This window comes from Alphaproteobacteria bacterium, from assembly GCA_033762625.1.
Taxonomy (GTDB): domain Bacteria; phylum Pseudomonadota; class Alphaproteobacteria; order UBA9219; family RGZA01; genus RGZA01.
Genome location: JANRLI010000005.1, coordinates 172,625 through 230,295 on the forward strand (window position 1 = coordinate 172,625; position 57,671 = coordinate 230,295).

Here is a 57,671-nt window from a genome sequence, read left to right on the forward strand (position 1 = left end):
CTTTGAAGTGGGCAGAAGGCACACTCTATTGGTCACATAAACACCTTAATAACCTCTAAATACGATTTATTCCCGATGCTGCCCCCTGTTCTTTATACGATGTTCTTGGCATGATGTTCGAATATTGATTCGGATAGGCATACCCCCGTGCAGGACGACGACATCTCCTTTGACCAAGAAAACGATTTAAAACTGCGCCGCAGGCAATTCATGCAGTTGGCCGGCTGCGCGATGGCCTTGAGCTCGTGCCTTATTTTGCCACACAAGTCGTTTGCCCAGACGGTTGCGGCCCTTGGTAAAAATACCGATAAAAACAACGGCCAATTGCCCGGCCGCAAGCCCAAACCCCCACGGCTGATTATGATTGACCCGGGCCATGGCGGCCATGACCCCGGCGCAATTGGCAAACATGGCACCTATGAAAAGGACGTAACGCTCGATATTTCGCGGCGTCTTGTCGATAACCTTAATCAGGGCGGGAATGTGCTTGCCAAGCTCACACGGCGCAGTGATGTATTCCTGCCGCTCAAGGAGCGCGTGAACATCGCGCGTGAAGCCCGTGCTGATTTATTCATTTCCATTCATGCCGATAGTGCGCCAACCCAAGCCGCCCGCGGATTATCCGCATATTCGCTTTCTGAAAAAGGTACGGATAAATTTGCTCGCGAACTCGCGATGCGGGAAAACAGTGTGGATGAGGTTGGCGGCGTTGACCTGAAAGGCACGGAGCCGGATGTTGCAGCGATTTTAATGGATTTGACCGCGCGCCATACGCGCAATGCCGCACTTAAAGCCAAGAAACAAATCGTGCGTGGCATACGCGGCAAATGGCAATTACTCGATAATCCCATTCGTGCAGCCAATTTTGCGGTACTGCGCGCACCGGATATTCCATCTATTCTTCTGGAGACAGGTTTTCTATCCAGCATCAAGGATGAAGCATTATTACGCGATGCTGCCCAGCGCCAACGGATTGCCGGTCTTCTGTCCAAGGAAATGACTGCACTGTTATCCAGCCCGCCTTTTGCGTAAACAGTTGCATCTATCCGGTTGCTTTTTATAGGCACTGACATAAAACTATGAATGTCCGGTTGTCGCTTCCGCTGTAAGGAGATCCTTGATGTTTGAATACCATTCACGCCGCATCACATTATGTTTGCTGGCTTCAGGTTTTATGCTGGTCAGCCATGCCGCGTGTGCCACCATCATCGATGCAACATCGCGCGTGACCGCAGCAACGGTATTGCCAGATCGTGCGATTATCACACGTGAGGTGAAAGCACATGTTCCATCCGGCGCGCATGTCGTTTCCATTAAAAATATTCCTTCAGGAGTGAATGAAGCATCGCTTCGTGTTGAAGGAAAAGGTACGGCCGCCATCAAAATCGGCGCGGTAGAAGTCAAGCATGTGTATCTGTCGGAATTGGCAGGCGAAGCTGAACGTGCCAAAATGGCAGAGGTTGAAGCCAAGCAAGATGAACGCGCGCTGATTGAAGCTGAAATCACCGCCCTTGATACGCGGGCATCGTTTATCACACGGCTGGTGAATGCTGGCGCAGAAAAGAGCGATGTAACCACAGGCGCCAAGATAGATTTCCAGCCCGAAAAATGGACGCAAGCATGGTCGCTGCTGCAAACAGGTATGGTGGATACACAAAAGGAACTTGCGGCCAAGCGAATTGCGCTGCGCAAGATTGATGTTGTGCTGCAAAAATTGAATCAGGAATTGGCGCAAGTGCGCAGCACCAAAGCAATGGAACGCCGCGATGCGCAAATTCATCTGGAAGCATCGGGTGAAAGCGATGTGACGCTGACGCTTACCTATCAAAGCAATGGTGTGACATGGCAACCGGTTTATGATGCACGCCTCGATACATCTGGCGGCGAGTTGGCGCTTGAGCAATATGGGCAAGTGCGTCAACAAACCGGTGAGGATTGGTCGGATATTGTGCTGACCCTTTCCACGGCACGGCCAGCGATGAGTTCGGAAATGCCGCCCCTGCGTGATTGGCGCGTGGGCACTTATGCGCCGCCGCCGATCGCGATGATGGAAAGTTCTTATAACCAGATGGCAAAACGCTCTGCACCGGCCGGCGCTGCAATGGATAGTCTGGCTGCTGCCGCGCCTGCGGCTCCCGAACCCGTTGCGATTGAAGCCGAGTTACAACAAGCGAGCGTTGTATCCACCGAATATGCCGCAGAATTTAAGGTACCCGGGCGTATTGATTTGAAATCAACCTCGGATGCTACAAAGCTTTATATTAATACCGTAAAAATGAAGTCGGCATTGTCAGCGCGTGTTACCCCGCGGCTTGACCCGCATGCTTATTTATTTGTTGAAGCAACCAACACTGCCGATTTTCCGGTTATCCCTGGCCCGGTTTCCAAATACCGCGATGGTACGTTTATTGGCAATGCCGCTATGCCGTTGCTGCGACCATCTGAAAAAGCAGATTTGTCCTTTGGCACTGATGACCGTGTGAAGGTGACGTACAAGCGTATCAAGGATGACACCAGCAACCCCGCCTTGTTGGTTGGCGATGCTACGATTGTTCGCCAATATGAAACCAAATTGCAAAATCTGCACAAGACAGATTTGCCAATTACAATTTACGAACAATATCCCATCTCAAATGATGGCGATGTTAAAACCGAAGTAATCGAAGATTTGACAAGCAAGGATTCCATCAAAGATCCGGATAACCGGCTGGGCGTAGTGGTGTGGAAAACGACGCTGAAACCCAACGAGGAAAAAGGCTATACGCTGGGCTTCAAGGTCAAATACCCCAAAGGAAGCCCAATTAATGGGCTTTAGCTGTTAGCTAGGTCTTGCCTTTACCTGTGGAAAACCTTAATTTGGCGAGGTTCCTCAATTTATTAGCCCCAAGATCGCTGGTTATCTCGTGTTCCGGTTCTTCCTCCTGTTTTGCTTGAATGTGGTTTTGGCTTCGCCAGTCATGGCCGATGACCCGAACCAACAGGCGAACCGCACCTTTACCGAAGCGATGCAGCTTATCCGCCGTGCCGGGGCAACCTATGACACACGTGAAGCTGTACGGTTGCTGCGCGGCGCCGACAAGTCGTTAAAGAAGATTGTGAATGACTATCCCGAAAGCACGATTGCGGTGCAATTGATTACCAATCAGTTTATCGGTGATTTCGATATTATGGATTTCCGCAGCCGTATCCGCAGCCTGTCCTGCGAGCGCGGTAATTATGTCGAGGATTTTTTGGCTGAACACGGCATTGCAACATCAACTGGTCCGTCTACCGATGCTTGTTTTCTCTATCGCATTGAAACACTGTTACCAGCCCTTGAACATCCGATTGTGAATGCGCGGTGGGATTGGCTATCGCTTGGCGTTGCCTATCATCTATTGGGTCAGCCCGACCGCGCGCGCGATATTATTTTGCCATTCATCAATGCGCTCATGACCAAGAGCAAGGTCAATGATAATCAAGAGTCGCTCATGTTTCTTGCGCGCGCGATGATGTTGATTGGCGAGAAAGACCAGTCCTTTAAAATTTCACAGCGCATTAGCGACTGTTCCTCCAAGCTTTACAACCTGATGGATATGACGAAGCAGGCGGCATGGAATAATAATGCAGTCGAGGCCCGCCAATTCGCAGACCAAGCCCGCGATTATGTCGAGGACAATCAATGCAGCTGGCAAAAGAGCATCGTGGCGCAGGCGCTGAAACTGACCGACCGCGAAGCGGAAGGCAAAAAAATTTACGATGCGATTGAAAGCGAACAGTTCACGAATGTGAAGACCGAAAACCGTGACGAAAGCACCCCGCCCGAATTAGCGGTCGCGGCCGCGGCCATGGGCGAACCGGAAACCGCATTCAGTATGCTGCGTGTGGTTATGGAGCAAAACCCATGGACGATTTCCGCCGCGATTGAAGAATTAGGCAAGCGCGGCGAATACGATGTGACCGAAAACTTCATCAACGATTTAAAGGGGCTTGATCAGAAAGCCGAAGCATATGCAACGCTTGTTGAAACCGCAGTGCGCCGCAATGAACCTAAACGCGCAACTGCTATCATGACCAAGCTGATTAATCTGCGCGCCAGCCCAAGCCAGCCAGAACAGCAAGCGCTGATATTGGCCATGCGCGCACGTGCTGAAAAAGACCTTTATAAAGATGAGCGTTGGCGCGACACGATGCAAACCGCGCTGAACACTGCTGATCTTGTTGATGAAGGAAAACGCAGTCAGGTGGCATTACCGCTAATCGCAACGCTTGGTTACATCAAAACCAGCCATCCGCTATTGGATTAAGCATTGCGTTTTTTCCGCTAACTTGGTTAGCGCGCCAAAAAATCCCCTTATAAATCAGAATGCTAAGAAACCCTTTATTTTAAGCATGTTTCTTAATTCATACTTAACCAGTATGAAATATACTCAATACATAAAAACTATAAAAAACTTTATGTATTTTTGGAGGGACTATGTACATCGGAGAAGAAAAGACAGGGTTAGAAAAAATGCTCATGAGTATGAACGCTGCCTGTGCAACATTCTTCCGCGTCACAGGCAAAGTTCTTCGCGGCATAGCACGGTTTCTTGCAGGCGATGCAAACCAGAACGGCCGCAACTATAAAGAAGTGAACTCATAAGTATCACTTCAATGGGATAATAAAAAACCCTGCCAGCGTCTGCGGCAGGGTTTTGTGTTTTTGGGCTATGCAAACCTTTTAGTGCAGGTCACGCCACAGGCTGCGCTTTGCCGCATAGAAAATGCCTGCCATCACAAGCAGAAAGATAATGGCACGTGCGCCAAAACGCTTTCTATCTTCCATATGGGGTTCTGCCGCCCATGCAAGAAACTGCGTTACGTCTTTAGCCATTTGTTCCTTCGTTGCTTTGGTGCCATCGCTGTAGGAAACAAGGTCGTCGCCTGAAAGCGGTGATGGCATCGCGATTTGGAGGCCCGGGAACACATCATTATAATTCATGCCGGGCATGAGCTTCACATCTTCTGGCGGGGTGCCGTAACCGGTCAGGAGGGAATAAATGTAATCTTCACCGCCGTGGCGCGCTTTTACGATAAGCGATAAATCTGGTGGGTAAGCGCCGTTGTTGGCTGCACGTGCAGCCTTTTCATTGGCAAACGGTGCTTTGAAATGGTCGGATGGCAGTGCAGGGCGTTCAAACATTGCGCCTTCGTCATTCGGGCCGTCGGTCACCGTGTATTCGGAAGCAATGGCTTTCACTTCGTTTTCACTATAGCCGATGGATGCAAGGTTGCGGTAGCTGAGCAGGTTCATGGAATGGCAAGCTGCGCAAACCTGCTTGTAAACCAGAAAGCCGCGTTGCAATGCGCCGCGATCATACGTTCCAAACAACCCGGATTGCGGCCAGCCGCCTTCAGGGGTGCGAAGATGATGTTCTGACTCATTCGCCCATGCGGGTGATGCGATTAATGTTGTCGCTAGGGCGATAACTGCAAAAAAACGATTCATAGATACAAACTCCAAATCTTATTTCTTATCAGCGAGAATAGCTTCGTGGATGCTGGGTGGCAGCGGCAGAGGCTTTTCAATTTTGTTCAGCACTGGCAGCACGATGAGATAATGCGCAAAGTAAAGGAATGTGCAAATCTGGCTGGTAATCGTGTAGATGCCTTCAGGCGGCTTTGCGCCCATGAAGCCCAGCGTGATGCATACCGCCATGTGCAACCAGAAGAACTTCTGATACAACGGACGGAAACGCGCCGAACGTACAGGAGATGTATCCAGCCAAGGGAGGATGAACATCATTGCGATGGAGCCAAACATCAGCAACACGCCGCCAAGCTTGGAGGAGATAATGATGATGTCGGTGAATGGTACAACGATGTCGATGGTGAAGGAGCGTAAAATCGCATAGAAGGGCAAGAAGTACCATTCAGGCACGATGTGCGCAGGCGTGACCATCGGGTTAGCCGGGGTGTAGTTATCAGGATGGCCCATATAGTTTGGTGCATAGAATACAAACGCTGCATACACAATCAGGAATACGCACACGCCGAACAGATCCTTGACAGTATAATAAGGGCTGAAGGGAACGGTATCCTTGTCTGATTTTGGTTCGATGCCCAGCGGGTTGTTCGAGCCCGATACGTGCAAAGCCGCAATGTGCAAGAACACAACGCCAAGGATAACGAACGGCATCAGGAAGTGCAGCGCAAAGAAGCGGGTAAGAGTTGGATTATCAACCGAGAAACCACCCCACAGCCATGTCACGATCGTGTCGCCAATAAGCGGGATAGCACTAAATAAATTGGTGATAACGGTTGCGCCCCAGAAGCTCATTTGACCCCAAGGAAGCACATAGCCCATGAATGCGGTGGCCATCATCAGCAACAGAATGAGCACGCCCAAAATCCACAATAATTCGCGTGGCTGTTTATATGATCCGTAATACAGGCCACGGAAGATGTGAATATAAACGGCAATAAAGAACATGGATGCGCCGTTCATGTGGATGTAACGCACAAGCCATCCGTAATCCACATCGCGCATGATGCGTTCAACTACATTGAATGAAAGTTTAGTATCAGCGGTGTAGTGCATCGCCAGCACAAGGCCAGATGCAATCATTACCATCAGCATGACCATAGCAATCGCGCCAAAGTTCCACAGATAGTTGAAGTTGCGTGGAGTTGGAAACACTCCATACTCTTTTTGCATCATAGTGAAGATGGGTAGGCGCTTATCAATCCAGTTGATAACGGGGTTGCCAAAATCGGTGGGGGTGGTGTTACCGGCCATAGAAGAAATCCTTGTAGTATAGTGAAGACTTAACCGCGTTCTTAGCCAATGCGAATGCGGTTTTCGGAAAGGAAGGTGTAGGTGGGAACAGCAAGATTATGCGGTGCCGGGCCTTTGCGGATGCGGCCTGCACTATCATAGTGCGAACCATGGCATGGACAGAACCAACCATCGAAATCGCCGTGCATATCGGTTGATTTCTGACCCATCGGCACGCAGCCCAAATGGGTGCACACACCAACCATCACCAGCCATTGCGGCATTTCTTTACCGCCAAAGGTGGACTGCTTTACACGGTCAGCATCTTTTTGTTTGTCACGCAGGTTATTGAATGTTGCGGCATCGCTATCAACCTTGCGGGCAAGTTCGATATCTTGCGCGGTGCGGCGGCGGATGAACACAGGCTTGCCACGCCACATGACGGTGACGGCCTGGCCTTCCTGAATATGCGATAAATCGATTTCGGTGGTGGAAAGCGCCAGCGTATCTTTTGCAGGGCCTAAGGTTGCAACAAACGGCCATGCAACGACACCCGTTCCAACGGCTGCCATCGATGCGGCTGAAATGAAGATAAAATCCCGTTTGCTTTCATCGTGGCACTCTTCTTGGCCATTCTTCTGCGGTGCATCATGGCTGCATTGCGCACCATGTGAATGTGGGTTACCCATAACTCTTTAACTCCAACAAAGCTTAAATTATTGATGCGGATTATTAGCATGCAACATGCAATAATTCCAAGCGACTCACGCTCCTTATCAGTAAATAAAGCATTTTTTGCACCTTATGTCGCTGATATGAAACAGCCGGCCCAACGAAAGACTAAAAAATGGCTTCCACCATCGACCTTGAGATTGCCCAGAAAACCCCGCTTGCGCCCATTGAAGCAATTGCCGCCAAATTAGGCATACCCGAGGGTGTATTGTTCCGCTACGGGCATACCAAAGCTAAAATCGATCTTGCTTGGCTTAAAAAACTCCCGCCGCGCAAAAATCCCAAACTGGTGCTTGTTACCGCGATTAATCCAACGGCAGCCGGTGAAGGAAAGACAACCACCACGATTGGTCTTGGCGATGCGCTGACTTTAATCGGCAAAAAAACCGTGATTGCGCTTCGTGAACCTTCACTTGGCCCATGCTTTGGCATGAAGGGCGGCGCAACGGGTGGCGGTTATGCACAAGTTGGCCCGATGGAAGATATCAATTTACATTTCACCGGTGATTTTCATGCGATTACTTCGGCGCATAATCTGCTTGCCGCACTGCTTGATAATCATATGTATTGGGGTAATGCCTTGAACGTGGATACGCGCAAAATAAACCTCAAACGCGCGATGGATATGAATGACCGTGCCCTTCGTCAAACCGTGGTGGGCCTCGGAAATAACGGTATTCCACGCGAAGACGGATTTGATATCACCGTTGCATCCGAAGTGATGGCGATTTTTTGCTTGGCCAAAGATGCCGATGATTTAAAAGCGCGCCTTGATAAAATGGTCATTGCGCAAAAGCAAGGCGGCGGCGTCATTACCGCAGCAGATGTAAAAGCAACCGGCGCTATGGCTGCACTGCTTAAAGATGCCCTTAATCCCAATCTGGTGCAGAGCCTGGAAGGAACACCGGCGCTTATTCATGGCGGACCATTTGCGAATATTGCGCATGGGTGCAATTCGGTGATCGCGACCAATGCCGCACTTAAGCTCGGTGATTATGTTGTGACCGAAGCCGGATTTGGCGCGGATTTGGGCGCTGAAAAATTCCTTGATATCAAATGCAGACAATCGGGTTTGAAACCCGATGCTTGCGTGGTGGTTGCAACCATCCGCGCGCTGAAACTTCATGGCGGCGTTTTGAAGACCGATTTAAACCGCGAAGATACGGATGCAGTAAAGCGTGGCCTTACCAATTTGCAACGCCATGTGGAGAACATGAAAAAATATGGTCTGCCGGTGGTGGTTGCCATTAATCACTTTACATCTGATACACCAGCAGAAAGCAAAGTGGTGGAAGATGCGTGTAAGGCGATGGGTGTTCCGGTGCATTTATGCACGCATTGGGGCGAGGGCGGAAAAGGCGCAAAGGGCTTGGCAGAAACCGTTGTAAAACTGGCCGAAAGCGGTACAAGCCAGTTCAAACCGATTTACGATGACAGCCTGTCATTAAAGGACAAAGTCAAATCCATCGCGCAAACAATCTACCGCGCGAAGGATGTGGCGATTGATGCAAAAGCCGCCAAAAAACTGGAACAGTTTGAAAGGGATGGCTATGGCAAACTTTCAGTCTGCATCGCTAAAACACAATATAGTTTTTCAAGTGATCCGGCACTGATGGGCGCGCCGGAAGGTTTCACATTCCCCATTCGTGATGTGCGGTTAAGCGCAGGCGCAGGATTTGTAGTGGCATTGGCGGGTGATATTATGACGATGCCGGGTTTGCCGCGTGAACCTGCCGCTGAAAAAATCGGCGTTGGCGCAGACGGAAAGATTTTTGGATTATTTTAATATCTTGGATTAATTCGTTCTGAAACTAATTCTGCGCTATTCACGGCTACGGCTCATTATTAACATGGGCGTATGAACACACGGACACAGTCTATTTTAGCGAATGGAATATGCGAAACATACGGTGCAATAACCGTTCATGTCGCCGCACATGTGTTGTCGCCAATTGCGATGTTTGCAGCTGCCAAAGTTTTGGGTGTTCCTACAACTACAGCTACAGAATTTGCAGTGTCAGCATTTTTTGCAAGCGGGCCTGCGCTTGTGGCGGGTCGGATGGTAATGAAGCCAGCGGCGAGATATCTAGCGGCATCACATCTTTCAAAAGTAGAGGCAGCATACAACATGCGTCTTGCACAGCTTGCAAGCTATGCTGCCGTTTTCTTGCCAGCAACCCCGTGTATCAGGACTGCTTTAACAACGGTTACATCTTCTTTGTCCTAAGATTACGCCGCCATCATGCCGCGTAATACATACGGCAGAATACCGCCATTGGCATAGTATTCGATTTCATCGGCTGTATCAATACGGCACAGCAGCGGAACTTGACGGTCTGGCGTACCAGCTTTTGAAATCGTCAGGAATAATTCCATGCGCGGCTTCAATCCCTTTTCGATGCCGATGATGGATAAATCTTCCGAACCATCCAGTTTCAAATCGGCACGTGTCATACCGTTTTTGAATTCAAGCGGCAATACGCCCATGCCTACCAGATTGCTTCTGTGAATACGCTCGAAGCTTTCGGCAATAACAGCACGTACACCGAGTAATTTCGTACCCTTTGCGGCCCAGTCGCGGCTGGAACCGGTTCCGTATTCCTTACCGGCGATGATCATCAATGGAACATTGGCGGCGATGTAACGCATGGCGGCATCATAGATCGACATGGTTTCACCTGTTGGCAGATATTTGGTAATGCCACCTTCAGTGCCCGGCAATAATTCATTCTTGATGCGGATATTCGCGAAGGTGCCACGCATCATGATTTCGTGATTGCCACGGCGTGCGCCATAGGAATTGAAATCTTCCTTGGTCACTTTGTGTTCAACGAGATATGCGCCAGCAGGGCTTTTCGCGCTGATATCTCCTGCTGGTGAAATATGGTCGGTGGTGATGCTGTCTGCAAAAACCGCAAGTGGCTTTGCGCGCAAAATATCCTTCACCTTGGTTGGCTGTTTTTGCATGCCTTCGAACAAGGGTGGATGTTTCACATACGTTGAAACAGGATCCCATTGATAGGTTAAACCGGTTGCGGTCTTTACCTTCTGCCATTCCTCTGGTCCTTTGAACACATCGGCGTAGCGGTCTCGGAACATTTTGGGTGTCAGGCATTTTTCAACGGTCGCTGCAACTTCTTGGTTGCTTGGCCAGATGTCTTTCAAGAATACGGGCTTGCCATCGCGGCCAGTACCGATCGGGTCTTTTTCAAAATCGATGGTCACGGTTCCGGTCAATGCATACACAACGCAAAGTGGCGGTGATGCCAGATAGTTCGCTTTGGTTTGCGGGTTCACGCGGCCTTCGAAATTGCGATTACCGGAAAGCACGGCTGCAACTGCCAAGTTACCTTTGGTAATCGCAGCAGAAACAGCTTCAGGCAATGGGCCGGAATTACCAATGCAGGTCGTGCACCCATAGCCCACCAGATTGAAACCAAGCATATCCAGCGGCATATCAAGCCCAGCAGCTTTCAAATAATCGGTCACCACCTGGCTGCCAGGGGCAAGCGATGTTTTCACCCATGGCTTAACGGTCAGCCCTTTTTCAACCGCTTTTTTCGCAACCAAACCTGCTGCGACCATCACGCTGGGGTTGGAAGTGTTGGTGCAAGAAGTGATGGCGGCGATTACAACGTCACCATGCGTGACTGTATAATCGGTGCCTTCAACTGGTGTTTTGGTATGACGTGCATCGCCTTCGATCTTGTATTTCTTAAGATCTTCTTCGAATGCCGATGCAACCTTTGACAATGCAACGCGGTCTTGTGGCAAACGCGGGCCAGCAAGCGATGGTTCAACTGTTGATAAATCAAGTTCCAGCGTATCGGTGAATACGGGGTCTGGTGAACTTGCATCGCGCCACATGCCTTGTTCCTTGGCATAGGCTTCCACCAACGCAACGCGGTCAGCATCACGGCAGGTGAAGTTCAAATAGCGAATGGTTTCAGCATCTATCGGGAAGATGCCGCAGGTTGCGCCATATTCCGGTGCCATGTTGGCAATAGTTGCGCGGTCAGCAAGTGGAAGTGTATCCAAACCAGAGCCATAGAATTCCACGAATTTATTTACCACGCCTTTTTTGCGCAGCATGTTGGTAACGGTGAGCACCAAATCGGTCGCGGTGCAACCTTCCTTCAATTTACCTTTTAATTTGAAACCGATGACTTCAGGAATAAGCATCGATGTGGGTTGACCGAGCATGCATGCTTCAGCTTCAATACCGCCAACGCCCCAACCCAAAACCGCCATGCCATTCACCATGGTCGTGTGGCTGTCTGTTCCAACAAGTGTATCGGGATACGCAATTTGTTTTCCGGTTTGGTCTTTATCGGTCCACACCACTTGGGCAAGATATTCCACGTTTACCTGATGGCAGATACCGGTGCCGGGTGGTACGACGCGGAAATTTTCAAATGCCTGTTGGCCCCAACGAAGGAATGAATAACGCTCGCCATTGCGTTCGAATTCTTTGGCGACGTTATATGCGAATGCATTCTTATCACCGAATTTATCCACCATCACCGAATGGTCGATAACCAGATCAACCGCACATAGTGGGTTTACGGATTCAACATTACCGCCAAAACTTTTCACCGCTTCGCGCATCGCGGCTAAATCAACCACGGCTGGAACGCCGGTGAAATCCTGCATCAGCACACGGGCAGGACGGTATGCAATTTCGCGGTCGCTTTTTTTGGTCTTGAGCCATTCAGCAATCGCTTTGATGTCATCGACATTTACCGTTGTGCCGTTTTCAAAACGCAGCAAATTTTCCAAAAGAATTTTCAGCGAATAAGGAAGGCCAGCAATGCTGCCGATTTTTTGCTCAGCTGCTTTAAGACTATAGTAGTCATAGGATTTGCCATTAGCGGTCAGGGTACGGCGTGTGCCAAGCGTGTCATTTCCGGTGCGAAGAGCCATGGGGGAGCAGCCTTTTCTTGAGATGGGCAGGAGGGAATTTAAGATCTCACGTATAAAGGAGCGATATTAAGGGAAGGTGAACGCCTCTCATATCCTCATGAAATTGCTGGTATTCATTCCGTTTGCGGTACTGGCCATTATCATTCCGGCATTTGTGAAACCTTTTTAGGAATCTATTGCAGTTTTAGTTTCAATGGCCTATATCAGTATCGCAACTGATTAGAAGGTCTTTATTTGCATGGCCGCTGCTGGCGATCCAGAAGATAACAATAGTGACGGTGGTTTCCGTAACACCCAGCCAACTATGACTCTATCCTGGACAGAGCAGGATGAAATATTGACCAATCTCTGGTCAAAGGGCGAAAAGCCAGAATCAATTGCTGTTACCCTCAATCGCTCTGTTGCTGCTGTTATGACCAGAGCCGCGCGCCTGGGCCTGCAACGTCGTTTCGCACCCGGACGCAAGCCAAAGAAAACAGGGGATGCAGAATCCGGTCTTGCCAATTTACGCAATGCGGCGCGTCTTTCTGCGCAGCTGCAAACCACACCTGCACAGCTTTCACACCGCATTTGCCTGATGTGTTTGAGCCGTTTCCAATCCCAAGGCCGCCACAATCGCATTTGCGGTAATTGCAAAGGCTCACCTGAGTATCGTTCCGCAGCCGGACTGCCGGATGTTGATGTATCATCGGGCGGCGGCGTTTAATTAAGGCAATCATGTAATTAAGGCACCCAAGGGTCCTTAAGTTTTCTTAAACCATGCATCGTTAATTTTACTTGTGTACTGCGCGCTGGATGATTCCAACCATTTGGCGCTTCACTCGCTCTGCGTTTTCCATTTAAGAAATGGGCGCGCAACCGCTCGTGATGGCAGAAGTCGTATCTTAGGGCCGCTGGTAACATGAATAAACAAGATGCCGTTCAAACCGTTTTAATCCGTAACAGCTTTTACCGCGACGGGTACCGCTCGCTGCTTAAAGTGGCGCTCGTGCAGGGCGGTGTGATCATCGCGTTAATTGCCGCGATTGTGTATCTGGTTTTATCCAGCGACGTGAAGCATGTGTTCTTTGCAACCAACGTCGATGGCCGCATCATGCCGATTGAACCGATTGCCGAACCCTACTTCCAAGATGATCAGGTGATTACATGGGTGGCTAAAACGGCGCGTGAAGTTATGCAGATGGATTATCTGAATTACCGCACGAGTTTGGATAAAGCGAATAGCAAATTCACGCAGGCAGGGCGTATCGACTTCCACGCTGCGCTAAAAGATTCACGCCTTATCGAAGCGATTGAAAAGAACAAACTGGTTGTGCAGTTAAAGGTCGAAGGCGCGCCGCAAATTCTCAAAAAAGCGATGACGAAAGAAGGCGCCTATGTGTGGTTCCTTGCGATGCCCATCAGCATTGTCTATGACGGCCAGGATCCGCCACAGCCATTCCGCGGTAAGCTCCAAGTTCGTGTTGACCGCATGGATTTCCTAGAAAATCCCGATGGTATTGCATTTGGACAGTGGGTAGTGGGCGAAGAAAATATTCTGAGCCGCGTACAAAAAAGTCCGTAATCAGTTCTGAAAACGCATGGCACAAAAACGCCCCACCACTGCGATTAAACCCGAACAGGTTTATAAGGTTGTCTTTCATCCTTCGGAACCTGCGCCCGTTGGTTCATCGGCGCAGTTCCGTTTTGCGCGTGGCCTAGTCACGATTTTATCCTATGTGATTGCCTTGCTCGTCTTTTGCACGTTTATGGTCTATTTCATGTTTGCCGATACGTATTTTTATCATTTCACTGTGCTTGATCGCGAACGTATCCCCGAACGGCTCGCGACGATGAAGGCGCTCGATACCCCAAACCTGACACGTACCGGAATTACCAACATGGCGATGAATGTCGCAACCGAAGTATTGACCTTCGGGTTTAACAATGCCGATGAGCGGTTGCTCAAATCGCGCCGTTTATTTACCGAAGAAGCGTGGCTGCGTTTCGCAAAAGCATATTTGAAGGAAGGCCGTCTTGATAAAATCAAGCTCAACCAGCAGGTGCTGACCAACGTCGCGGTTGAAAATGCCGTGATTATTGAAGAGGGCCCGAATGCGATCGGCGAACAACAATGGGTTGTTCAGGTTCCAACCATTACCACCTATCAGGCAGGTAAGCGGATTGTGCCTGTACGCAGCGTTCTGCAAATCACCTTCATTAAGGCATCGACCCTTGAACACCCCGAAGGGGTTGCCATTGATGGTTGGCAACAAATCTAACACAGCGATTCTCCAGAACCGCAGCTGATGCCGACGCAAATCGGCCATCTTTACTTCTCGTTAACATTCCACTCTCTACTCTCGTGATGGTTGATTCTTTCATGTCATAGGGGCAGGAAAAATAGAATCTGACGTGGGTTGGAGCATTGACGGGAGTCTTGAAGAAGATTCTAGTAAAAAAGATGACGATTCGTGCGCTTAAATCATTGTTCGGTAAACCATTACGGTCTTCAACCGTGTGCGGTAGAACATTGCTTGCTGGACTTTTCGTTGCCGGTCTATGCACAGGTATTTCCACAGCTTATGCACAGACCATTTTACCCGCCGCGCTTGCTTCGCCGCTAACTCTTCCTGAACCTGTTTCGGCATTACCACCCGCGCATACACTTGCATCTGCTTCGCCATCAACTGCGGCGTTACCTGCGCCATCGACAATGTCACCCATGGAAGCGAATCTCGCGCCGCCACCCATGGATACGCCAGCACTTGCAATGCCGATTGCATCGGAAAGCGCAGCGCCGCTTCCAACATCATCAAGCACTACAACGACGACGACCATGGATGCGCCAGCCGTGCCGCTGACCATTTCAACAGACACATCAGCCCCTACCACCACAACCACTGCGCCAACAACAACGTCCACTACCACGGCACCAGAACCTGAAGCGCTGGGAAGAAAAGCAAATGTAGATCGGCCCGGTTCTAACATGATGCCGCTTGACCCGCCGCCATTGCCGCAGGAAAGCCGTTTGGATACAGCCATTCGTAATGAAGCAGAGCGTTCATTTTACGACGCTAAAAAGCAAAGATACCAAACAACCTTTGAACGCGCTTACGAAGGGCTTGTTCCGCTCGGTCCCAATGAAGTGCGCGACACCATGAGCCGTTACGAGCGCACGCAGCGCGCATCGGTTCCACCATCTTCCGGTCAGCCGCGTGGCCAAGTGCGGATTAAAACTTTATCGCTGGAACCCGGTTCGGAACCACCGACCATCAATATTTCGTCAGGATATGTGACCACCATTACCATTCTTGATGCGACCGGCGAGCCATGGCCCATTCTTGATTTAGGTATTGGCGGAAATTTTGAAGTAAGCAAAACTGGTGGCGGCAATCATGTGATCCGCGTAATGCCGCTGACACGTTTTGGTTATGGCAATCTTTCAGTATTGTTACAGGATTTATCGACACCGATTATTTTCAAGCTGGCTTCTGGCGGCGCGACGGTAGATTACCGTTTTGATGCGCGTGTTCCGCGGTTGGGCCCCAATGCCAAGCTTTCACTGATTGACAAGAAAAACAGGTTGCAAGCGGGCTCCGCCGAAATTATGGGATTCCTTGATAACGCGCCGCCGCCAGAAGCAAAGCGTGTGCGTATCAATGGCGCAGACAGTCGCACCATGGCATGGACGGTGAACAGCCGCATGTTTGTACGCACCCCGTTGACCATGTTATCGCCCGCTTGGGATTCAAGTGTGTCATCTGCGGATGGTACAACGGTTTATGAATTGACCGAGACGCCCGTTCTAATCATGTCGGATAATGGTGTGCTGGTGCGCGCGCGCGTGGCACCCAAGGAAGAAGAGTAATCATGACCAACGCACCTGATGATTTTGATCAAGATTTTTCAGAAGCAACAGTGCAACGTGCGCCTGCCGCCAAACCCAGCATGGCGAATAATCTTGCCGCTGCATGGCAGGGTAGCCCGCTTTTTAAAATGTTTGTGCTGGTTGTAATTGTCGGCGCGCTTGCTGCTGCGGCGATTGCTATTTTCTCCGGCAATGAAAAAGATATTCCTGGCACTTCCGTGCGTTCTGCGCCGGGGTTAACCGAAGCACCAGGTGCAAAAGCGCCGCCGGCTTATGTTGACGCAGTGAATGACGCATCTGTCAAACGCGCTGAAGAGGCATTACAACAGGGCAAGAGCGCTATTCCAACACCGGTATCAGGCGATGAAACCAAGGCGGGGCTTGGCGATCAAGGCGATGAATCGCAATATGACCCACTTGCTGAATTCCGACCCAACACTCCGCAAGATGCAGCGCCCGCAACCCAGCAAGACCAGACACCTGTTGAAACGGTGGACAGCGAATTGCTGAGCAAGATGCAATCGCAGATGACGAATTTGTTTGATAGCTGGCGCCCTGCGGGAATTAAAACTATTCAGATTCAAGAAGCATCGGCACATCAGACAACACCAGTTACTGGCACAACAACACCGAATGCAAAAGTTATCGTTGCATCAGGCAGCATTTATTATGGCGAATTATTGATGGAAGCAAATTCCGATGCGCCAGGCCCGATTGTTGCGCAAATTCTTTCCGGCCCGTTTGCAGGTGGCCGCGCGATTGGCGCGTTTCAAGTGACTCGCGAATATCTCATCATCCGTTTCACCAAAATCAGCTATAAGAAAAAAGATTATGCGGCTGATATTCTGGCGGTTGATCCCAACACGACTTTGGGCGCACTGGTCACCGAAAAAGATAACAGGTATTTCACGCGCGTTCTTTTACCAGCTGCGGCAGCATTCCTTGAAGGATTTGGGCAGGCGTTGGGCTCACCATCAAACAGCATCGTCAGCAATAACGGGCAAACCGTTGTGTTGCAACAATCCAAGCAAGGCGTTGAAGATGGTCTCTACCGCGGTTTGGCCCAAGGCGCAACGACGGTTGGCGGCTTCTTTCGGGATGAGGCTGCTGCAACCAAACCGCTTATCCGGGTTGCTGTTGGAACGCCTATGGGATTGTTTTTTGTGAACGCGGTAACGGATGGCAATCAAAATGGCCGCGCTTCGGCAAATGTGATTGAAACACCCATCCAGACTCAGCAACAACAGCAACCTGCGCCCAGCTTCTCCTCGTCGGGTGCCTTAATTAACAACAATACTATCCCTAATACTGGATTAACCACGGTTCCTGCTTCATCCCTTGCGAACAGTGGCGTCAACATTATACAATCCGCTCCCCAGTAGTCCCATCATTCAGTAACCGATATTCAGGCTCTAAGAGGCAGTTCTATGGATAAAGACGACCCATTTCGTCATGGCGCAAACCCCGGAAGCAATCAGGGCAACGAAAATGATTTCGACGATGATGCGCGTTACGATGATGCGGTAACACCTTCCGTGCGCGAAGAAGAATACGCAGCCGGACAGGAAGAATGGGATCAGCCGATTGACGAGCTCGCTGAAGATGACCAGCAATTGGAAGCCGAGCCAGCGCCCAAGCGCGATCCCTTTGCCGATGAAGGCCCGCTTGAAGATGAATATGTGGAACACGAGCACCATGCCGGTGATCATGATGATGGCGATCAACATCACGAAGAAGGCCACGAGCAGGAACATGATTTAGAGCACGACCCCGACGTCGATGGCCCGCAACAAGCAGCGCCAAGCAAAGCATCACCTTTGGCCGGCATGAAAGCGCCAGAAGGTTTGATGAAGCAGTTGCCGTTAATTGGCGGTGGTATCGCTGCATTGGTTATTGCATTTTTTGGATACCAGCAATTCTTTGGTGGCGAGCAAGCAGCTACAACACCGTCCCTTGAAAATCAGAATACGTGGGATTTGCAACCGGGGCATTCATCAACGCAGCATGCATCAAATGAATTCCAACAGCCTGCGCCGCAACCAACACCAGCGCCGCAACCTGATGCAACAAATACCCAGCCCTCACAACCAACGACTATGATTACGCCGGTAGCAACGCCCGTGGTTGATCCGGCGCCGCAGCAGCAAGCACCATTACCAGTTGCGGCTGCACCAAACCCGCTCGAAGGCCGTATTGCAGAATTAACCGCGCAGCTTGAGCAGATGAAGCAGACCCAAGATCAGCTTAATCAAAAACTTGCAGCAGCAACCGCAACGCCGCCATCCATGGATGAAAATTCCAAGGCCGCAACGCAGGCATTGAATGACCGTATTGCGCAGTTAGAACAAAAACTGGCAGCGCAACCTGCGCCTGCGCCAGTTTCGCAAACCGTAGATGCACCAACCAAATCATCAACCAAAGCAACCCGCATGGTTGATCAAGACCAGCCAGCATCAACACCGCGCAAGAGTAAGCGCGGTAGTACCGATTTTATGGCAGTAAAGAAGAGCAAAGCTGCCAAGAAGCGCCGCGCTGAACCCGCGGATGATGGCTTTGAACCTGTTGCCAGCCGTTCTTCGTTCCAAGGATGGATTTTGCGTTCCGCACAGCCAGGTTCTGCATGGCTTTCACAAGGACCTTATAGCAGCGATCTTCGCCGCGTAGTGCCAGGTGATAAGGTACAGGGACTTGGAACGGTTACATCTATCCACCAAATCGCAGGTCGATGGGTGGTTGAAGGTACGCAAGGCGCCGTCCGTTAAGCGACATTTGCATTACAGATAATAAATGTAAGACATGGTTAATGATTTTTAACCATATGAGCTTTATTGGGATTCTTTGCCTTTGAAATCAAAGAAAGAAAGTAATTTTTTATATACTTTTAATGAATCCTTGGAATACTCGAATGATGGGGAAAAGCCTTTTTATGTCATCCGATCGTTTGGGATGCTGTCCATCCGGTTGGGTCGCTTTAGGAACTTGCGCATGAAACATGCCAAAAAACACAACCTGTTTGCCTCACTGTTTAACGGTTTAGATTTGCCGCGCATCTTGCTTGCCGCGCTAGCAGTTTTCTTATATCCGAGTTTTGGTTTTGCAGCTCCCGTTTCTAGTGATTCAACCGTCGGAACCATGTTCTGCAACGTGTTGAAAAACTCCGGTTCTTTCCCGCCGCTTTTTTCAGGCATAGCTTACATCACTGGCGCATGGATTGTAGTGCGCGGTCTGTTCGATATGATGAAGCGCAGCTCTGATCCCAACAATAAACCATTTAAGGATGGTATTCTTGGCGTGATGATGGGCGGTATGGTGGCAGCGCTGCCGAACCTTATCAACTGGCTACATAAAACACTTCTGCGCGATACGGTAAAAGGCGAAGGTATTCATTGCACTAGCGCTGCATCAGTTGGCACATCAAGCGCGGTACCGCTTGATGAAATGCTCTATAATTTCGTTCAAAATATTACACCAGGCATCATTGCGCTTATCAGCGGCATGGCGGTTATCTTTGGTATCGTGATGATTTTCTATAACATGGTGAAGCTGTCAAAATTCGGTACCGATGCAAAAACCAGTACGCTGACACCAATTATCGGCAGTTTGATTATCGGCGCGCTTCTGGTTGCGGTTGGTCAAACCATGGATATCAGCTTGACCACTTTGTTCGGCAACAACACCACCATGTCGACACTTACAAAATATCAAAGCTTGGCTTATGTGCCCGGTGGCAGCTTTGATATGACACGCTTTAACAGAGCGTTGGATGCTGTTTTCACATTCCTTCGAATCGTCGGCAGCCTTGCATTTGTGCGCGGATTCTTCGTGATGAAAAATGCTCTGGAAGGACAAGGGCAGGCAACCAAGGGTCAGGCCTATACACATATTATTGGCGGTGCCTTACTCGTGAACATGCCTGGCTTCATCCAGTACATTGAACAGTCAGTCGGTTTCAAGGTGATCAACCCATAACACCCAAGCCCGTAAAAAGGATGGTTAACAAAGGGTAAATAGCTAAACCTTTATATAATTTTTAATAATTGCTTTGTTATTATTACTTACATCCAAAGGCGAATATTTTTGATACACTCACAAGTGTTCATCAACAAAAGATGTGAGTATTAGTTTTGGGGAAGCAAGAATGAAGTCTGGTAGCGTAATGAATACAGCAGTTAAGAGCGCAATGATCGCGGGTATTCTTGCAGCAGCATGGCCTGAAATGGGGCATGCACAGAATTTTCAGGCAACGTCCGCGGCGTTGGTCGATGCCTTAAAAGATATGCCGGTGATTATTTCGGGCATCTCTTACATGTTTGGCGGTTTGCTGGTTTTGGGCGGCGCAAACAAATTAAAGATGCATGCGGAAAATCCGCAGCAGACCCCGATGTCTCATGGCCTTGTGCGTATTGGCGTGGGCGGGATGATTGCAGGTCTGCCACCGTTTATGGGTTGGGTGAATAATTCATTGTCGATCGGCGGTGGAACTATGAAGTTCAAGAAGCTTGATAGAATTTCTGACCTAATTACTTTCAGTGGTGTGTGCTAGAATTAACTAAGAAGTTTAACAGCGAAGGAGAGGGAAAATATGAAACGTGAATTGTTTGAAAATGTACTTAAGACCGGTCTCGTTGCAGCGGTAATTGCAGTTGCTTTTCCAGACGCGTCAATGGCGCAAGCACTTCAAAACTCTGTAACTGAAGTTAAAGCCGGTATTGCAAACATGCCGATGCTTGTATCAGGCTTCGCATATATTGCAGGCGGTGCTGCGATGTTAAGCGGCGCCGGTATGCTCAAGAAACATGCTGATAACCCTCAGCAAAACCCACTTGCACCAGGGGTAACCCGTATGGCGCTTGGCGGTGTGGTTGCAGCGATGCCATCATTCCTTAGCTACGTAAACGGTACGCTGAAGAGCAACACCGAAGGCCCATTGCAGTACAAAGGACTTCAAACCGTTGGTGAATTGAAGATGAATTTGATGCATCAGATTACCAGCCTGTTCTCATAAGACTGGATTTGATGAACTAAATGTCTCTCCTCCCGATTACGCTGGGCGTCAAGCGCAACCTTGATGCCCAGCAATCCGGAGCAGCCGGTAAACCAAAACGTCGCAAGCCCCTTTCGAAGTCCGAATTCTCCAAAATCGTCCAACACACCTTCGAAAAAGATTCCTTCACCTGCTGCTATTGCGGATTCAAAGCTAAACAGTTTCAAAAGGCGATACCCAAAGATTGGGCGGTAAATGACCCGCGCGATTCTGAAATGGTCACCGCATGTATTTTTTGTGAACAATGCTTCAACCTTGAAAGTGTGGGGCCCATGGCTTCCGGCACACTTATTTGGCTTCCCGAAATCAGTCAGGCCACCTTGCACCACATTATGCGCGCAGTTTATGCATCCCGAGCGCAGATGGATATTGCGCCCGAAAACATTCGTAATTGCGCAGATAGGACGTTTGAAGTCCTGTTTAACCGCCGTGGGGAGGCCAAACGCCGCATCGGTACCGATGACCCGATGGTTCTGGCTGCTGCCTTATTGGAAAACGTCAGTGAAGAAACGTTTCGAAAGCGCGAAGAAAAATTCAACGGGATTCGCCTTATGCCGCTCGATAAGCGCATGATTCCAAGCGCTTCAGGCAAAGATAATGACCAATTCCCCCGCATAATCGAATATTGGGTTTCCAGCGAAGGCCCGTTGGGGAATATGCCTCCGGCTACGTGGGAAGCCATGCAGCTGGGCATCACCAAAGCGGCTAGCTAGGCAGCTATACCTAAGTTGCTTTTGGCTGCTTTGTTCATTTTCAGTTAAGGCTTTGTCTTTACTCTAGATTCTGGCTCTCACTAATCTATCTCAAAAGGGCCGGGCAGGGGGCAAATAACCACCCGCTTTCTGTTCACACCACCCCTAATTCTGATGTAGCACATGCTGGGTTTACTCGATGAATTTTTTGCCGGAATTTTGCTGCTGTTCAAGCAGCCGGTGGAATCGTTCATCAACCTTGAAACAGCGGATGATGAAACCACGTTAGTATCCAACGATGGATCATTGCTGACCTATCTCAAAATCAGCGGCGCGCGCCAGATGATTGGCGGCGAAGAATATAACTGGATTATCGATCAAGCGACGTTGAAACTGGGCGCACGTTTTGACCGCCCCGGTCAGGCGATGCAGTTTTATTTCTACCGCGATCCTGATCGTATTGGACGCACGCTTCACAAAATGATGACGCCGAACCGCATGTCTGCGGGCGCAATCGGTATTGATTTGGATGACTTGCTCAAAGAACGCCAACGCAATCTTTCGAATTATCTCGCTTTGGAAGAAATGTATTTGGTGCTTTGGACGCGGCCATCAGGGCTTACGCCCAACGAATACAAGCGCGCGCAGGAAACCCGCAAAGACCAGAAATGGCACGCTGCAAAAAATGCGCAAATGCCCTTTGCAGCGTTGGAACCGTTGCGTTTGAAGCATAAAGCGTTTGTTTCAAATATTTCTGAATCACTCTTTGAACTTGGCATCGTTTCCAACGTGATGGAAGTGCATGACGCATTACGCGCGGTGCGTGCCAGCATTTATCCAAACCTTGATAACGACAAATGGAAAGCCTGCTTGCCGGGTGACCCGATTGCGCCGCGTCGCCCGCGTTACAAACGTGACTGGTCCGATTTGTTATGGCCGCCGATTTCACAGCAGCTTTGCCCCATGGATGCCGAGGTGCTTGGCCCCAGCACGGTACGCGTAGGTGACTTGGCATGGGCCGCGACTGACATGTCACTTGGACCATCGGATGCGTCGCCATTCCCGCAATTGCTGAACCGTTTGATTGAAGCGAATATGCCATTCCGCATTTCCTTCATGATTGAATCAGGCGGCGCAACGGGCGAAAATTTCCGTAAGCTTGCGGCATCCCTCCTTGCATTCTCGAACGGTATTAATCGCCAGATTAAAGAAACGCTGAACGAGCTGATTGCGCTTTCGCAAAGCGACCCTGTTGTGAAGCTGCGCATTTCCTATGCGACTTATGCGCCTGCGGGTGATAAAAAACTGATTGAAACGCGGCTTGCCAATTTGATGCAGGCGGCGGAATCATGGGGCTATTGTCAGGTTGCAAATATTTGCGGTGATCCATTGGAAGCCGTGATGTCATCGGTGCTTGGTATTTCATGTTCGGCAACCGCGCCCCCCGGTGTTGCGCCGCTACGTGAAGTTGTAAAGATGCTGCCATGGCAGCGTTCATGTTCGCCGTTTAACGATGGCGCGGTGATTCTGCGCTCGCCCGATGGTCGTATCTGGCCCTACCAGATGGGTACAGCGCTGACGACCACATGGTTCGATTTGATTTTCGCGCAACCGGGTTCAGGTAAATCGGTTTTGATGAACGCGAAGAATCTCGGCTGCTGTTTATCAGCGGGTATGAGCAAATTGCCGTTCATCGCCATTCTGGATATCGGTCCGTCATCATCGGGTTTGATTTCGCTGCTTAAAGACGCATTGCCTGCGGACAGGCGGCAGGAAGTTTTGCATTTCAAATTGTTGATGACACCCGAATACGCGGTGAACCCGTTTGATACGCAATTGGGTTGCCGGTATGCATTACCCGATGAACGTGCATATTTATGCGAACTGCTTACGCTTATTTGTACACCGCCCGGACAAGACACGCCGTATGATGGTATGACGCAGTTGGTCGGATTCTGCGTGGATGAAATGTACCGTTGGCGCGATGACGCGGAAGCAAACGCCGAAGCGCGCCCTTATCTTGAACTCATCGAACCACGCGTGGATGATGCGATCAAGAAAATGAATTTGGTTCTGCCACCTGAACCGTATTGGTGGGAAGTTGTGGATGCGCTTTATGATGCTGGCGCAAAACACGAAGCGATGCTCGCGCAGCGCCATGCTGTTCCCACACTGGTGGACGCAGTTACGGCTGCGCGCCGCCCGCAAATTCGCGCGTTTTTGGATGAAACAGCCATTGGTCCTTCCGCAGAAGGTGTTATTCACGCATTCGAACGCATGATTGCATCGGCTATTCGCGAATTCCCAATTCTTGCTGGCGTAACACGCTTTGATACGGGTACAGCCCGCGTAGCATCGGTGGATTTGCAGGAAGTTTCACCGCAAGGTGATGCGTCAGCTGACCGTCAGACCGCGATTATGTATATGCTTGCGCGCCATACGCTTATTCGTTCGTGGTGGCTCAACCCCGATAGTTTGCGTAACGTCAGTGCGCGTTATCGTCCGCACCATGACGAGCGTTTGAAAGAAATCCGCGAAATTCCAAAGCGTCTTTGCTATGACGAATTTCATCGTACGGCGAACAGCTTCGCTGTTCGCGCGCAGCTTATCCGCGACGTTCGCGAAGGCCGTAAATGGGGTGTGCAAATTGTGCTGGCATCCCAATTGCTGAACGACTTCACTGCCGACATGATTGACTTGGCAACCGGTATTTGGGTGTGTGGTTCGACCGCATCGGAGCGTGCGATTGCTGATTTGGGAGAAAAATTCTCGCTTTCTGAAACGGCGCGCTGGGTTGTGCGTTATCGTTTGACGGGCCCGAAGCCCAGCGGTTCGCCGGTGCTATTGATTCTTTCAACAACCGAAGGTCGTTATGAGCAACATCTTGTAAACACCCTTGGCCCGATTGAATTATGGGCACTGTCAACGTCAGCCGAAGACGTGGTTATTCGTACCAAGCTGTATGAGAAAGTGGGCGCGGTAAAAGCTCGCCGCCTGCTTGCCACATTGTTCCCCGGAGGTACCGCACGCCATGAAATCCGCCGCCGTGTTGTTATCCGTACCGAGCGCGGGGAGTTAACAACCAATGCGCAACAAGCTGTTATGCAGGAAATGGTTGATGAATTGGCAGCTTACGTAACCCGGGAAGTGCTGGACGGCGTGCTGGAGGTTGAAAAACGCGCCGCTGCTGAAAAGGCCAAGGAAGCCGAAGCAAATAAAGTTACTAAAAAACGTGATTTTTCTGGTTCAAGTTCACGTGCATCCGGAACGCCGCGTTGACATAATGTATGCTATGCTGATTCGCTAATAGGACACGAGAAGGTTTATGGCACAACAACCCAAAGCAGATGACGTAGAAATCACCATGGTGCTGATTGTCGCCATGGGTTTTCTGTTCATGTGGGGCATGTGGTCTTACGCCAAACAACCGATTGTGGAAGTCATTCGCTGGGTAAAATGGGGCGAGGTTTGTATCTTTCAACTCATAGATCCCAAACTGGCGCGTGACCGCGAATTGCTGGAAAATCTGAAAAACGATCAAGCGCTTATCCGCCAGATGAGCGATGAAATGGATTTGCAGAAAAAGAAGTACACGGTTGAAGGCTGGATTGCTAACAAGTTACTGGCGCCAGAAGTTTTGTGGGATATTTCGAACCGTGTCGGTGTTTACACCCGCGTTCCAATCATCATGGGTCTGATGGCAGGCGCGTTCTTTTATATGTTCTTCTCGTTCCGAACAAAATATAAAACAGCTTATGATTTGGAAGGTCTTATACGTATTCAATCCAAGCAATGGCCGGTGATTTCGCCGATTGTAGATTTCAGCCCTACCGATGCGAATGCACGCAAGCCCGGAGAGCCGGTGCCTGCGGATTTACCGTTGTTTGCTGAAGCGCTATCTCCTGAAGAATGGATCGCGCATCAACGTATTCCGATTGTCAATAAAATTCCGGATAAAGATGCGTTACGCCGCGCCTATTTAGCGCAGCTGGGTCCGCGCTGGACAGGAATAAGCTGTTTGACGCCAGCGCAGCGCTGCCTGATGGCGTGCTTTGCATTAAAGGGCGCGCAAAAGCGACGCGATAGTGATAATTTGCTGGGCCGCGTTGCGCAGCACTGGAATCATAAAACAGATTTTACGCCCACGCTCGAATTGATGGCGGAAGTGGATAAGGTGCTTGCTGACCCGAAAGTGGGCGGTGAAGCGATGAAAGTTGCAAACCGTTTTGCCTATCGCACGACAGCGCTCATTGGTGTTTTGAAATGGGCACGTGAACGTGGCGGCGTGTTGGCGCCTGCAACATTCTTATGGCTGCGCGCACATGACCGATCGCTCTGGTATCCGCTCAACAATTTTGGTCGCCGCGCCTATCATGCAGAAGCTGCTGGCGCAATGGCGCATTTCATGGCTGAAAAGATTGCCGGAAAGCCATTGCCGATTCCACGACTTGAAACCGCCATTTTGACCATTACCCAGTATTGGGGGATTAATAATCCGGTGGTTCCCGATCTTGATGAAAACCGCAAAAAAATATCGAAAACATAGGATAAGCAATGACCAAGAAGCATAAAGAGCATCATTTTGTAGTCGTCAGCGATGATGTGCTCGTCGCTGATTTGAGCCTTTCAAAAACAGCGGGCGTTGTGCGTTTAAAGCTTGCCGATCTTACCTTTGCGCATTTCCATGTACGCAGTGATGGTGACGGAGCAAAACTTGGGTTTACCACGGGCCGCGAGGATTTTGTAGTGCTTGGCAACTTTGCCGATAAAGCAGATGCGGATCATTTATTAAAAGAAATCCGCCATGAAATGCTCAAGATTGAATTGCTGCACCGGATCTTCAGTATGCGCACATTCCTGATTGCAATGTCGGTAATCATCACGTTGGTATTCCTGATGTGGTTTTATGGAAAAGCGACCCAGCAAAATCTTCCCGAGCTTAACGAGCCGTTAGCGCTTGAAGATATGCATGATCCATTGCCGACGCGCATGGAGCCAGGCCGCCCAATCGATGCAGACAATAAATTGAATCCACCCGACTAGTTTTTGAAAGCGAACGAAACGTAACCCATGGCAGTTATTCCTGTAAAGTACCGAGTGCACAGGTCGCGGCGTTACCGCGATGCGCGCCCGACGGGTGAGCGCATTGCCGAGTCCATGGGCAATACAAATACCATTAGCTATGTGTATTTCTCCATGGCGATGGCTTTGATTATTCTGCCGATGGTTGGTTTGCATTTCGCGCTGGCCATCTGCGATGTTATTGCCATTCTGGCTTGGCTGTATGCCCGCTGGTTTAATGCACAGAAATTCACACTCCCGCTAAAGATGCCAGCCTATTCGGAGCGCAAAGATCCCAAAAATCCTATTCCGGGTACAGACGGTGTTGCAGGTAAGTCGGATGGTATTTTATTCCTTGGCAATGAACGCGACCCCAAAACGGGTAAGGAATTATGGCTGACAAACAGCGATGCGCGAACCCACACCTTGTTTCTTGGTACAACGGGTACCGGTAAAACCGAAGGCTTGAAATCGCTGGTCAGCAACGCGCTCGCCTGGGGTTCCGGGTTTGTGTATGTGGATGGTAAAGCCGATACCGATTTATGGGCTGGGCTTTACGGGCTTGCGCGCCGCTTTGGCCGTGAAGATGATTTGCTAGTATTGAACTATATTACCGGAAACTCCGATGATGCATCGGTTTCCAACACCATGAATCCCTTTGCCAACGGTTCATCTTCTTTCCTTTCCAACATGATTACCAGCTTGATGCCGGATGCCGGCGGCGATAACGCGATGTGGAAAGAGCGTGCGGTGGCGCTCATGTTCGCGTTGATGCCAGCGCTTACCTTCAAGCGCGATAAGCAAGGCTTGCTGATGGATATCGGCACTGTGCGTGAATTCATCGAATTGAAGCCTATTGTAAAATTATCGCGTGATACCACCATGCCGGAACGTATTATTCGCGGCTTGCAAGGTTATCTCTCCACGTTGCCGGGTTATGTGGATGAAGCGTTTGATGATGATGGCAACGAAAAGCCGCCAAGCCCAGATGCGCCAATGTATGATTTGCAAATCGCACGTCAGCAACATGGCTATCTTTCCATGCAGTTCACACGTGCCTTCCAATCGTTGGCCGATGAATACGGTTTTATTTTCCGCGCGCAGCTGGCTGACATTGATACCATCGACGTGGTGCTTAACCGCCGCATGCTTATTGGTCTTATCCCCTCACTGGAAAAGTCAGGCGACGAAGCAGCAAACTTGGGTAAAATCATCGCTGCGTCCTTGAAAGGCATGATGGGTTCTACCCTTGGTGCATCGGTGGAAGGTTCATGGGAAGACACGATTGAAAGCAAGCAGACGCGTTCACCTTCACCTTATATGACGGTGTTCGACGAAGTCGGTTACTATACCGCGCAAGGTATGGCGGTGATGGCTGCGCAGGCCCGTTCACTTGGCTTCGCACTCGTCTTTGCAGCGCAGGATATTCCCGCGATGGAAAAACGCGTGAAGCAGGAAGCCCACTCTATTCTCGGTAACTGCAACTTGAAAATTTTCGGTAAGCTTGAAGACCCGATCGAAACCAAAAAATTCTTCGATGACCATGTGGGTACGGTTTGGCTTTATGAATCCACCGGTTTCAATGCGCCAACCAATTTGATGTCATCGTTCTTCGTTAATAATCCATACATCGATAATCGCCAAACGGGTACCTTGCAGGAACGCAAACGTACCAACTATGACTGGCTTCGCGAAATGCGCGAAGGTCAGGTGATTATGATGTTCCATGACTTTATTGTGTCAGCGCAGCTATTCCATGCTGAACCTAAAAAAGTTCGCGCCATGCGCGTGCATCGTTTGCTTCCTGTACCCGGTTTTACAACCAGTACGCAGGCCAAGGAACGTATGGTAACAGATTTATCACGCAAGTTGGATGACCCCGAATGGATTGCTGCGAAGGCGATGTCGCCTGCGCAAGTGCAGCCGGAAATCAAAGCGCTTAGCGTAGGGTATGAAGAAGCGCAGAAATCAGGCCTTGATCCAATTAAATCTGCGATGGCTGCGCTAGCTGGTCTTTCAGAAATGGCAGAAAAAGCCAAGGAAGAAGAAAAAGCAGCAGGTGGCGGCGCAGGGCGCAGCAAGATTAATATGGATGAGCTTGATAATGTGGAAGAAGCGCAGCAACAAGCACCCCAGCAACAACAGCAAATCGTCCAGCAGAATGTACAAAGCTATGAAATGAATAGCGCCCAAGGAAATGGGAATGGAAGCGCCAAGGGTGATCAGCAACAGCGCCCAGGATTTGGCGATGACTTTGATTACCGTCCGCGCGCGACCAGCAAGCTCAAGAAAATGGGCGTCGGTCTTGAAGACATTGCAGCGATCAAAGCGAAGGATCTTGCTGATAAGAGCGAAGCAGGCGTAGCACTTAAAGACTTGCCGCCGGAAATTGCAGCACTCCTGCAAAAAGGCGCACAGAATATTTCGCAAACCTTGTTCCACGATGGTCGCGGCACCGGCGGCGATGCGGAATAATTATCTTAAAGGGGTATGCTGATGATCGGTGGATTGAATCAACATGGACCGATTGCTAAAGCAGTGGAAATGGTTCTTCCGAAAAGTTGGGGGTGCCAGCCAATAATTAAAGCACTGCTGTTGTTGCTTACTATTATCGCTATTCCAGGTGGCTGCACATTATTATTCAGTCCATAGGATCTGTGTTAACCATTCCTTATCGGAATATTAAGTTTTGTTTCATATAATCTTAAAGGTGTTTTTACTATAATAATGCTTCTAATAGTTTGAATGGTATTAGGTTTTTTGAGCGCCTGCCGCGGATTATCGGCGCGCTATTAACCACAAGAATTTTACCAAGAGGATTTGAAAGCGTGACAAACCGGACAGCTTTTTTTGAACGCAAATCCACCCAATCGCATATTGCTTTGAACCATTTCGTTTGCGCGCTGGCGCTACTGATCTCACTGTTCATCCCCTCTGCTACGCGCGCTGAACTTTATTGCGATCCGCAAATCAAGGCGCGTTCGGAACAAATGCGCCAAAATGCGATTATGAAAGATATTGCGCGATTTGAAGGCGGCTATGGCCAACCTAACAGTTTTGACAGTTTATTCTGCGGCGCGCAGATTACATCCAGCTTTGATCAAATCGGCCAAAGTCTGGTGGGCAGCTTGACCGGGCAGGTGAATAACTTGATTAACCAGCTATTCCAAAAAGCTTGCAAGGCAGCAATAGCCCCCATTCAAAATCTGGCTGCGAAAACCTGCGTCCCTAATTTTTCGAATGTATATTTTGATACTAGCTTTCTGAACTTTAATTTGAACAAAAATAATTACTGCCCCGGCACGCAGCTTATTCAAGTAACGCCTATAACAGGCGGCTCCAGCTTCTCGGGCGGCGGTAATTACAGCAGCCCCGAATTATATTGGTGATGATGATGAAATCGATTTTGCCATCACAGCTCGTTTTAAAAAGCCTTGCCCTTGCATTGCTACTCATCGTGAGCACACCAACGCCTTCCCGCGCAGATGCGTTGACCAGTTTGGTAAGCGCCTTGTTTGGCCAAGGATTAGGCGGCGGCAATAACGGGTTTGTAAATGGGGATCCTGCCAATCAAGTTATTCCATTGTTACAGCAAATCTACCGTCAGAATGCGGATAATGGCGGAACCAATTTAAGCACCGAGCGTTTGCAAACCCAGACCGACATTCAGCGCTCAACCTATGAACAACAAACGGCATGGGAGCGCGAGCGCCGTTTACGTGATGATGAAATCGCCAGAAGCTATCCTGAAATGTCGAACCTTTCATGCGCGATTGCTACCGCAAACCAAAGTGCCGGAACAATCGAAGTGGCTGCCTCCAACGCAACCGGGCAGGCGATGGATATTATTACAAACGGAATGTATAAAAGCGTGTTTCTTGCAACCACGGTTTCAGCAAAATATAAATCGCAAATCTGGTGCAAACTGGGCGCAACCGGAAAGGAGGTTGGTAATTGTGACGTTGAAGCTGACAAGCTGGTGGAAGGCGCACATATCAACCCCTACAAGGCGATTGGCGTGAAGCTTAGCATTCCATGCGACATGCAATCGGTTAATCAGGAATTCCAGCAGATGAAAAATCCTGCATCTTGGACACCAAACCAGCGCAACAAAGAGTGCATCGCGGCACTGTTGTCCATTGCCAACCAATATCCGATTTCAAGCTCTTTCCCGACCAAGGAAGAAGCATCGAATGATAATGGTACCAATCTTTTAGATTCCAAGTTCAATCGCGTTGGTATGGTGGGCGGTACTAAGGGTGGATTATGGGAAGAGTTCAGAGACCGTGTATCGGTTCCTATTGCATCAACGGATTGCATGAAGGGTATTCAAGGCGGCGCTGGCAGTGTGTATAGCCTCTTGCAGCAGAAATATTCCGGCACCACGCGTGATAACAAGACGCAGCCCTTTGGGTTGCCGCCATCCGGCTTTTGCTTGAGTAAAATGTTGTTCCGTGAAGGCAAGATATTGCAGCTGCGGTATAACAAGGAACAACAGGCAAGCAATCGTGATTTGAAGCGAGTTCTGGAAGATTTGGAAAGCGCGACCATTGAAGGTGTTGATTACAACAACATGCAAATGGCAAGTTTGGGAACCGGTCGAAATACAAATGGTCTAACCGAACTTGATAGGGATTTGGCAGCACGCAAAGTTGCTTCCATTGATAGCGATAATCGAGAATTGCTAAGCGCCATTCGCCAATTGACCAGCGCCATTCAAGTCATGAATGCGGGTGTCTATTCAACCAAGCCGCAGGAAGTGCGTCTTGACGGAAAGGCGAAGAAAAAAATAATCCCGGCTATTTCTGACAAGGCAGCCGAAGTAACCGATGCCTTAAAAGAAATGGGGCTGAAGGTAAGTGCACCTAAAGCATCTTCAAATGGGGTGCTAGGCCCATTGACGCAGGAATTTCCTGTTCTGCCACCACAATAAATCCACACGATAATCTGTGATTCATTTTGCTTTTCCAATTTACCTTGGTTAAGCGAAAATTACTTTTGTGCGCACTGCATCAGATACCAAAAACATTATATCGACACTGAAATACTCACAGCTATTTCAGATGTTCGTGTACGAATCATCGTGTCCCATGATGAAAGTAAATTAAGCCTCTGTTAAGAATCTAAGAGCAAATTAGGCTAAATTTATTAAGAATTTTAGGGAGATATCCTATGCGCGTTGATTTTCGCAAGTTTTTCATGGTTTCCCTTTTCGCAGCTGTAGCGTTCGTTTCGCCTTGCTCACAATCTTTTGCTGCAACCTATGATCAGGAAGATTTTCAGGCCTATACCCAGGAATTCCAACAAAAGCTGAAGGATGAAGCCAAGGATAAAATGGCAGACGCATTCAAGCAGATCAGATGTTACGAAAAAAGAATGAATGCTGACAAAGTGCGGCAGCAACAAAAAGAAGCTGGAAAAAAAGCAACGCCTTATGTTGATGACACATGGCCAACTTATGATGCTGCCAAAGGCATAACCGATAAGTTGGGCGGCGATTTGTTTGATGGCTGCAATAACTAATCAGGAGAGTGCAGATGAAAAAAATCCACTATTTAACATTGGCCGCATGTTTTTCCTTGTTCATGGTTATTGAACGTCCCGCGATTGTTTATGCGACAGGCCTGTCACCAGAAGAAGCTGGCGAAGAAGAAGAAAAAGAGAAGAAGCTTGTTGAACAAAAGAAAGCCGGAAAGACCAAAGACGAAAAAGGACAGGGCAAGCAAAATCAAAAATCAAAAGATCCTGAGAAGTGCAATGCAACTTGGCGCAATTTAAAATGCTAGGAGAACCGACATGAAAAACTTTCAATCATTTTTTGCAGCGGTAGGTAAGGGTGCGATTATTACGGGTGTCGTATTCACCGTCGGACTTTTTTCTGTGGGGCTGCACGCAGCGCTTGATACTAAAGCGCTTATTGCTCCCAAGGGACTTGGCGGGCCGCCAGCATCCGATATCGGCCTATTAAAAATTCAAGAAGGGTTGCAAACGGTAACCGATGCTATCAATAACGTAGAGCGTCGCCTTGAAAAACTATCAGGCGCAGATACAGCGCGTGATGCACAGCGCGACCAGCTAAGCATGCGCTTGGCGGAAGCGATGGCGCGCGATGCCCGTGCTGGTGCAATGCAATCGGCAAATCTTGCAATTGGTATGGCGAATGAAGCGCCAAAGGTTGCAGCAGCGTTCGAGCTGGTTGGTGCAACCGGATGGTCAGAAGCTGATACCAACGCCACAGGCATGTGGAAAAAACAAACATCGGAAATGGGCGAAAGTCTTATTCCAATGGGCGAAGACATGACCAAAGAAGAGGTCATGGAAAAAGTTGTAGCCGCAGGATGTGAAGCAGGCGCGATGACGCAAAGTGAAGCAAAACGTGCGGGTTGCTCATCGAGCGGAAAATATGCCGGAACATTCTGTAACCCCGCAAAATGGGCCACAGTAAAAAATATTGAAACCAAACCTGGTAGCCCTGGTGCAAATGCGATGCTGGCTACTGTTGCGTGTGTTGGTACGCGTTATGGTCAGGCAATGCCAACGGGTGATTTGCTGCGTAATCCAGCCAGAACCAGTGAGCGGACCAAGAAAGGTCTAAAACAGCTCGCCAAATACGTCGAGCTTGATCCTGCCTATATAGAAAAAGTAGCGTATGGCACCTTTATTGGTGAAGCTACGCGCGCAACCCAAAACTTTGGCGCAATTGGTTGTGTAGCGGATGGTTCTGCGTCGCGCACGTCACGCCCGGATAGTGATTGGGGCGCTGACTATAAGGCTTGCCGTGAAATCTTGCAGCAAGAAGGTAAGACTTCACCGCCAGAAATGTCGCGCGATGATGTTGTGAAGTGCCGTGAAATGGTTGCCCGCAGAACTATGAAAGACGCTGCAAAACAACCTGGCGTGAATGGTGGCGATATTCTGAAACTCGGTGTTGCTGCAAACCAGGCAAGCCGCGGCGAACGTGACCAGCTTGGATCACCGCAAGGTTCTTCGAACTGTCAGGGTGATGCCGCAATGCAGGAAAGCATCAGCCAGATTGCACTATACATGCAAAGCCCGACTTTCTTGGCACGTGTTAAGGATGGATCTTTCATGAAAACGCGTTTGGCTTGGCGTGAAGAGCTGAAAGGCATCAATAAGCAGCTTGAAGTTCAATATGCAAACATGATCAGAGAGTATAAACTGGGCACTGCCTATTCTCTCTATGCGTTTAATGAACCAGAGCCAGGACCAACAACCCTTGCAGAATTATTTTCTGATGTGGGAGTGGATATGAAGACGCTTATTCCAACCAAAGGCGATATGCGTTTCTCTGGCATGACTGCGCTGCTCTCGCCTGAACAGATTGATTCAGTGGCAGGGGCTGCTACTCAGCTTGCTTTACGTGAAGCATTACCAACTCTGGGTAAATCAGTTGACGCATCAAACTTCATTACCGAGCCATTACTTGTGTCAGCTAAGTAGAATAGTTTAAGGAATAGAACCCGCCCCAATCCGCACGATTGGGGCGGGTTTTTATTTATGGCCTTGTTTTTTGGCCTGAAATTGGCCATTCATGTCGAAATTTTGAGATTAGGGCAAGCTAAGCGCTTGATTGATAAGGTTCTATCAATCAATACCGCTTATCATTTATGTCTCGCCAACCGACTTTAGAATAGTTTTTAACCAATTTTTTAACCCTTGGGGCCATACCCTATATTCACATGAGTGAAGCCGCTGCTTTAAAGACCACCAGCACTGCCGCGCAACCGAGCGGTAACCGCATGAAGTTGCATGCGCGCGTTGCCGTGCTCAAACATGTTGTTACGCCGCTTTTGCAAGCGATGGCGGAAGTTAAAAATGCCAATAAAGAAAATCCGCAAACCCCGACCCCCGAAGAAGAAGCGCAGACGCTCGGCACATTAGTTGAGGGAGCGATGGCGCTCTCCAAAGCAACGACCGAAAATTTTAATGAATCTGGCGGCGCAATTGAAGACAGCGTTCGTTGGATGATTGTGCATGCGGCAACCCAGACTGTTGCTGCGCGTTACCGTGCGACTGGCGCTGTGATTGCCGCTGAAGAAGCGGTAAATATCGCCAAGACCACCTTTGAGATCAAAGAGAAATTCCAAAGCCAGAGCGTTGCAGAGGGCGAGTCTGTTCCCAACACATTAGGGGTGTTCCGTGCCAAGATGCTGGAAGCGCTGGTTCCGGTTGTTAATGCGGTTGCCCAATATTCCTTTGGCCGCGCTGAACATTTACTTTTGGCGCAGGTTGCCGAGCGTTTATTAAAGACTGCAGACCAAGTAACCCGCAGTTTGGCCCCTGCCGGATGTACCCCAAAAGACTGGCGTTTATTGTGCTGGAGCGTGCTGCTAGCCGCTGGTTATTTGTATTCCGATTGCCACTTTGCAGAAGCCGATCGTTTGCTTTATATGGATAAGGAAGAACGCGACGTTTATTTTAAAGAGCACGATAATATGCCCCCGCTGCATTTTGTATGGCAATCATTTGATCAACGCATGGCGATGCTTGCGACACTGATTACTTATCTTGATGTACCGGAATCGGCGCGTCTTGACGAACAGCAGATGGAGTGATGGCTATGACGCCCTTACAGATTTTTGCATCCTGCCTCATGCTTTCGGCGCAAACCTATGCGGTCCCGCCGCAAGTGATGGTTGGCATTCTGCATGTTGAAGGTGGAAAAGTCGGACAAGAAGTTGGTCCGAATGTAAACGGTACCTATGATTTGGGGCCGATGCAGGTTAATACGTTGTGGATTCCTCAATTGGCCAAGTACTGGCAGGTCGATAAGAAGACGGCGCATAAATGGGTGCGAGATAATTCATGCGTGAACTTGCATGTATCAGCATGGATTCTTCGCCAAAAGCTTGATCAAGCTGGTGGGAATTTGTTCAACGGAATTGCGCGCTATCACTCCGCGACTCCGGAATTTGGCCATAATTATGCGTATAAAGTTATCAAAGCTATGGATAGGCAAGGTCTGATTGACTATTCTAATAATGGCAATGGTGGTGGTGCGCCTGTGGCGGTTCGGGATACTGGCAATCGCAAAGGAAAAACCATTCGCGTTGCGGATGTAAACTAGTCCTTCAACTAAGTTGTTTTAAGGCGCTTTGATGAAACTCGCACCCATGAAATTGATGTGTATGAAATCCGTTTTGGCCGCTCTTGTAATCGGCGCATGTTTTATAACCCCGACTGCGGCCTTCGCAAAAAAAGAAACTAAAGAAGCTGTCGTGCCGTTGGCCCCGTCACCAGGCGCCACAGCTACAGCCGAGCCAACACCTGAAGCAGCGGTTCCGGCCCCATCGGCGCCGGTTCCTGATCCGGCAACTGCAAATGTTCCGGACACTTCGAATATTCTGTTCATGCAAAATATGCGCAAAATTGGCGCAACGATTTACTATCTTGGTGAAAACCTTGGCTTGCACGGATGGTTTGTAGTGAAGGATGGCCAAGTGCAAATCATTTACACCACCCCGGATCAAAAAGCATTATTGGTTGGCGCGTTGTTATCGCCCGAAGGCGCGAATGTATCGCAGCAACAAGTGATGGTGCTGGCAAGCAGTAATCCAGAAATTCAGAAAATTCTCAAAGGCTCCGCAGCAGTCACGGGGCAGCCACCTAAACCCCCATCGGCAGCATCCAACGATGTATTGCATGCTGCAACCGGTGTTGCGCCAGCGCCGGCAAAGCCAGTTGCGGAATCGCCCAGCGAAAAATTTTATGGCGAACTTTTAAAAGCAGCCAACGTGACCTTTGGTAAAGAAAGCGCGCCGCAACTTATCATGATTATGGATGTGAACTGCCCGCACTGCCATGAAACGTGGAAGAATTTCCAACCATTGGTGGAAGGTGGAAAACTGCGTGTAACCATGGTTCCAATTAAAGCGCTTAGTCCGCAATCGGAATTGGAAGCGGCGAATTGGCTTTCTAAAAAAGATCCCTATGAAGCATGGAAGAAACGTGTAGCAGGCGATGAAGGCGTTTTCAGAATTGGCCCGCAAGATACCGAAAAAGAAAAAGGTGTTTTTGCCAATACATCTTTGATCAAAGAATGGGGCGTTAATCAAACGCCAACCATTTTGTATCACGGTAAAAATGGCAAGGTTCGCTTGATTATGGGCGAACCAAAAAGCATCGATGAAATTATGTCGGATATCAGATAAGTCGAACACTTAACGGGGCAGAGCTATGGGCAATATGTTGGATATGTTTAAGGGCAAACCATCCGCTTCAGCGCAGAAGCCAAAAAGCGGTATTGCGGTCTATACATCCGGTCCGCTTGCAAAGCCTGTTGAACGGCCAACCACACCAGAATCAACATTGCCGCGTGCCGCCGCAATTTACGGTGCGGCAGCTGCCATATTTGCGGTTCTGACCGTTTTTTATCTGATTAAGGGCATTTGGTTTACCGGCCTCGTGATGATATTGCCAACCCTGTGTTTGGGCGGGTTTGCGTATTACAACTTGAAACCCTAGTAGACTCTACTTCCTGCTTCACTCTGTTTTCACCGTCGCAAATATGACACAGGCTTTGGGCTGATTCAGCGCAGACTCTTGTAACGATTCATCTGGCAAGTCATAGTTTTTCATTAAGCGAATCAGCTGGTTAGAGTTTAGCCAGCGGACTGGCTGCGAATTGACCACGTATATGCGGAATTTAGACCGGAACACTCATGGCGATAAAACGCGCTTCATATTCCACGATTGCCACTAATGCTTTACGGGTGTGTGCCATGCTGGGTGTTGTAGTGGCTGCGCTCAACCTGACCGCATGTGCCGATGATGATATTCAAAATCCGGCATTACTCCCTGTCTATGCAACGCCTGTTGATCCTGACCCTGTCGGGTTACGTTTGGCGCAGGCAGCAGAACGTGCAACGCAAGCTCAGAATAAAATGGCGCAAATTGAATCATTCCGTACGCCGCTTCCAACACAAGATGGCCTTGGCACATCGCTGCCCGGAACATCGCAAATCACGTCTGTCACGTGGACAGGCCCGATTGATCAAATCACCCGCACGCTTTCAGAAATGGCCGGTTTAAGCTTTAAAGTGACCGGTAAAGAACCGCCGTTGCCAATGGTGGTAAGTGTTGATGCACACCAAGAGCCCATCAGCAAAATTCTTCAGGATATTGGTGCGCAGGCTGGGCGGCGGGCTGACTTGATTATCGACCCAACGAATAGAACGCTTGATCTGCATTATGCACCGACCGATGGACTCAACTATTACTAATCATCGTGCTCATTTGGAAAAGCCGCCTGCAAAAAGCTTTAAAAGCTTTTTTGCTGCGCTGATGGTTTGTGCATTGCTGATTGTATTCAGTCATGTTGCGCATGCCGACAATGAAGAAAACCGTGATGCGCCTGCTCCGCCGCCACCCAATTTCAACCAGATGCAATCATGGCTGAAGATTAAAGATGAGGATGATGACGAGCACGAAGAAGAAGCCAAGAAAAAAATTGGCGTACAAATTCGCGTTGATGCATTGAAAGAAGCCGCGTTGTCGTATGGCGCGCGTGGCGGCCTTGCATGGCGCACATTCCAAATCCAGCGGCGCCTTGCAGAAAACGAAGGAAATATTTCCAAGATTTTCAATTTCGGCAATTTGCTGATTGCGGCGCCATCCGGCTTGATGATTGAACCACCCGTTGTCACTGAAGCCCAAAAAGCCGTGATTATCAATTCAGGCGGACAAAATGCAGCCGTTGCTGACCGCGTGTACCGCATTAACCGGAATGCGCGTATTGTCACCGCGCCAAAAAACTGGCGCGCTTATCTGGAACGTGATTGGGGTAGGGTAGAGCCACCCCCTAGCGCCCTTGTCCCTAAAAATGAGGAAGAGCTGCTGCATTGGCGCCGCCAGCTGGCTCTTGGCTGGGAAGAGGGAATTAAGCAGGCAGATGACATATTTCAGGCCGATTTAGACCGTTTGAATACGGATTATTTAGGAATGGTAAGGTATCGTGAACTGTTGGCTCAGGGCATTATCACGCCGCCTTACGCCACGCAGGAAGACAGAGGCGTAACCGGTGGTGGCAGCGAAATGCGTATTGGCGATCGCGGCCTCGTCATTACCGGCCCCTCGCAATTTAACCCGAAGAGTGAACGATGGATCACGGCTCCGCGCTAGCACAAGGTCAAGGTCTTGTAGTCGGTTCCCAGGAAATGGATTTCTGGCCGGATGAACCGCCGCGTATTCGCGTCGAGCTGGTTGATGATTTGATTTTGTGGTGCGTGATGCAACGCGCCAGCGATATTACCATTCAATCGGATCGTCCGACGTATATTGAAGTCGATGGAAAATTATTTCCGGTAACGCGCCGTTCGATCGACAGTGCCGACATCGCTGCGTTTGTTACCAAGATGTATGGTCTCGACGCGATGGCCGCGTTGACGGCGGGTAAAGATCTGGATTTGTCTTATGAAATCCGTGTTGATCGAAATACGCGCTTCCGCTTCCGCGTTAACATCACCGCAATTTTAAGCAAGGGGCGTGACGGTGTTTCCATTACCATGCGCGTTCTTCCCAACATTCCTCCACGCATGAGCGATTTGGGAATTGAAAAAGAATTGATCGATGCATGGTCACCACGTCAGGGCCTTGTGTTTGTAACTGGCCCAACGGGTTCTGGTAAAACAACGCTGCTGGCCGCTGGTACACGGATGCTCATCGAACGCCCCGAGGGCGCCGGAAAAATGCTGACCTATGAAGCGCCGATTGAATATGTGTATGACCAGATTATCGGCCCGCATAGCGTCATCGCGCAAAGTGAAATTCCGCGCAACCTGCCAAGCTTTGCTGCTGGTGTGCGTAACTCGCTCCGCCGCAAACCCAACATCATTCTGGTCGGTGAAGCGCGTGACCGTGAAACAGTTTCTGCCGCGATTGAAGCAGGACAAACAGGTCACTTGGTCTATGCCACAACCCATACGATTGGTGTTGCGGCAACAGTTCGCCGTCTGGTGAGTGTGTTTGAATCAGGCGAACGTCTTGAACGCGCCTATGCGCTGATTGAAACGACGCGTTTGATTGTCACGCAAGCGCTAGTTCCCCGTGTGGGCGGCGGACGTATTGCGCTGCGCGAATATCTGATTTTTGATGAACATGTACGCGAACATCTTTTGGAAACGCCATTGGAAAACTGGACCGCAGAAACCCAGAACATGCTCGAAAAATATGGTCGCACCATGCAAAAATCCGCGAATGCGATTTATAGCCAGGGCTTGATTGACCGCCGCCATTATCTGTTGCTGTCCCGCGGCTTTGGCGAAGAAAATATTGATGAAAAACCAGCTGGTCACGCGCAGTAAGCGTTGCATCCAAGTGCGTTATTATTGCATTAACGGCACCGGTAATTAGTCGTTAGCAAATAGGTTTTATGATTTCATGATGATTAACCGCTAATACTTCTTTTGGAACCCCGCTTTGGATACACACTGGCGAAATAGTATGAAGCCCGCGCGCTTCTTTATGCTGGATGCCCGTGCGGCATGGCCGGTACTGGTCATGCTTTTGCACATGCGTATCTATACCATGATATTCGCCGTGTTTGTGATGGTGGTGTTTTATTTCCTTGAGCAGCGCGGGTTAAGTTTCTTTGCGGCGCTGCGCGCTTTCCGCGTGTGGATTGTTACCAAGAAGCGTCCGAATTACCGACCCAGTGATTTAACGCGCATGGTCGATTTTGCATTCGAGCCTTTGCCAGAACGGTTTATCAACGAGAAACCCGTTCCAAAAACCGGATTTGCGCCCGGTGGAAAAAATAATCCAGCCGAATCAGTTGGCAGTGCACAGAATAAGGCAACTGTTCCCCCTGCCAAAAAATCTCAATAGAAAATCAACCAAAAGTTAATACATTCGAAACTATTTAGGCTCTGCTTTGGCTGTAAGGCCAGAAAATTGTTGCACAAGCATCACACTTGCTATTCTCTCGCTTTCGCGACGCGGCTAAACGTTTGGCGAATAAGAATCTTCTTCCCTAAGATGCGTAAGCCAATTGAGTACCCTCACGATAGTCGTGCATCGATTTTTGGTGCAAGAGGGGATTTTTTAAAGGCAGGAATGAACATGAAAAGAAGTCAAATGGGACTATTTTATAAGGCTATTACCATCGTTTCATTTTTATCGATTGCGTTAATTGCTCACGACTTAAAAGCTGTAACGCTAGGTTCTTCGACAGCTAAACAAATCGGTTTCAGGGTTGCAAATTCCGGCACGAATGCCGCAGCCGCTCCAAGCCAAGGAATTATTGATCAGCCGCCAGTTGTTATTCAGGGGCGTTCTGGAAATGCAAATGCACCCGCAGCGCCGCGTACTCCTCAAGCACAACCTTCTGCACGTGGGGCAGCATCTCCATCCGCGCCATCCATGGCAATGGAACCCGTAGTTGAAGGATTTGGCGATAAAGTTCCGCTGACCGTTGCTATTCAACAAATCCTTCCGCAAGGCTATGGTTACACACTGGGTGATGGTGTTGATGCTGGCCAGCTGGTTAGCTGGCGCGGTGGCCGTCCTTGGTCAGCGGTATTGCAAGATATGCTTGGCCAGGCAGGTTTAAGCTATGCTGTAAATGGTCGTTCAGTTGCAATTAATGGTAATGGTGCATCGCCTGCCATCATCAGTGGCACACCGCGCGCAATGCCGCAACCTGCGCCCGTTGTTGTGCAGCAGCCAGTGGTAATGGATCCGCAGCCAATGCCGATGGACACACAGCCTGTTATGCAGCCACAACCACAAATGGTGATGCAACAACCTCAACCACAAATCATCATGCAACAGCCAGTGATGCAGCCGCAACCCATGCAGCCCGTGATGATGCAACCGCAGCCACAAATGGTGATGCAGCAACCGGTCATGATGCAACCACAGCCGCAAATGCAACCAATGATGATGCCGCAAGGGCAACAAATGGTGATGATGCAACAACCGATGATGCAAGTTGCGCCAGCTCCTGTTGCTGGCCCGCAGCCATTGCAAATCGAAAACCCGTTGGTGTTTCAGTCGCAAACATGGGAAGCGCGTCCAGGCCAAACGCTTCGCCAATTGTTGCAAGAATGGTGTACGCGCGTTGGGGTTGAGTTGAATTGGACGGCTGAATTTGATTACCCGATTATGGCATCGATGAATATGACCGGCACTTTTGAAGAAGCGGTGCGTGTACTGCTTATCGGATTTGATGGCGCGAAGCCAACGCCGCGTGGACGTTTGCATTACAACCCGGCAGCCGGACAATCGATCTTGATTGTTGAAGCTAACGGTAATCACTATGGGGACTAAACTATGGCGTTGACGTTACTGCCACCACTGTTTCGTAACATGGCATTTCGCAAGAAAGCAGTTTCCTTTTTTAGCGCTGTGGCATTAATCGCTACCTTGGGCGCTTGCCAATCCGAAGATTACCGCAATACCATTAGCGAGCGTGAGCAAGTTGCCGAACAACGTGTTGATGAAGCCCGTCAACCTGCTGCCGCTAAACGCTACAATCCGCTTACCGTAACCGACAGCATCTGGACGGGTGGCCGCGCTATCCGTATGCGTCATGGCATTCCATTGCCTACCCGTGTAGAGAGTAATCGCGCTGTGGCGCTGATTTCGCCAAGCCCAATGTCCATTCGCGCCATTGCCAATTCGGTTTCTCAGCAAACCGGTATTCCCATTCGTTTTGGAAAAGACGTGGATGATGGCAGTGGCGATGATGATGATACATCCTCATCAAGTAGCTCAAGCTCAAGCAGTTCTAGTTCGGCTGCCAAAAAGCCAGCTACCCCTTCCAAGACTGCACCAAAATCGGCTCAAGTCGGCATGCGGGTTGCTTATGAAGGTCCGCTTTCGGGATTGCTCGACCGCGTAGCAAGCCATTTCGGCGTAAACTGGAAATATGACGGCAGTGCGCTGGTTGTGACCCGTTATGAGACGCGTACCTTTGTGATGGATGCATTACCGGGCACCCAAAAAGTCAAAGACGGGATGAAAGAGCAAACCAATAATAATGCATCGACTTCGGGCAATACGCAGGTGACCAGCGTCAGCCAGCAGGCTGGTGAACAAACATCCAGCATGGATATTGATTTCAAGTTCTGGGATGAAGTAGGCAAAACAATTGAAACTATCTTGGGCGGTGTTGGCAGTTATTCGATGGCGCCATCATCCGGAACGATTACAGTTATGACAACGCCGGAAGTGATGCGTGGTGTTGCGGAATACATCAATCAAGAAAATGAACGCCTTGGCCGTCAGGTAGCTATTAACGTGGAAGTGTACACCGTTGATATGAACGAAGGCGAAGACTTCAATATGAAGTTCGATACCGTCTTGCGACGTTTCACGAATTTTGGCGCGAATTTTACAGGCGCCGGTGCGCCAGCATCTACCAGCACCGGTCTTGGCAATCTTGCAGTGTCGGTCTTAAATCCTGAAACCATCGGTTCGGTAAGCGGTATTTTTAATCTGCTTTCCAATGTCGGCAAGACGGCGCGCGTTGCGCAATTTCCGCTCACCACATTGAACAACCGTCCGGTTTCGCGTCGTATTGGCCGCGATATTGCGTATCTTGCATCGGTTCAAACCAATACCAGCCAGACATTCCAAAACACCACGCTAACGCCAGGTATTATTAAAGATGGTTTCTCCATTCAAGTAACGCCGCGCTTGCTGGGTGATGGCCGCATTCTGTTGCAATATTCATTGTCCTTGATTGACTTAGTGGGGGCGCCTAAGACCTTTACATCGGGCGATAACCAAATCCAGTTGCCTGAAACTGCAACCCGCTTCTTTGTACAGCAATCAATGCTGCGCAGCGGCTCGACACTCATCCTTGCCGGATTTGACCAAGATCAGGTTACGCAAAGTTCGCAAGGTGTGGGCAACCCGTATAACTACCTACTTGGTGGGGGCGTAACCAATACACGCGTACGCCAGATCCTGTTTATTGCAATGACGCCGCAGGAGATTACCTTACCGAGGACGGAGAATGAGTAATGGTTGCTGGCGTTGTCAAAGTTGGCAGGCAAACATATGCTGTAGGCCTGTTATGGCAGCCATCGCCTAGTGGCCGGGTTGCGCAGGCAGCCCGCGAAGCAGCGGCACAGCCAGGGCAGCAATCCGACTTTTATTGCGTACGCGCTGCAAGCAAGTCTGTAGCTATTCCGCAATATGGTCTGGCGCAAAGTACGCAGGGCCATAAATCCGGCATGCCTACATTGGCGGCATCACTTGCCAATGCACAGCCCGGTTCATGGGCAGGTGCGTTTCGCTTGCGCGAAGGAACATGGCTTGTAGTTGTTCGTGACGATCTGATTGCGCCGGACGGCGATATTATCTTTGATAATGACGAAGCGGCCCGTGACCGTTTGCTGCAAGAAGTAAGTCTTGGCGGCGTTCAGCGCATTTATGCCCCTGACGGATGGGCGGTTCCGGGTTCTGACCCAACACCGCTGCCTTTATTGCTTCAAGATAAGGCCGAATGCCGTTTACAGCCTGTACGCTTGCCCATGCGCCTTATTATATACGGGGCTGCCGCAGGTGCCGTTGTGCTGCTTGTTATCTTTCTTGCCTTACAATGGCAGGCCGAACAGGAACGGATTGAGGCTGAGCAAACCGCAGCCCAGCTTAAAGCCCAGCAAGAAGCGCTTAAAAATGGCCCTATCAGCAAAATGGTAAATAAGTGGGAATGGCCCCCCGCCGACCAATGTTATGAACGCAGATGGGAAAAGGCCGCGCGGGGTACCGAAGTTGTGGAGGCCTGCCGTGCCATGTTGTCAAAGGTTCAGGCTTCCCAATTGGGCTGGAAACGCAGCACCACCATTTGCACGGATAATAAGCTGAATATCACCTGGCAGCGCGATAAGAATTTTAGTGGTCTTGTCCCGACCGATTCATCTGTTAAAGAAGATTTAAGTATGGCCACGCAAAATAGCACCGGTCCTGCGCTGACCCCGCGTGGAGCCGAGCCGTTAATGCGTGAAACTGATCTTTCAGCCTTGATGGTTCACGATCGATGGCCGGTAAGTGTTATTCGTCTTCTGGATGATCCCCCGATTGTTCAGCCGCCGCCAGACATGAAAGATCCTCCGCCGCCACCGCCACCACCATGGCGCAAGCGCGGTGTGAAATATACGGGCAAGGTACCGCCATGGGAAATGTGGCGTTACTTTCAAGACGTGAGTGGTTTGATGGTAGATAAGATTACGTGGGACGGTGGAACTACGTGGACGTTAGAAATAACTATTTATGAAAAGAGAGGTGGGTGACATGAGAAACTACGCCCTGATCACTGTAGCCCTTAGCGCTTTGCTACTCGGCTTATCATTCGCCGGACAAGCGGTCGCGCAAGATGCGCTCGCTGATACGTTGCCTGCGCCTGCTTCTTCAACCACACCGCCAGCTGCTGCGCCAACACCTGCACCAGCAAGTAGCGCATTACCAAGTGCATCGACCACAACATCAGCAACTGCCCCTGTATTCACGCCAACCACAGGCGCAACGACCACCAGCACCACCACAACGACAACCACTGGCACGACGCCTACATCATCGGCAATTGTTCCAGTGCCATCATCCAGTACCACACTTCCGATTACCGGCGCTGCGGCAGCAGCGGCGGGCGGTGGTTTGAATATGTCGCCGCAAACACCCTCGGCTGTAACGGATGCGATGGCGCGTTTGCAAAAAGTTGATCAAATCAATCTCGATGACATGGTTCGTGCTCAAGATGCGATCAACCGCCTTGACCTCTTATTGGAAATTGAAAAACGTCAAACCGAATTAAAGAAAGTTCGTGATGAACGCAACAAACCATCCGTTGCTTCCGCGACGGCCGCTGCGGCTGGCTTGCTTGGTTCAGCTATTCCTGCGGCTGCGCTGAATTTGCCAAAAATTCCTGTAGCAGATACACCTGCGGTTACTCCAAGCTTTACACCAAAAGCATCGTCATCATCTTCGTCATCGTCATCATCTACTTCTTCCAAGAGCAGCAGCGGCCCTTCGGAAAAACTGTCGATTAGACGTATTTCCGGAACTGATGGTCGTTACTTCGCCGTTATTAATTTAGAGGATAATTCGACCCAGACCGTGCATGCGGGCGATAAATTACCTGACGGAAGCTTGGTAAAATCAATTACTTTGACCAGTGTGTCCTTAATTAAGGACAAAAAAAGTAAAAATTTAACCATTCCGACGGATTCTTATATCGTTAGGGAATCTACCGGTGCTTCATTACAATAAATGTCTGATTCAGTATTTTCGCGGTTCAAGGATCTTGTTGGGGGTACTAGTCCAAAAGACGGCCCAGCAGATGCCTCACATGCTGGTGGGCAACAACCGTTGCCTGAGCAGGTAGCGCGTACGCGTAAACCGCCCGAACCAAACGGTTCCGCCCCTAATCCTCCACAACGTGAGCGACCTACACAATCTGGGGAACGTGCTTCCGCACTGCCAAAAGCTGCTTCATCAAATAATGCGGAAGAAAGACCGCCCATGGGGCAGCAAGCAACGGTAAAAAAGCCGAGTGAAGAACGAAGGCCGCGCGGACCCATGGCGGCCGCTATTCAACCGCAGGGCGGGGATAAAAAAGCGCCGCCACCTGAAGAAGGTGAAACAACGCATAGCGAAGAAGACGCGCCAATTGTATTCGAGGGCAACTTACTTACCGCAGTTGGCAGCAATATTAAAATTCCGCAAGAATCCAGAAATCTTTGCGCGCTGTTTGATACCGGCCTGTGGCTTGTTAGCGCAAGCCACAGAAACTCACCGCTTGTAACATCGGTTGCGGCAACCGCGCGGCGTATGGGTTTTCATGTGGGGCCTGCGCGACTTGTAACACCTGACGTTATTAAGGCTGCGTATAATTATTTTGAGCGGCAGGTTTCAACGCTGCGGCTTGATGAAAACTCGGTTCGCCGTCAGATTGTACGCACACTTGCATCTGGCGCGGAAAGCGGTGCAAACGATATTCATATCGAAGCCAGCGGTGGGCGTACCAAGGTTGAATTCCGTATTGATGGTACGCTGCGTCTGTGGGAAACATGGACTCAAAAAGAAGGCGAACAATTCCTTTCTGCCGTTTATTCGCACTCATCGGGCCAATCGGGCGCGACTGCCAACTGGCTAGAGCCACAAGCGGCGATGCTAACGAACGGTTCAGGGCCTGATACCATCGCGCTGCCGGATGGCGTGCTTGCAGTTCGTTGCCAGTGGGTGCCATTGGCGGATGGTGGCCGCTATTTGAATATGCGTTTGCAATATGACTCATCGCGTATTTTCGGTGAAAACTTTATTCAATCGGATGTTGATAGTCTTGGATTTAATCAGGAACAAACGGAAATGGTCCGCTTTTTGCGGCGGGTTCCTGGCGGCATGCGTATTTTCTCTGGTCCGGTGAACCAGGGTAAAACAACAACTTTGCGTGTTGTGCTCAACCGCCATATGGCTGAAACCAACATGGAGCAGAAATGCTACATGATTGAAGATCCTCCCGAAGGCGGCGTTATCGGTGCATCACAAATTGGTGTGTCGGCGACCGTAAAAGACGAACAGCGTGATAAAAGTTTCATGGAAATCATGCGCTGCATTTTGCGTCTTGATCCCAACATCGTGATGCTTGGCGAAACGCGTGACTTGCAAACCGCCAAATTCATTTTCCGTCTGGCACTGACAGGTCGTCAGGTTTACACGACCATCCACGTTTACGCCGCTATTGCTATTCCCCAACGTCTGCGCGATTTGGGGGCAGAGCCGTATCTGGTATATGACCATCACTTGCTGGTAGGGCTTATCTGTCAACGCTTGCTTCGTGGCCTTTGTCCGCATTGCCGTATTCCGGCCAACGCCATGATGAATGATACGGCGCATGAAACCATATTGCGCCGGGTGCGTGCAGGCCTAGCCATCATGAAGGCGTCGCGTCACCTTGTACGCGAAGATGCCGATCCGTTTGACTATATTGAAGAACCCGATATGCGCGGCGTTTACTTTGTAAACCCGCAAGGTTGCCGTCATTGCTTCCAAGGTCGTCAGGGCCGTAGTATTGTGGCAGAGGTTATAGCGACGGATGCGCGTTTGATGGCGTTGTTATCAGAAAACAAACTTGAAGAAGCAGCCAAATACTGGTTATCGCCATTTGGCCTGAATGGTATTTCGATGTTATGGCATGGCCTTGAAAAAATCCGTGATGGCGTTGTATCACCGTATGACTCGGAGCAGGAAGTCGGGCCTTGCGCAACGGATCGTGAAATACGAATGGTAGAAGAACGGCTAGGAAAAAAAGATAAATGGATGACCTAAGACGTAAATTTAATATGTGGATGCTGCGCAATAATCGTAAATTGCGTTTCCGCATTTATCGTAAGCTGCAAGGTATGCTTGCGATGAACGAAGCGCTATCCCGCGCACTTGAACGTCTTTGGTATAACTCGTCCGACATGGGTCGCCATCCGGAACGCCCATCGGCAATGGCATTACAGGAATGGCTAAAGCGCGATAGGGCAGGGGAAACGCTTTCCGAAGCGATGAATGACTGGATCCCTTCGGCTGAACTTTACATGATCCGCGCGGGTGAAGAATCTGGGCAGGTATCCAACGCCATGCTCGCGATTATGCATGTGGGCGATAGCGCGCAGCGTATGCGCAGTGCGATTATCCAAGCCGTTTCATACCCATTGTTCATGATGGTCTTGCTGGCCGGTGTGTTCTGGCTGTTTGGCGTGAACTTGATTGAAAACATGCGCAAAGCTGCGCCCAAAAAAGTGCTCGATGCGATGAGTGGGATTGCCGATGTGTCCGACTTTGTGATGCAGAACGGTATCATCATGGTAATTATAATTGTCGGCACGATATTCTTTATCGCAGGCAGCATGCCGTATTGGAAAGGCAAGTTGCGCGTCAAGTTTGATAAATATCCGCCATGGGCATGGTACCGCGTGTGGCAGGGCAGTTCCTTCCTTTTGGGTCTTTCTGCGCTCCTTAAAGCGCAAGTACCATTAAAGCGCGCTGTAGAAATTCTGGAAGAAGAAGCAACACCGTGGCTGCGTGAACGCTTGCACTCCGCACGTGAGGAAATTTTACGTGGCCGAAACATGGGTGAAGCCTTGCGTGCAGGCGGTTTTGATTTCCCCGACCCACAAGTGGCGCTGGATTTGGAAATTCTGTCTGAACGATCCGACGTGGGTGCAGTTATTGACGTTGTGACCAAGGAATGGATTGAAGAACAGATTGAAGTACTTACCATTCAGGCAGGACTCGTCCGCACCGGCGGCTTGGTTTGTGTGGGCGGGGTTATCGCTTGGGCGATGATGTCCATTTTGCGAATCACCACCATCCTCAGCGATATGCAAAATTCAGGCAGTACAGCCTTTTAAAAAGCCGTTTTTCATGAGGCCGCCCCACTAAAAAATGCTTACCAAAGCATTAACCCTACTTAGTTTTTAATAGAGACAATTAAGCCTTAAATTGGTAACACTAAATTAATAAGCGTTGGGTAGGCTCGCTTATGGCTATCAAAACCCCCCCACCTGCCTATCACGTATCCCCTGCGGAGGAATTAATGCAAACGACTGTCACAACACAAGAAACACGTATTTCTAAGCAAGCCGGTTTTAACTTAATCGAAGCTGCGATTGTTCTTGGGATTGTTGGTCTTATTGTTGGTGGTATTTGGGCTGCTGCGGCATCTGCCTATGAAAATATGCGCCAGCAAACCGCATCGAAGAATTTGCTTTCATTTGCGCAGAATGTGCGCGGCTTTTATTCAAATAGCGGTGCAACCGCAATTGATACCAGTGTGACCAACGCAATTACCCAAGGCCTTGTTCCTTCCGATATGCGTTCAGGCACAACCGCTGCCGTTAGCCCTTGGGCAACGCCAGTGACCATCAATACAGGCGCCATCAACGGCATCAACGTATTTGGTGTGTTGTTCTCTGGTCTTAGTCGCCAAACTTGCATCAATCTTATTTTGCGTAATACCAACGCTTCAAACGGTTCGGGTCTGATTGCAGTGGGTGGTACTGCTACCATTCCAACGACGGAATCCACATTCCCACTGACGTCGGCAGCCGCAACCACACTATGCGCCACTGCAACGGGCAACGCGCCAAGCTTCTGGTTCAGTATTAACTAAGCGTTTTAGTTATTGTAACTAAGCGTTTTTTCTTTCATACGAAAGTGAATGGGCGGTCTATGATGATTGAACAGCAAGGCCACTCATCTGTTTCCAGAGAAGCAGGTTTTAATTTAATCGAAGCTGCGATTGTTCTCGGCATCGTTGGTCTTATCGTCGGCGGTATTTGGGCAGCGGCTGCATCGGCTTACGAGAATATGCGCCAGCAAAGTGCGTCAAAAAATATGCTGGCATTCGCGCAGAATGTTCGCAACTTTTATTCCAACGGCGGTGCTACTGCAATTGATACCAGTATAACAAACGCCATTCAGCAGGGCCTTATTCCTCCCGATATGCGTTCAGGCACTACGGCAGCCATAAGCTCTTGGGCAACGCCGGTTACGATTGATACGGGTGCGATTAACAGCATCAACGTCTTTGGCATCATCATCACTGGCCTTAACAGGCAAAGCTGTATTAACCTTATCATTCGCAATACCAATGCTTCTCAAGGTTCGGGTCTGATTGCGGTGGGTGGTAGCGCAACCATTCCAACCACTGAATCAACCTTCCCGGTGACTTCAGCGCAGGCGACGACGTTGTGCGCCACAGCAACGGGTAACTCGCCTAGCTTCTGGTTCAGCATCAACTAGGTTTTTCCCAGATTCAAGGTAAACGAATAACCGCGCTTGCTGGTTGGCAGCGCTCTATTTTCATGTCTTATTCGCTTTTTTTATTTCAATGTTAAGGCAAATAAAACATAATCAAGCTGCATGTTTATGTTTACCTTTTCAGTAATTACGATTTCCGTCGTCGGTCTGTTTTTCCAGATTGTCACGACGTTGACCTCGTATTTACTAAGTGTGCAAATGGGGTTAGGCCAACAACTGCTTGCATGGCATTCCATGGCATTTGCCTATGCCTGTACCGCAGCAGGCCTTGCCGAACCCGACGGCGGGACGGTTACAATTAGCGAAGTTAGCCGCGCCAGCCAACTCACCGGAAGCTACCAATGGAACACTACATTTTTCACCGGAACGTATGCCGGGGCTACGCGCCGTATGATTGTGACCTATGTCACGCCAACAGAAAAACCCCTGGGCTTTTCTTCCTATGATGTAGCGCGTCAGTTAACCCGGGTGACGATAAAACAGAATTTCTCGTTTGGCCGCAGCACGGCGGCCCAAACGGCTACATTCTCGACCTATGATGGTAATGTGCCATCCACTATTACGATTGGTGGATTACCGGCCGCAGTTGTAACAAATTCTGTTGTACTTGTAAGCGATGCAACCTGTAACTAGAGTGTTTTAGATAAACCAGAAAAGGGTGTTGCCATGAAATCATTCATTCAACCACACAGCGGAATGCGAAATGCCAATCGCGGTTTTACCCTGATTGAGCTGGTTATTGTTCTGGGTATTACCGGTTTGATTTTTTCAGGGCTTTGGGGATTGCTTACCAGCGGTAGTACTGCGCTACAGGCACAATCCGCCGCGCAGCAATACCGTCAGGTTATTGAAGCCATGCGCAAATATGTTGCAAGCGGTGTATATGCTGCGGAAGCCGATGGTAGCTTTGTTGCCGTACCGCCAACGATTGCGGATTTAAAAACCGCTAACCTTTTGCCAAGCAATTTCAATACAACCGATGCGTATGGCAATGCGATTACAACAGGCGTAAACACCATTTCTGCATCGCGCATGCAATGGCGCTTTGTTGTTTATTCTGGTACACGAACAGCTGCACCAGCTGTACTTATCCCCGATAAAGTAGGGGCGCAAATTTCATCGCTGATTGGCAGTGAAGGTGGCTTTGTGTATGGCAACGCAACCGATGGCTGCGCAGCCGCAGGCGCCGCAACCAGCACGGCGTGCGGTGCATTTAACTCCTTTGCCATGCCATTGTCAGATTTTAACATTCTTGCGGGCCGTGGCCGTATTGTTGCACAGGCCTATACCGTTGATACCAATACCGGTACCGCGCCGTGGTTATACCGCAAGGCATCGACCAGTGCAGAACAGCGCACCATGCAAGAAAACATGCTGTTCAACGCTGGCCTTTCACTATCGATGCAAACCAGCAATATCTTGATGGGCAATGGCAACATTGTTATGGGCGGCAGCGGTAATATATCAATGGGTAGCACCAACGGGGCAACAAGCGGGGCAACAGGTATTTTGTATATGGGCGGCGCAGGAATACGCAATCTAACCCAAATCAATCAAAGCCCTGCTTCGGGACAGCCCAACTTAGCTGTGTTTGCCAACAATCTTGCAATGACATCGAACACCAGTATCGACGTCGTCAGTGGCGCTACCTTCAACGTCAGCACCACGTCAGGAACGGCCGCAACCCTTTCGATTGTTGGCCGTGGTACAGCCGATACGTTTGAAGCAGGTAAATTTATTTATACATCGGACGTGAACACCAAAGAAAATATCCGGCCGATTGAAAATGCGCTAAGCCGTGTATTGCAGCTTCGCGGTATGAACTATGATTGGAAGGGAACCCATGGTTCCGATATCGGGTTGATTGCGCAGGATGTACAAAAAGTATTCCCAGAGCTTGTAACCAAGATTTCGGATAAGCGATTGGGCGTTGATTATCCCAAGATGATTGCGCCAATCGTTGAAGCCATCCGCCAGCTCAAGATGGAAAACGATGCCCTGCGCGCCAAGGTAGAAGAGCTGGAGAAGCAGAAAGCCAAGTAATCCTTATAATACAGGGGTATTTAGACATAAAAAAACACCGGCATGTTCAAGATGCCGGTGTTTTTGATTCTTGCCGAGAAAACTTAAATCTTAGTTCTGCTTCTGATCAACGTAGCGAGTGCAGTTCATTTCGCATTTGCCTTCATCGCCAGCTTTTTTAACGCAGCATACGGCCCATACATTAAAGCCGCTTTGGTTTTTAACTGCACGATCCGACAATACGCAGTTTTCGTATTCGCCGCTCATGCGGAAATTGGACATTACATTTTCACTGATGTTGAAGCGCTGGGCAACACATGCATTTGCTGCAGCTACGATTTCAGACTGGCTTGACTTTAATTGGTCGCAATCAAAACTTGCTTCGGTGCAATACGATGTACCCATTTGAATAGCGGATTTTGTAAAGTCACCATCAGCCTTTGCAACATTTGAAAGACCAATAATCAACGCAAGGGCTAGGAACAGATGTGTGAAGCGCATAGGGATCTCCGAAAAGGGTCTAACCATATCTATAAGAACAGTTTCTTAACAAAATATAAAGGCCAAATGAGGGCGAAAACAGGCGGTTTTGTGCAGTCTTGCCTATTCCTTATGCGTGTTCTGCTGGGACTTAGCGCATAAGTCAGGCGCAAGCATTTTATTTCCACATGGATTGCCGGATTATATCGGGCTTTTGGACGGAAAAAATCCGAAAACTACAAAGAAGTTGCACCCAATTTTTTATTCAAAATGAATCGTTAAGGATATTATGCGGTATCGCGCATTTTAGGTTTCGTTTGGAACTAACCGGTCTAGTGCAATTCTATCAATCCAGCTTTTGCAAATGCTGGAATTACAGTGCGCTAGCTCGTCTTCGATGCAAAGTGCGCCAAGATTACATCAAGTTTTATCAAAAAATCTAATTAATCTACCGCTAGTTTTTATCGAAAACTGCTTTTGCAATAACCAGTTTAATTTACCGATGCTTAAACGAAGTGGCGCTAAATTTAGCCCATCGCCGGAATAACCCGGTACGTTTTACGGAGGAAGTATATTATGAAAAATTTAATCGCACGCTTTATTAAAAATGAATCTGGCGCAACCGCTATCGAATACGGTCTGATTGCAGCCCTCATTTCAGTTGTGATGGTAAGCGTTCTCGTAACCCTTGGACCTGAAATCAAAGCAACCTTCCAAGACGTGCAAACCAATCTCGCAAGCCGCTCATCGCTGTAAAAAGGCGAGAAAGCTCTTCCCCGTGTATCCAAGTGGGCACCCGTCAAGGGTGCCCGCAGGATACAAGGAGCGAAATCCTGTACGGGAAGCCGGCTTGTTTTTTGAAAGGTTTGTCTGGTTATGTCTGATCCACTCATCATCGATAAAAGTTTCCTTCACGATGGTGTTCTCATCATTGCCGCGATTACCATGTTGGTGGCCGCGCTCAGTGATATCAAGAAATTGATTATTTCCAATCGGCTGTGTCTGTTTCTTGCAGGATTGTTTCCGCTATATGTACTGACTGCGCCACATGAAGTGATGTGGATGCATCATGTGCTGATTGCGGGTACGGTGTTTGTGATCGGTTTTGCTATGTTCGCGATGAATTTTTTGGGTGGCGGCGACGTAAAGATGCTGGCTGCCGTATCGTTGTGGGCTGGGCCAAAAATGATTGCAACATTGTTGCTGTTTACATCATTTGCTGGTGGCCTTCTGGCGCTGGCGTTTGCTGTAGCTGCTTTATATCGCTCGCGCGTACTTAAAGTAGAGGCAAAGACTGAAACGAACGAAGTAATACCCTGGCATAAAACCCCGGTTCCTTATGGCGTAGCAATAGCATGCGGCGGAGTGACCGCATTGTTTTTAATGTCTCAAGCAGTTTAGACGGGGCTGTCTAGCTGTCGGGCCATCCGTTTTTTAAAAAGAGGATGCTATGACCAATCGTCGTACACTATTTCTCGCGCTTGCTATTATTATGGGCCTTGGCACCATGATGATGATGCGCAGCGCCATGAGCAACAAAACCGTTGCTGTCAATAACACAAATCAGATTTTGGTTGCGGCTGCTGATGTACCAGCGGGCCAATTTGTTCAGCCGCAACATGTGCGCTGGCAGGCATGGGCACCAGAACATACAACGCAGGCGTTCATTAAAAATGCTCCCAGCGAAAAGTTAGACAGCTATATTGGCGCTGTAGTGCGCCAAGGCATTCGCGCGGGCGAGCCCATTTTGAAAGGCCAGTTGGTGAAGCCGCAAGAACGTGGGTTCCTTGCTGCTGTGCTGGATGGCGGTAAACGCGCTATAGCAGTGCCTATTACCAATGTTACAGGTATCGCAGGCTTTGTGTTCCCTGGCGATCGGATTGATTTGATTTTGACACACTCCATCCGTTCGCAAGATGATGATAAGATTCCACAACGTCGTGCCAGCGTAACCGTTGTAAAAGATGTACGCGTGTTGGCGCTTGACCAGGACGCCAATGACCAAGGCGAAGCCAAAGCCAAAGTTGCCAAGGTTGCAACGTTGGAAGTAACGCCAAAACAAGCCGAGGTGCTAACCCTTGCATTACAGCTGGGCACAATTTCACTTTCCTTGCGCAGCATTGCACAAGAAACATCGCCAGATGGAAAACCTTTAGCTGAGCCTGTTGCATTTGAAAAAGATGCACTCACGCTGGATAGCGAAGTAAGCCAGATTATCCCGCGCCCGGATGACCATTCGCAGGTGTCGGGTCAAATCGTGCAAGTGCTTCGTGGCAGCAAAGCCAGAACCGAAGAAAACTTCGACGATTCCAAGAAGAACTAGTTTTTACACCTTCGTTTGAGTTTGTTTTAGGCGCGGCGCGATTTTGTGCGGCAAACGTATAGTCGTGCAGCGTATCATTTTTATCTCAAGGATAATCAAGGCTTGTTTCGAAAAGAGAACAATGCTGCCAAAATATAAGTAATGAATTCTAGACGAACTGGCTTTACATTACCGACCCATGAAATCTGCGCTTGTGTCACTTTTACTGCTGTTTGTTGTTATCATTGCCCCCGCCATAGCCGGTGCTGAGGAAGAGCCGCTTATTCTAAGCGTTGACCGCAGCGAAAACATCAAGTTACAGGAACCTGCCGATACCGTGTTTATTGCCAGCCCTGACATTGCCGATGTGCAGGTGGTCGCGCCAAATGTCATCACCATTTATGGCCGCAAGCAGGGCGAAACCACCGTTACCGCCAGCAAGAAGGACGGCACCATTTTGCTGAAACGCAAAATTGTTGTAGATCAGGATTTGGGTAAGCTGCAAAACGTGCTTGGCAGCATGCCAAAAATCAAGGCACTGCCTGTTCCAGGTGGCATTGTTTTAAATGGTGAAGCAGCATCGTCACGCGAAGCGGCGGATGCGCAACGTATTGCAAAACGCTTCCTTGGCAACGATAAGGAAGAAGTCATCAATCACCTTCGTTTAAAAAATGATGAACAAATTCAATTACGTGTACGCGTAGCAGAAGTCAGTAAGAACATCAGCAAGACCTTTGGCATCAACTGGGATGCCATTAGCCTTGCTGGGGGAATAACGCTGGGGCTGAAAAGCGGCGCAAGTTTCCTTTCGGACACCATTTTACGCAACAGCAATGTAAGCAATGCGGCTGACCGCTATTCCCGTTCGAATGTGAATAACGGTGTGTATGCTGGCTATAATGGCAATGGTTATTCAATTAACGGGTTGATTGATGCGCTGGCCCAAGACGGTCTTGTAACGCTTCTGGCTGAACCCAACCTCACTGCAAAATCGGGTGAAACGGCGACCTTCCTTGCGGGCGGCGAATTCCCTGTTCCTGTGCCACAGCAAAATGGTGCGATTACCATCGAATTCAAACCGTATGGTGTGTCACTGGCCTTTACGCCGACTGTGCTTGGTAAAGACCGCATTTCCATTCAGGTTCGCCCGGAGGTGAGTGAACTCACAACATCCGGCTCCATCTCGCTCAACAATATTGCAATTCCTGCGTTGCTGACACGCCGCGCGGAAACAACGGTTGAACTGGGCAGCGGCCAAAGCTTTGCCATCGGTGGCCTTATCCGCAGCTATCAGAACAATGACGTTTCCAAATATCCGTTCCTAGGCGATATTCCTGTGCTTGGCGCATTGTTTACATCCACGCGCTTTCGTAACAGCGAAACCGAACTGGTAATTATTGTAACGCCATATCTGGTGAAACCATCATCTGAACAATTGGCAGCGCCAACCGATGGCTATGCGCCAGCAAACGATGTTGACCGTATCTTGCTTGGCAAGGTGCATTCCAACAGTGTTCCTAACGAACCAAGAAACATGGGCGAAATTTTGCAAGGCCCAGTTGGCTATAGCGCGGAGTAGGCATGATGATGAAATCACATCTCTTACGCCTTTCACTGGTGGTGTTCTGCGGATTGCTCAGTGGCTGCTTTGAAGCAACCCAGGCGCGGCCTAACCATGCCATTTCCGTGATTGCCAACCCCGAAAAGGGCGGCAAGCTCGTCGCTGTTCCTAAGCCATGCCCTGCGTGGAACAAAGATCCGCTCGATGGTTTGGATAACCAGTTCGCCGATAATTTTGGCTGCGCGGATATGTATAATCTTGGCAAAATGATTGCCGAGCCCAAAGACCTGCTTCATGGACAACCTTTGGGTGAAGCAGATGCCGCATCTGGCGTTCTTGGTATTGAGCGTTACCGCTCCGACAAGAAGAAAGAATTAATCAATCCTAAAGAAATTGGCGCAACCGGTAAGTAATCGGCGGCAGTTTTCGCCGATTATGGCAGCTTAGCTAGCGATTGTAATAACACACGCGGAACGATAGCGCAGGGCTA

The 57,671-nt window shown here is 49.5% G+C and carries 53 protein-coding genes; 47 read left to right on the forward strand and 6 right to left on the reverse strand.

The genetic code is table 11. The features are described 5' to 3' along the window. Positions 1–147: 147 nt before the first annotated feature. From SFW65_03040 to SFW65_03055, 4 genes are all read left to right on the forward strand, one after another. Positions 148–1,032, forward strand: coding sequence for an N-acetylmuramoyl-L-alanine amidase (locus SFW65_03040; GenBank protein MDX1922089.1), 885 nt, complete (start codon positions 148–150; stop codon positions 1,030–1,032). A gap of 88 nt (positions 1,033–1,120) precedes the next feature. Further along, a complete protein-coding gene (locus tag SFW65_03045) occupies positions 1,121–2,815 on the forward strand; it encodes a mucoidy inhibitor MuiA family protein (GenBank protein ID MDX1922090.1) in 1,695 nt (564 codons plus the stop codon). A 142-nt stretch (positions 2,816–2,957) separates the two neighbouring features. Beyond that, positions 2,958–4,286, forward strand: a complete 1,329-nt coding sequence (locus SFW65_03050; GenBank protein ID MDX1922091.1) for a hypothetical protein — start codon at positions 2,958–2,960, stop codon at positions 4,284–4,286. A 212-nt stretch (positions 4,287–4,498) separates the two neighbouring features. After that, positions 4,499–4,624 (forward strand): hypothetical protein, encoded by a 126-nt coding sequence (locus tag SFW65_03055; protein ID MDX1922092.1) that lies wholly within the window; start codon positions 4,499–4,501, stop codon positions 4,622–4,624. A gap of 78 nt (positions 4,625–4,702) precedes the next feature. Here SFW65_03055 and SFW65_03060 read toward each other — a convergent pair whose 3' ends face one another. Genes SFW65_03060 through petA form a run of 3 tightly spaced genes read right to left on the reverse strand, consistent with a single transcriptional unit; the run spans position 4,703 to position 7,428 of the window. Then, on the reverse strand, positions 4,703–5,470 hold the full coding sequence (locus tag SFW65_03060; GenBank protein ID MDX1922093.1) for a cytochrome c1: 768 nt from the start codon (positions 5,468–5,470) through the stop codon (positions 4,703–4,705). Positions 5,471–5,488: 18 nt separating this feature from the next. Further along, positions 5,489–6,760, reverse strand: coding sequence for a cytochrome b N-terminal domain-containing protein (locus SFW65_03065; protein MDX1922094.1), 1,272 nt, complete (start codon positions 6,758–6,760; stop codon positions 5,489–5,491). Positions 6,761–6,801: 41 nt separating this feature from the next. After that, on the reverse strand, positions 6,802–7,428 hold the full coding sequence (petA, locus tag SFW65_03070) for a ubiquinol-cytochrome c reductase iron-sulfur subunit (protein MDX1922095.1): 627 nt from the start codon (positions 7,426–7,428) through the stop codon (positions 6,802–6,804). 158 nt (positions 7,429–7,586) lie between these two features. On the opposite strand from petA, the gene SFW65_03075 reads away from it, so the two are divergent. Further along, positions 7,587–9,257 (forward strand): formate--tetrahydrofolate ligase, encoded by a 1,671-nt coding sequence (locus SFW65_03075; GenBank protein ID MDX1922096.1) that lies wholly within the window; start codon positions 7,587–7,589, stop codon positions 9,255–9,257. Between the two features lie 214 nt (positions 9,258–9,471). On the opposite strand, the gene SFW65_03080 is transcribed toward SFW65_03075, so the two are convergent. Both SFW65_03080 and acnA read right to left on the reverse strand, forming a co-directional pair. Continuing rightward, positions 9,472–9,594, reverse strand: coding sequence for a hypothetical protein (locus tag SFW65_03080; GenBank protein MDX1922097.1), 123 nt, complete (start codon positions 9,592–9,594; stop codon positions 9,472–9,474). Positions 9,595–9,700: 106 nt separating this feature from the next. After that, positions 9,701–12,394: an aconitate hydratase AcnA gene (gene acnA / locus SFW65_03085; protein ID MDX1922098.1), complete on the reverse strand. Its 2,694-nt coding sequence runs from the start codon at positions 12,392–12,394 to the stop codon at positions 9,701–9,703. A 238-nt stretch (positions 12,395–12,632) separates the two neighbouring features. Here acnA and SFW65_03090 point away from each other — a divergent pair, with 238 nt between their 5' ends. The 37 genes from SFW65_03090 to SFW65_03270 all read left to right on the forward strand — a co-directional run bounded on the left by SFW65_03090 (position 12,633) and on the right by SFW65_03270 (position 52,859). Next, entirely contained in the window at positions 12,633–13,100 is a 468-nt protein-coding gene (locus SFW65_03090) for a hypothetical protein (GenBank protein MDX1922099.1), read from the forward strand. Positions 13,101–13,295: 195 nt separating this feature from the next. Beyond that, positions 13,296–13,958 carry a DotI/IcmL/TraM family protein gene (locus tag SFW65_03095; protein MDX1922100.1) on the forward strand — a complete coding sequence of 221 codons (663 nt, stop codon included), beginning with the start codon at positions 13,296–13,298 and terminating at the stop codon, positions 13,956–13,958. A 16-nt stretch (positions 13,959–13,974) separates the two neighbouring features. After that, positions 13,975–14,655 carry a DotI/IcmL family type IV secretion protein gene (locus tag SFW65_03100; GenBank protein MDX1922101.1) on the forward strand — a complete coding sequence of 227 codons (681 nt, stop codon included), beginning with the start codon at positions 13,975–13,977 and terminating at the stop codon, positions 14,653–14,655. 182 nt (positions 14,656–14,837) lie between these two features. Beyond that, complete coding sequence (locus SFW65_03105; protein ID MDX1922102.1) at positions 14,838–16,244, forward strand: DotH/IcmK family type IV secretion protein; 1,407 nt, start codon at positions 14,838–14,840, stop codon at positions 16,242–16,244. A 2-nt stretch (positions 16,245–16,246) separates the two neighbouring features. Then, positions 16,247–17,626 carry a DotG/IcmE/VirB10 family protein gene (locus SFW65_03110; protein ID MDX1922103.1) on the forward strand — a complete coding sequence of 460 codons (1,380 nt, stop codon included), beginning with the start codon at positions 16,247–16,249 and terminating at the stop codon, positions 17,624–17,626. Between the two features lie 45 nt (positions 17,627–17,671). After that, positions 17,672–19,006 (forward strand): hypothetical protein, encoded by a 1,335-nt coding sequence (locus SFW65_03115; GenBank protein MDX1922104.1) that lies wholly within the window; start codon positions 17,672–17,674, stop codon positions 19,004–19,006. A 223-nt stretch (positions 19,007–19,229) separates the two neighbouring features. Further along, entirely contained in the window at positions 19,230–20,213 is a 984-nt protein-coding gene (locus tag SFW65_03120; GenBank protein ID MDX1922105.1) for a hypothetical protein, read from the forward strand. Between the two features lie 187 nt (positions 20,214–20,400). After that, the gene (locus tag SFW65_03125) at positions 20,401–20,787 is read left to right on the forward strand and encodes a hypothetical protein (GenBank protein ID MDX1922106.1); all 387 of its coding nucleotides are present in this window, start codon (positions 20,401–20,403) and stop codon (positions 20,785–20,787) included. Between the two features lie 39 nt (positions 20,788–20,826). Further along, positions 20,827–21,249: a hypothetical protein gene (locus tag SFW65_03130; protein ID MDX1922107.1), complete on the forward strand. Its 423-nt coding sequence runs from the start codon at positions 20,827–20,829 to the stop codon at positions 21,247–21,249. A gap of 20 nt (positions 21,250–21,269) precedes the next feature. Beyond that, positions 21,270–22,001 (forward strand): hypothetical protein, encoded by a 732-nt coding sequence (locus SFW65_03135; GenBank protein MDX1922108.1) that lies wholly within the window; start codon positions 21,270–21,272, stop codon positions 21,999–22,001. A gap of 162 nt (positions 22,002–22,163) precedes the next feature. Continuing rightward, positions 22,164–25,259: a type IV secretion protein IcmB gene (locus SFW65_03140; GenBank protein MDX1922109.1), complete on the forward strand. Its 3,096-nt coding sequence runs from the start codon at positions 22,164–22,166 to the stop codon at positions 25,257–25,259. Between the two features lie 46 nt (positions 25,260–25,305). Further along, a complete protein-coding gene (locus tag SFW65_03145; GenBank protein ID MDX1922110.1) occupies positions 25,306–26,526 on the forward strand; it encodes a hypothetical protein in 1,221 nt (406 codons plus the stop codon). Between the two features lie 8 nt (positions 26,527–26,534). Next, positions 26,535–27,023, forward strand: coding sequence for a hypothetical protein (locus SFW65_03150; GenBank protein ID MDX1922111.1), 489 nt, complete (start codon positions 26,535–26,537; stop codon positions 27,021–27,023). A 27-nt stretch (positions 27,024–27,050) separates the two neighbouring features. Next, entirely contained in the window at positions 27,051–29,516 is a 2,466-nt protein-coding gene (locus SFW65_03155) for a type IV secretion system DNA-binding domain-containing protein (protein ID MDX1922112.1), read from the forward strand. A gap of 353 nt (positions 29,517–29,869) precedes the next feature. Continuing rightward, positions 29,870–30,430 (forward strand): hypothetical protein, encoded by a 561-nt coding sequence (locus SFW65_03160; GenBank protein ID MDX1922113.1) that lies wholly within the window; start codon positions 29,870–29,872, stop codon positions 30,428–30,430. After that, positions 30,430–31,974: a hypothetical protein gene (locus SFW65_03165; GenBank protein MDX1922114.1), complete on the forward strand. Its 1,545-nt coding sequence runs from the start codon at positions 30,430–30,432 to the stop codon at positions 31,972–31,974. Before SFW65_03160 ends, SFW65_03165 begins: the two co-directional genes overlap by 1 nt. Before the next feature lie 239 nt (positions 31,975–32,213). After that, the gene (locus SFW65_03170; GenBank protein MDX1922115.1) at positions 32,214–32,564 is read left to right on the forward strand and encodes a hypothetical protein; all 351 of its coding nucleotides are present in this window, start codon (positions 32,214–32,216) and stop codon (positions 32,562–32,564) included. A gap of 14 nt (positions 32,565–32,578) precedes the next feature. Next, complete coding sequence (locus tag SFW65_03175) at positions 32,579–32,827, forward strand: hypothetical protein (GenBank protein ID MDX1922116.1); 249 nt, start codon at positions 32,579–32,581, stop codon at positions 32,825–32,827. A gap of 10 nt (positions 32,828–32,837) precedes the next feature. Continuing rightward, positions 32,838–34,502 carry a hypothetical protein gene (locus SFW65_03180; GenBank protein MDX1922117.1) on the forward strand — a complete coding sequence of 555 codons (1,665 nt, stop codon included), beginning with the start codon at positions 32,838–32,840 and terminating at the stop codon, positions 34,500–34,502. 239 nt (positions 34,503–34,741) lie between these two features. After that, positions 34,742–35,617, forward strand: a complete 876-nt coding sequence (locus tag SFW65_03185; GenBank protein ID MDX1922118.1) for a hypothetical protein — start codon at positions 34,742–34,744, stop codon at positions 35,615–35,617. Then, a complete protein-coding gene (locus SFW65_03190; protein ID MDX1922119.1) occupies positions 35,617–36,129 on the forward strand; it encodes a lytic transglycosylase domain-containing protein in 513 nt (170 codons plus the stop codon). Before SFW65_03185 ends, SFW65_03190 begins: the two co-directional genes overlap by 1 nt. A gap of 31 nt (positions 36,130–36,160) precedes the next feature. After that, positions 36,161–37,213: a thioredoxin fold domain-containing protein gene (locus SFW65_03195; protein MDX1922120.1), complete on the forward strand. Its 1,053-nt coding sequence runs from the start codon at positions 36,161–36,163 to the stop codon at positions 37,211–37,213. Between the two features lie 25 nt (positions 37,214–37,238). Then, on the forward strand, positions 37,239–37,526 hold the full coding sequence (locus SFW65_03200; GenBank protein MDX1922121.1) for a hypothetical protein: 288 nt from the start codon (positions 37,239–37,241) through the stop codon (positions 37,524–37,526). Positions 37,527–37,723: 197 nt separating this feature from the next. Beyond that, on the forward strand, positions 37,724–38,284 hold the full coding sequence (locus SFW65_03205) for a DotD/TraH family lipoprotein (GenBank protein ID MDX1922122.1): 561 nt from the start codon (positions 37,724–37,726) through the stop codon (positions 38,282–38,284). Beyond that, positions 38,265–39,182: a type IV secretory system conjugative DNA transfer family protein gene (locus tag SFW65_03210; protein ID MDX1922123.1), complete on the forward strand. Its 918-nt coding sequence runs from the start codon at positions 38,265–38,267 to the stop codon at positions 39,180–39,182. The genes SFW65_03205 and SFW65_03210 overlap by 20 nt, the downstream gene beginning before the upstream one ends. Then, a complete protein-coding gene (locus tag SFW65_03215; GenBank protein MDX1922124.1) occupies positions 39,161–40,363 on the forward strand; it encodes an ATPase, T2SS/T4P/T4SS family in 1,203 nt (400 codons plus the stop codon). The genes SFW65_03210 and SFW65_03215 overlap by 22 nt, the downstream gene beginning before the upstream one ends. A gap of 139 nt (positions 40,364–40,502) precedes the next feature. Further along, the gene (gene icmT, locus SFW65_03220) at positions 40,503–40,886 is read left to right on the forward strand and encodes an IcmT/TraK family protein (GenBank protein ID MDX1922125.1); all 384 of its coding nucleotides are present in this window, start codon (positions 40,503–40,505) and stop codon (positions 40,884–40,886) included. 234 nt (positions 40,887–41,120) lie between these two features. Further along, a complete protein-coding gene (locus SFW65_03225; GenBank protein ID MDX1922126.1) occupies positions 41,121–42,329 on the forward strand; it encodes a TcpQ domain-containing protein in 1,209 nt (402 codons plus the stop codon). A 3-nt stretch (positions 42,330–42,332) separates the two neighbouring features. Continuing rightward, the gene (locus SFW65_03230; GenBank protein MDX1922127.1) at positions 42,333–44,030 is read left to right on the forward strand and encodes a secretin N-terminal domain-containing protein; all 1,698 of its coding nucleotides are present in this window, start codon (positions 42,333–42,335) and stop codon (positions 44,028–44,030) included. Next, positions 44,030–45,301 carry a type 4b pilus protein PilO2 gene (gene pilO2, locus SFW65_03235; protein ID MDX1922128.1) on the forward strand — a complete coding sequence of 424 codons (1,272 nt, stop codon included), beginning with the start codon at positions 44,030–44,032 and terminating at the stop codon, positions 45,299–45,301. Before SFW65_03230 ends, pilO2 begins: the two co-directional genes overlap by 1 nt. A 1-nt stretch (position 45,302) precedes the next feature. Next, the gene (gene pilP / locus SFW65_03240) at positions 45,303–46,274 is read left to right on the forward strand and encodes a type IV pilus biogenesis protein PilP (protein MDX1922129.1); all 972 of its coding nucleotides are present in this window, start codon (positions 45,303–45,305) and stop codon (positions 46,272–46,274) included. Next, entirely contained in the window at positions 46,275–48,332 is a 2,058-nt protein-coding gene (locus SFW65_03245) for an ATPase, T2SS/T4P/T4SS family (protein ID MDX1922130.1), read from the forward strand. Next, a complete protein-coding gene (locus SFW65_03250; protein MDX1922131.1) occupies positions 48,320–49,405 on the forward strand; it encodes a type II secretion system F family protein in 1,086 nt (361 codons plus the stop codon). Before SFW65_03245 ends, SFW65_03250 begins: the two co-directional genes overlap by 13 nt. 131 nt (positions 49,406–49,536) lie before the next feature. Further along, on the forward strand, positions 49,537–50,166 hold the full coding sequence (locus SFW65_03255; protein MDX1922132.1) for a hypothetical protein: 630 nt from the start codon (positions 49,537–49,539) through the stop codon (positions 50,164–50,166). Between the two features lie 59 nt (positions 50,167–50,225). Further along, on the forward strand, positions 50,226–50,798 hold the full coding sequence (locus tag SFW65_03260; GenBank protein ID MDX1922133.1) for a hypothetical protein: 573 nt from the start codon (positions 50,226–50,228) through the stop codon (positions 50,796–50,798). 126 nt (positions 50,799–50,924) lie between these two features. Then, complete coding sequence (locus tag SFW65_03265; GenBank protein MDX1922134.1) at positions 50,925–51,449, forward strand: hypothetical protein; 525 nt, start codon at positions 50,925–50,927, stop codon at positions 51,447–51,449. Positions 51,450–51,482: 33 nt separating this feature from the next. Next, positions 51,483–52,859 (forward strand): tail fiber domain-containing protein, encoded by a 1,377-nt coding sequence (locus tag SFW65_03270; protein MDX1922135.1) that lies wholly within the window; start codon positions 51,483–51,485, stop codon positions 52,857–52,859. Between the two features lie 90 nt (positions 52,860–52,949). On the opposite strand, the gene SFW65_03275 is transcribed toward SFW65_03270, so the two are convergent. Continuing rightward, the gene (locus SFW65_03275; GenBank protein ID MDX1922136.1) at positions 52,950–53,339 is read right to left on the reverse strand and encodes a hypothetical protein; all 390 of its coding nucleotides are present in this window, start codon (positions 53,337–53,339) and stop codon (positions 52,950–52,952) included. Positions 53,340–53,894: 555 nt separating this feature from the next. On the opposite strand from SFW65_03275, the gene SFW65_03280 reads away from it, so the two are divergent. The 5 genes from SFW65_03280 to SFW65_03300 all read left to right on the forward strand — a co-directional run bounded on the left by SFW65_03280 (position 53,895) and on the right by SFW65_03300 (position 57,594). After that, the gene (locus SFW65_03280) at positions 53,895–54,074 is read left to right on the forward strand and encodes a Flp family type IVb pilin (GenBank protein ID MDX1922137.1); all 180 of its coding nucleotides are present in this window, start codon (positions 53,895–53,897) and stop codon (positions 54,072–54,074) included. A gap of 120 nt (positions 54,075–54,194) precedes the next feature. Next, positions 54,195–54,719, forward strand: a complete 525-nt coding sequence (locus SFW65_03285) for a prepilin peptidase (protein MDX1922138.1) — start codon at positions 54,195–54,197, stop codon at positions 54,717–54,719. 49 nt (positions 54,720–54,768) lie between these two features. After that, positions 54,769–55,641 carry a Flp pilus assembly protein CpaB gene (cpaB, locus tag SFW65_03290; protein MDX1922139.1) on the forward strand — a complete coding sequence of 291 codons (873 nt, stop codon included), beginning with the start codon at positions 54,769–54,771 and terminating at the stop codon, positions 55,639–55,641. Between the two features lie 178 nt (positions 55,642–55,819). Beyond that, positions 55,820–57,199 carry a type II and III secretion system protein family protein gene (locus tag SFW65_03295; protein MDX1922140.1) on the forward strand — a complete coding sequence of 460 codons (1,380 nt, stop codon included), beginning with the start codon at positions 55,820–55,822 and terminating at the stop codon, positions 57,197–57,199. A gap of 2 nt (positions 57,200–57,201) precedes the next feature. Then, positions 57,202–57,594 (forward strand): CpaD family pilus assembly lipoprotein, encoded by a 393-nt coding sequence (locus SFW65_03300; GenBank protein MDX1922141.1) that lies wholly within the window; start codon positions 57,202–57,204, stop codon positions 57,592–57,594. Positions 57,595–57,671 lie beyond the last annotated feature (77 nt).

Excerpts from the sequence above, each read along its gene's own strand:
- SFW65_03045 (MDX1922090.1), top strand. The coding sequence starts at position 1,121 with ATGTTTGAATACCATTCACGCCGCATCACATTATGTTTGCTGGCTTCA.
- SFW65_03050 (MDX1922091.1), top strand. The coding sequence starts at position 2,958 with ATGGCCGATGACCCGAACCAACAGGCGAACCGCACCTTTACCGAAGCG.
- SFW65_03055 (MDX1922092.1), top strand. The coding sequence starts at position 4,499 with ATGAGTATGAACGCTGCCTGTGCAACATTCTTCCGCGTCACAGGCAAA.
- SFW65_03060 (MDX1922093.1), bottom strand. The coding sequence starts at position 5,470 with ATGAATCGTTTTTTTGCAGTTATCGCCCTAGCGACAACATTAATCGCA.
- SFW65_03065 (MDX1922094.1), bottom strand. The coding sequence starts at position 6,760 with ATGGCCGGTAACACCACCCCCACCGATTTTGGCAACCCCGTTATCAAC.
- petA (MDX1922095.1), bottom strand. The coding sequence starts at position 7,428 with ATGGGTAACCCACATTCACATGGTGCGCAATGCAGCCATGATGCACCG.
- SFW65_03075 (MDX1922096.1), top strand. The coding sequence starts at position 7,587 with ATGGCTTCCACCATCGACCTTGAGATTGCCCAGAAAACCCCGCTTGCG.
- SFW65_03080 (MDX1922097.1), bottom strand. The coding sequence starts at position 9,594 with ATGCTGCCTCTACTTTTGAAAGATGTGATGCCGCTAGATATCTCGCCG.
- acnA (MDX1922098.1), bottom strand. The coding sequence starts at position 12,394 with ATGGCTCTTCGCACCGGAAATGACACGCTTGGCACACGCCGTACCCTG.
- SFW65_03090 (MDX1922099.1), top strand. The coding sequence starts at position 12,633 with ATGGCCGCTGCTGGCGATCCAGAAGATAACAATAGTGACGGTGGTTTC.
- SFW65_03095 (MDX1922100.1), top strand. The coding sequence starts at position 13,296 with ATGAATAAACAAGATGCCGTTCAAACCGTTTTAATCCGTAACAGCTTT.
- SFW65_03100 (MDX1922101.1), top strand. The coding sequence starts at position 13,975 with ATGGCACAAAAACGCCCCACCACTGCGATTAAACCCGAACAGGTTTAT.
- SFW65_03105 (MDX1922102.1), top strand. The coding sequence starts at position 14,838 with ATGACGATTCGTGCGCTTAAATCATTGTTCGGTAAACCATTACGGTCT.
- SFW65_03110 (MDX1922103.1), top strand. The coding sequence starts at position 16,247 with ATGACCAACGCACCTGATGATTTTGATCAAGATTTTTCAGAAGCAACA.
- SFW65_03115 (MDX1922104.1), top strand. The coding sequence starts at position 17,672 with ATGGATAAAGACGACCCATTTCGTCATGGCGCAAACCCCGGAAGCAAT.
- SFW65_03120 (MDX1922105.1), top strand. The coding sequence starts at position 19,230 with ATGAAACATGCCAAAAAACACAACCTGTTTGCCTCACTGTTTAACGGT.
- SFW65_03125 (MDX1922106.1), top strand. The coding sequence starts at position 20,401 with ATGAATACAGCAGTTAAGAGCGCAATGATCGCGGGTATTCTTGCAGCA.
- SFW65_03130 (MDX1922107.1), top strand. The coding sequence starts at position 20,827 with ATGAAACGTGAATTGTTTGAAAATGTACTTAAGACCGGTCTCGTTGCA.
- SFW65_03135 (MDX1922108.1), top strand. The coding sequence starts at position 21,270 with ATGTCTCTCCTCCCGATTACGCTGGGCGTCAAGCGCAACCTTGATGCC.
- SFW65_03140 (MDX1922109.1), top strand. The coding sequence starts at position 22,164 with ATGCTGGGTTTACTCGATGAATTTTTTGCCGGAATTTTGCTGCTGTTC.
- SFW65_03145 (MDX1922110.1), top strand. The coding sequence starts at position 25,306 with ATGGCACAACAACCCAAAGCAGATGACGTAGAAATCACCATGGTGCTG.
- SFW65_03150 (MDX1922111.1), top strand. The coding sequence starts at position 26,535 with ATGACCAAGAAGCATAAAGAGCATCATTTTGTAGTCGTCAGCGATGAT.
- SFW65_03155 (MDX1922112.1), top strand. The coding sequence starts at position 27,051 with ATGGCAGTTATTCCTGTAAAGTACCGAGTGCACAGGTCGCGGCGTTAC.
- SFW65_03165 (MDX1922114.1), top strand. The coding sequence starts at position 30,430 with ATGATGATGAAATCGATTTTGCCATCACAGCTCGTTTTAAAAAGCCTT.
- SFW65_03170 (MDX1922115.1), top strand. The coding sequence starts at position 32,214 with ATGCGCGTTGATTTTCGCAAGTTTTTCATGGTTTCCCTTTTCGCAGCT.
- SFW65_03175 (MDX1922116.1), top strand. The coding sequence starts at position 32,579 with ATGAAAAAAATCCACTATTTAACATTGGCCGCATGTTTTTCCTTGTTC.
- SFW65_03180 (MDX1922117.1), top strand. The coding sequence starts at position 32,838 with ATGAAAAACTTTCAATCATTTTTTGCAGCGGTAGGTAAGGGTGCGATT.
- SFW65_03185 (MDX1922118.1), top strand. The coding sequence starts at position 34,742 with ATGAGTGAAGCCGCTGCTTTAAAGACCACCAGCACTGCCGCGCAACCG.
- SFW65_03190 (MDX1922119.1), top strand. The coding sequence starts at position 35,617 with ATGGCTATGACGCCCTTACAGATTTTTGCATCCTGCCTCATGCTTTCG.
- SFW65_03195 (MDX1922120.1), top strand. The coding sequence starts at position 36,161 with ATGAAACTCGCACCCATGAAATTGATGTGTATGAAATCCGTTTTGGCC.
- SFW65_03200 (MDX1922121.1), top strand. The coding sequence starts at position 37,239 with ATGGGCAATATGTTGGATATGTTTAAGGGCAAACCATCCGCTTCAGCG.
- SFW65_03205 (MDX1922122.1), top strand. The coding sequence starts at position 37,724 with ATGGCGATAAAACGCGCTTCATATTCCACGATTGCCACTAATGCTTTA.
- SFW65_03210 (MDX1922123.1), top strand. The coding sequence starts at position 38,265 with ATGGACTCAACTATTACTAATCATCGTGCTCATTTGGAAAAGCCGCCT.
- SFW65_03215 (MDX1922124.1), top strand. The coding sequence starts at position 39,161 with ATGGATCACGGCTCCGCGCTAGCACAAGGTCAAGGTCTTGTAGTCGGT.
- icmT (MDX1922125.1), top strand. The coding sequence starts at position 40,503 with ATGAAGCCCGCGCGCTTCTTTATGCTGGATGCCCGTGCGGCATGGCCG.
- SFW65_03225 (MDX1922126.1), top strand. The coding sequence starts at position 41,121 with ATGAAAAGAAGTCAAATGGGACTATTTTATAAGGCTATTACCATCGTT.
- SFW65_03230 (MDX1922127.1), top strand. The coding sequence starts at position 42,333 with ATGGCGTTGACGTTACTGCCACCACTGTTTCGTAACATGGCATTTCGC.
- pilO2 (MDX1922128.1), top strand. The coding sequence starts at position 44,030 with ATGGTTGCTGGCGTTGTCAAAGTTGGCAGGCAAACATATGCTGTAGGC.
- pilP (MDX1922129.1), top strand. The coding sequence starts at position 45,303 with ATGAGAAACTACGCCCTGATCACTGTAGCCCTTAGCGCTTTGCTACTC.
- SFW65_03245 (MDX1922130.1), top strand. The coding sequence starts at position 46,275 with ATGTCTGATTCAGTATTTTCGCGGTTCAAGGATCTTGTTGGGGGTACT.
- SFW65_03250 (MDX1922131.1), top strand. The coding sequence starts at position 48,320 with ATGGATGACCTAAGACGTAAATTTAATATGTGGATGCTGCGCAATAAT.
- SFW65_03255 (MDX1922132.1), top strand. The coding sequence starts at position 49,537 with ATGGCTATCAAAACCCCCCCACCTGCCTATCACGTATCCCCTGCGGAG.
- SFW65_03260 (MDX1922133.1), top strand. The coding sequence starts at position 50,226 with ATGATGATTGAACAGCAAGGCCACTCATCTGTTTCCAGAGAAGCAGGT.
- SFW65_03265 (MDX1922134.1), top strand. The coding sequence starts at position 50,925 with ATGTTTACCTTTTCAGTAATTACGATTTCCGTCGTCGGTCTGTTTTTC.
- SFW65_03270 (MDX1922135.1), top strand. The coding sequence starts at position 51,483 with ATGAAATCATTCATTCAACCACACAGCGGAATGCGAAATGCCAATCGC.
- SFW65_03275 (MDX1922136.1), bottom strand. The coding sequence starts at position 53,339 with ATGCGCTTCACACATCTGTTCCTAGCCCTTGCGTTGATTATTGGTCTT.
- SFW65_03280 (MDX1922137.1), top strand. The coding sequence starts at position 53,895 with ATGAAAAATTTAATCGCACGCTTTATTAAAAATGAATCTGGCGCAACC.
- SFW65_03285 (MDX1922138.1), top strand. The coding sequence starts at position 54,195 with ATGTCTGATCCACTCATCATCGATAAAAGTTTCCTTCACGATGGTGTT.
- cpaB (MDX1922139.1), top strand. The coding sequence starts at position 54,769 with ATGACCAATCGTCGTACACTATTTCTCGCGCTTGCTATTATTATGGGC.
- SFW65_03295 (MDX1922140.1), top strand. The coding sequence starts at position 55,820 with ATGAAATCTGCGCTTGTGTCACTTTTACTGCTGTTTGTTGTTATCATT.
- SFW65_03300 (MDX1922141.1), top strand. The coding sequence starts at position 57,202 with ATGATGATGAAATCACATCTCTTACGCCTTTCACTGGTGGTGTTCTGC.